The 56768-nt window shown below is 70.4% G+C and carries 55 protein-coding genes (1 of these 55 running past the window's edge); 41 read left to right on the forward strand and 14 right to left on the reverse strand.

Translation table 11 applies throughout. The annotated features are described in order from the left end of the window. The 6 genes from Apa02nite_RS18530 to Apa02nite_RS18555 all read left to right on the forward strand — a co-directional run. On the forward strand, nucleotides 1-2261 hold a 2261-nt coding region (locus Apa02nite_RS18530), incomplete at its 5' end, for an ATP-binding protein (RefSeq protein ID WP_203826116.1). Nucleotides 2262-2347: 86 nt separating this feature from the next. Next, nucleotides 2348-2896, forward strand: coding sequence for a response regulator (locus Apa02nite_RS18535; RefSeq protein WP_067687709.1), 549 nt, complete (start codon nucleotides 2348-2350; stop codon nucleotides 2894-2896). Between the two features lie 94 nt (nucleotides 2897-2990). After that, entirely contained in the window at nucleotides 2991-4496 is a 1506-nt protein-coding gene (locus Apa02nite_RS18540; protein ID WP_203826117.1) for a pectate lyase, read from the forward strand. Nucleotides 4497-4568: 72 nt separating this feature from the next. After that, complete coding sequence (locus Apa02nite_RS18545) at nucleotides 4569-5072, forward strand: SigE family RNA polymerase sigma factor (protein WP_067687713.1); 504 nt, start codon at nucleotides 4569-4571, stop codon at nucleotides 5070-5072. After that, entirely contained in the window at nucleotides 5069-5881 is an 813-nt protein-coding gene (locus Apa02nite_RS18550; RefSeq protein ID WP_203826118.1) for a hypothetical protein, read from the forward strand. The genes Apa02nite_RS18545 and Apa02nite_RS18550 overlap by 4 nt, the downstream gene beginning before the upstream one ends. Before the next feature lie 63 nt (nucleotides 5882-5944). Continuing rightward, a complete protein-coding gene (locus Apa02nite_RS18555; protein ID WP_203826119.1) occupies nucleotides 5945-6448 on the forward strand; it encodes a GNAT family N-acetyltransferase in 504 nt (167 codons plus the stop codon). Here Apa02nite_RS18555 and Apa02nite_RS18560 read toward each other — a convergent pair. Next, nucleotides 6422-6748, reverse strand: coding sequence for an STAS domain-containing protein (locus tag Apa02nite_RS18560; RefSeq protein WP_203826120.1), 327 nt, complete (start codon nucleotides 6746-6748; stop codon nucleotides 6422-6424). The genes Apa02nite_RS18555 and Apa02nite_RS18560 overlap by 27 nt on opposite strands. 124 nt (nucleotides 6749-6872) lie before the next feature. On the opposite strand from Apa02nite_RS18560, the gene hemL reads away from it, so the two are divergent. The 6 genes from hemL to ccsB are packed head-to-tail and all read left to right on the forward strand — an operon-like array spanning nucleotide 6873 to nucleotide 12882. Then, entirely contained in the window at nucleotides 6873-8210 is a 1338-nt protein-coding gene (gene hemL, locus Apa02nite_RS18565) for a glutamate-1-semialdehyde 2,1-aminomutase (protein ID WP_203826121.1), read from the forward strand. Nucleotides 8211-8246: 36 nt separating this feature from the next. Beyond that, a complete protein-coding gene (locus tag Apa02nite_RS18570; protein WP_203826122.1) occupies nucleotides 8247-8897 on the forward strand; it encodes a histidine phosphatase family protein in 651 nt (216 codons plus the stop codon). Nucleotide 8898: 1 nt separating this feature from the next. Then, nucleotides 8899-9453 carry a TlpA family protein disulfide reductase gene (locus Apa02nite_RS18575; protein WP_067687722.1) on the forward strand — a complete coding sequence of 185 codons (555 nt, stop codon included), beginning with the start codon at nucleotides 8899-8901 and terminating at the stop codon, nucleotides 9451-9453. Then, nucleotides 9453-10268: a cytochrome c biogenesis CcdA family protein gene (locus Apa02nite_RS18580; RefSeq protein ID WP_203826123.1), complete on the forward strand. Its 816-nt coding sequence runs from the start codon at nucleotides 9453-9455 to the stop codon at nucleotides 10266-10268. The genes Apa02nite_RS18575 and Apa02nite_RS18580 overlap by 1 nt, the downstream gene beginning before the upstream one ends. Further along, entirely contained in the window at nucleotides 10265-11899 is a 1635-nt protein-coding gene (gene resB / locus Apa02nite_RS18585; protein WP_203826124.1) for a cytochrome c biogenesis protein ResB, read from the forward strand. Before Apa02nite_RS18580 ends, resB begins: the two co-directional genes overlap by 4 nt. Then, nucleotides 11899-12882: a c-type cytochrome biogenesis protein CcsB gene (gene ccsB, locus Apa02nite_RS18590; RefSeq protein WP_203826125.1), complete on the forward strand. Its 984-nt coding sequence runs from the start codon at nucleotides 11899-11901 to the stop codon at nucleotides 12880-12882. Before resB ends, ccsB begins: the two co-directional genes overlap by 1 nt. 3 nt (nucleotides 12883-12885) lie before the next feature. On the opposite strand, the gene Apa02nite_RS18595 is transcribed toward ccsB, so the two are convergent. Further along, the gene (locus Apa02nite_RS18595; protein ID WP_203826126.1) at nucleotides 12886-13545 is read right to left on the reverse strand and encodes a hypothetical protein; all 660 of its coding nucleotides are present in this window, start codon (nucleotides 13543-13545) and stop codon (nucleotides 12886-12888) included. A 291-nt stretch (nucleotides 13546-13836) separates the two neighbouring features. On the opposite strand from Apa02nite_RS18595, the gene Apa02nite_RS18600 reads away from it, so the two are divergent. Genes Apa02nite_RS18600 through Apa02nite_RS18620 form a run of 5 tightly spaced genes read left to right on the forward strand, consistent with a single transcriptional unit; the run spans nucleotide 13837 to nucleotide 18397 of the window. After that, nucleotides 13837-15297: a menaquinone biosynthesis decarboxylase gene (locus tag Apa02nite_RS18600; protein WP_203826127.1), complete on the forward strand. Its 1461-nt coding sequence runs from the start codon at nucleotides 13837-13839 to the stop codon at nucleotides 15295-15297. After that, nucleotides 15294-16181 carry a menaquinone biosynthesis prenyltransferase MqnP gene (mqnP, locus tag Apa02nite_RS18605; RefSeq protein ID WP_083971110.1) on the forward strand — a complete coding sequence of 296 codons (888 nt, stop codon included), beginning with the start codon at nucleotides 15294-15296 and terminating at the stop codon, nucleotides 16179-16181. Before Apa02nite_RS18600 ends, mqnP begins: the two co-directional genes overlap by 4 nt. A gap of 31 nt (nucleotides 16182-16212) precedes the next feature. Beyond that, on the forward strand, nucleotides 16213-16719 hold the full coding sequence (locus Apa02nite_RS18610; RefSeq protein WP_203826128.1) for a sigma-70 family RNA polymerase sigma factor: 507 nt from the start codon (nucleotides 16213-16215) through the stop codon (nucleotides 16717-16719). Then, nucleotides 16706-17767 carry a hypothetical protein gene (locus Apa02nite_RS18615; RefSeq protein WP_203826129.1) on the forward strand — a complete coding sequence of 354 codons (1062 nt, stop codon included), beginning with the start codon at nucleotides 16706-16708 and terminating at the stop codon, nucleotides 17765-17767. Before Apa02nite_RS18610 ends, Apa02nite_RS18615 begins: the two co-directional genes overlap by 14 nt. Nucleotides 17768-17779: 12 nt before the next feature. Further along, nucleotides 17780-18397, forward strand: coding sequence for a UbiX family flavin prenyltransferase (locus tag Apa02nite_RS18620; RefSeq protein WP_203826130.1), 618 nt, complete (start codon nucleotides 17780-17782; stop codon nucleotides 18395-18397). Here Apa02nite_RS18620 and Apa02nite_RS18625 read toward each other — a convergent pair. Further along, on the reverse strand, nucleotides 18394-18669 hold the full coding sequence (locus tag Apa02nite_RS18625) for a BldC family transcriptional regulator (protein WP_083971111.1): 276 nt from the start codon (nucleotides 18667-18669) through the stop codon (nucleotides 18394-18396). The genes Apa02nite_RS18620 and Apa02nite_RS18625 overlap by 4 nt on opposite strands. 212 nt (nucleotides 18670-18881) lie before the next feature. On the opposite strand from Apa02nite_RS18625, the gene Apa02nite_RS18630 reads away from it, so the two are divergent. From Apa02nite_RS18630 to Apa02nite_RS18640, 3 genes are all read left to right on the forward strand, one after another. Beyond that, on the forward strand, nucleotides 18882-19331 hold the full coding sequence (locus Apa02nite_RS18630; RefSeq protein WP_014687391.1) for an Lrp/AsnC family transcriptional regulator: 450 nt from the start codon (nucleotides 18882-18884) through the stop codon (nucleotides 19329-19331). A 1-nt stretch (nucleotide 19332) separates the two neighbouring features. Then, nucleotides 19333-20427 carry an L-cysteine desulfhydrase Cds1 gene (gene cds1, locus Apa02nite_RS18635; RefSeq protein WP_275412487.1) on the forward strand — a complete coding sequence of 365 codons (1095 nt, stop codon included), beginning with the start codon at nucleotides 19333-19335 and terminating at the stop codon, nucleotides 20425-20427. 288 nt (nucleotides 20428-20715) lie between these two features. Next, on the forward strand, nucleotides 20716-21945 hold the full coding sequence (locus tag Apa02nite_RS18640; RefSeq protein ID WP_203826131.1) for a M1 aminopeptidase family protein: 1230 nt from the start codon (nucleotides 20716-20718) through the stop codon (nucleotides 21943-21945). On the opposite strand, the gene Apa02nite_RS18645 is transcribed toward Apa02nite_RS18640, so the two are convergent. From Apa02nite_RS18645 to Apa02nite_RS18660, 4 genes are all read right to left on the reverse strand, one after another. Continuing rightward, complete coding sequence (locus tag Apa02nite_RS18645) at nucleotides 21920-22561, reverse strand: putative glycolipid-binding domain-containing protein (protein ID WP_203826132.1); 642 nt, start codon at nucleotides 22559-22561, stop codon at nucleotides 21920-21922. The genes Apa02nite_RS18640 and Apa02nite_RS18645 overlap by 26 nt on opposite strands. A gap of 179 nt (nucleotides 22562-22740) precedes the next feature. Then, nucleotides 22741-24672 (reverse strand): DEAD/DEAH box helicase, encoded by a 1932-nt coding sequence (locus tag Apa02nite_RS18650; protein WP_239164393.1) that lies wholly within the window; start codon nucleotides 24670-24672, stop codon nucleotides 22741-22743. A gap of 272 nt (nucleotides 24673-24944) precedes the next feature. After that, a complete protein-coding gene (locus Apa02nite_RS51925) occupies nucleotides 24945-26708 on the reverse strand; it encodes a hypothetical protein (protein ID WP_203826133.1) in 1764 nt (587 codons plus the stop codon). Between the two features lie 206 nt (nucleotides 26709-26914). Next, on the reverse strand, nucleotides 26915-28561 hold the full coding sequence (locus Apa02nite_RS18660) for a C40 family peptidase (protein WP_239164394.1): 1647 nt from the start codon (nucleotides 28559-28561) through the stop codon (nucleotides 26915-26917). Between the two features lie 296 nt (nucleotides 28562-28857). Between Apa02nite_RS18660 and mqnE the strand changes: the two genes are divergently transcribed. The 6 genes from mqnE to Apa02nite_RS18690 are packed head-to-tail and all read left to right on the forward strand — an operon-like array spanning nucleotide 28858 to nucleotide 33778. Then, nucleotides 28858-30027: an aminofutalosine synthase MqnE gene (mqnE, locus tag Apa02nite_RS18665; protein WP_203826135.1), complete on the forward strand. Its 1170-nt coding sequence runs from the start codon at nucleotides 28858-28860 to the stop codon at nucleotides 30025-30027. Between the two features lie 9 nt (nucleotides 30028-30036). Further along, nucleotides 30037-30465, forward strand: coding sequence for a hypothetical protein (locus tag Apa02nite_RS18670; protein ID WP_067687767.1), 429 nt, complete (start codon nucleotides 30037-30039; stop codon nucleotides 30463-30465). A 12-nt stretch (nucleotides 30466-30477) separates the two neighbouring features. Then, nucleotides 30478-30981 (forward strand): DUF4229 domain-containing protein, encoded by a 504-nt coding sequence (locus tag Apa02nite_RS52355; RefSeq protein ID WP_203826136.1) that lies wholly within the window; start codon nucleotides 30478-30480, stop codon nucleotides 30979-30981. 12 nt (nucleotides 30982-30993) lie between these two features. Continuing rightward, a complete protein-coding gene (locus tag Apa02nite_RS18680; protein ID WP_203826137.1) occupies nucleotides 30994-31914 on the forward strand; it encodes an ABC transporter substrate-binding protein in 921 nt (306 codons plus the stop codon). Continuing rightward, nucleotides 31911-32954 (forward strand): FecCD family ABC transporter permease, encoded by a 1044-nt coding sequence (locus Apa02nite_RS18685; RefSeq protein WP_203826138.1) that lies wholly within the window; start codon nucleotides 31911-31913, stop codon nucleotides 32952-32954. The genes Apa02nite_RS18680 and Apa02nite_RS18685 overlap by 4 nt, the downstream gene beginning before the upstream one ends. After that, the gene (locus Apa02nite_RS18690; RefSeq protein WP_203826139.1) at nucleotides 32951-33778 is read left to right on the forward strand and encodes an ABC transporter ATP-binding protein; all 828 of its coding nucleotides are present in this window, start codon (nucleotides 32951-32953) and stop codon (nucleotides 33776-33778) included. The genes Apa02nite_RS18685 and Apa02nite_RS18690 overlap by 4 nt, the downstream gene beginning before the upstream one ends. A gap of 75 nt (nucleotides 33779-33853) precedes the next feature. Here the strand turns inward: Apa02nite_RS18690 and Apa02nite_RS18695 are convergent, their stop codons facing one another. Next, on the reverse strand, nucleotides 33854-34615 hold the full coding sequence (locus Apa02nite_RS18695; protein WP_203826140.1) for a VOC family protein: 762 nt from the start codon (nucleotides 34613-34615) through the stop codon (nucleotides 33854-33856). A 104-nt stretch (nucleotides 34616-34719) separates the two neighbouring features. Between Apa02nite_RS18695 and Apa02nite_RS18700 the strand changes: the two genes are divergently transcribed. Further along, nucleotides 34720-35145, forward strand: a complete 426-nt coding sequence (locus Apa02nite_RS18700; protein ID WP_203826141.1) for a GNAT family N-acetyltransferase — start codon at nucleotides 34720-34722, stop codon at nucleotides 35143-35145. Between the two features lie 89 nt (nucleotides 35146-35234). Continuing rightward, on the forward strand, nucleotides 35235-36797 hold the full coding sequence (locus tag Apa02nite_RS18705) for a hypothetical protein (protein WP_203826142.1): 1563 nt from the start codon (nucleotides 35235-35237) through the stop codon (nucleotides 36795-36797). On the opposite strand, the gene Apa02nite_RS18710 is transcribed toward Apa02nite_RS18705, so the two are convergent. Both Apa02nite_RS18710 and Apa02nite_RS18715 read right to left on the reverse strand, forming a co-directional pair. Next, nucleotides 36778-37644, reverse strand: a complete 867-nt coding sequence (locus Apa02nite_RS18710; RefSeq protein WP_067687780.1) for an LLM class flavin-dependent oxidoreductase — start codon at nucleotides 37642-37644, stop codon at nucleotides 36778-36780. The two genes, Apa02nite_RS18705 and Apa02nite_RS18710, sit on opposite strands and share 20 nt — an antisense overlap. A gap of 59 nt (nucleotides 37645-37703) precedes the next feature. Continuing rightward, the gene (locus Apa02nite_RS18715; protein WP_203826143.1) at nucleotides 37704-39701 is read right to left on the reverse strand and encodes a HelD family protein; all 1998 of its coding nucleotides are present in this window, start codon (nucleotides 39699-39701) and stop codon (nucleotides 37704-37706) included. Between the two features lie 192 nt (nucleotides 39702-39893). On the opposite strand from Apa02nite_RS18715, the gene Apa02nite_RS18720 reads away from it, so the two are divergent. The 4 genes from Apa02nite_RS18720 to Apa02nite_RS18735 all read left to right on the forward strand — a co-directional run bounded on the left by Apa02nite_RS18720 (nucleotide 39894) and on the right by Apa02nite_RS18735 (nucleotide 44385). Next, nucleotides 39894-40475, forward strand: coding sequence for an ArsR/SmtB family transcription factor (locus Apa02nite_RS18720; RefSeq protein WP_203826144.1), 582 nt, complete (start codon nucleotides 39894-39896; stop codon nucleotides 40473-40475). A gap of 49 nt (nucleotides 40476-40524) precedes the next feature. Then, nucleotides 40525-41727, forward strand: a complete 1203-nt coding sequence (locus Apa02nite_RS18725; protein WP_203826145.1) for an MFS transporter — start codon at nucleotides 40525-40527, stop codon at nucleotides 41725-41727. Between the two features lie 203 nt (nucleotides 41728-41930). Next, entirely contained in the window at nucleotides 41931-42782 is an 852-nt protein-coding gene (locus Apa02nite_RS18730; protein WP_203826146.1) for a menaquinone biosynthetic enzyme MqnA/MqnD family protein, read from the forward strand. Between the two features lie 79 nt (nucleotides 42783-42861). Further along, complete coding sequence (locus tag Apa02nite_RS18735) at nucleotides 42862-44385, forward strand: COG1361 family protein (protein ID WP_203826147.1); 1524 nt, start codon at nucleotides 42862-42864, stop codon at nucleotides 44383-44385. Between the two features lie 221 nt (nucleotides 44386-44606). Here Apa02nite_RS18735 and Apa02nite_RS18740 read toward each other — a convergent pair whose 3' ends face one another. The 4 genes from Apa02nite_RS18740 to Apa02nite_RS18755 all read right to left on the reverse strand — a co-directional run bounded on the left by Apa02nite_RS18740 (nucleotide 44607) and on the right by Apa02nite_RS18755 (nucleotide 50295). Next, complete coding sequence (locus Apa02nite_RS18740) at nucleotides 44607-45554, reverse strand: aldo/keto reductase (protein ID WP_067687788.1); 948 nt, start codon at nucleotides 45552-45554, stop codon at nucleotides 44607-44609. 421 nt (nucleotides 45555-45975) lie between these two features. Then, the gene (locus Apa02nite_RS18745) at nucleotides 45976-46806 is read right to left on the reverse strand and encodes an SWIM zinc finger family protein (protein WP_203826148.1); all 831 of its coding nucleotides are present in this window, start codon (nucleotides 46804-46806) and stop codon (nucleotides 45976-45978) included. Nucleotide 46807: 1 nt separating this feature from the next. Further along, nucleotides 46808-49873 carry a DEAD/DEAH box helicase gene (locus Apa02nite_RS18750; protein ID WP_203826149.1) on the reverse strand — a complete coding sequence of 1022 codons (3066 nt, stop codon included), beginning with the start codon at nucleotides 49871-49873 and terminating at the stop codon, nucleotides 46808-46810. Nucleotides 49874-49902: 29 nt separating this feature from the next. Beyond that, nucleotides 49903-50295 carry a VOC family protein gene (locus Apa02nite_RS18755; protein WP_203826150.1) on the reverse strand — a complete coding sequence of 131 codons (393 nt, stop codon included), beginning with the start codon at nucleotides 50293-50295 and terminating at the stop codon, nucleotides 49903-49905. A gap of 70 nt (nucleotides 50296-50365) precedes the next feature. Here Apa02nite_RS18755 and Apa02nite_RS18760 point away from each other — a divergent pair, with 70 nt between their 5' ends. The 9 genes from Apa02nite_RS18760 to Apa02nite_RS18800 all read left to right on the forward strand — a co-directional run. Next, a complete protein-coding gene (locus Apa02nite_RS18760) occupies nucleotides 50366-51127 on the forward strand; it encodes a TetR/AcrR family transcriptional regulator (protein WP_203826151.1) in 762 nt (253 codons plus the stop codon). A gap of 33 nt (nucleotides 51128-51160) precedes the next feature. Continuing rightward, nucleotides 51161-52405 (forward strand): cyclic dehypoxanthinyl futalosine synthase, encoded by a 1245-nt coding sequence (mqnC, locus tag Apa02nite_RS18765; RefSeq protein ID WP_203826152.1) that lies wholly within the window; start codon nucleotides 51161-51163, stop codon nucleotides 52403-52405. A gap of 73 nt (nucleotides 52406-52478) precedes the next feature. Continuing rightward, complete coding sequence (locus Apa02nite_RS18770) at nucleotides 52479-52766, forward strand: hypothetical protein (RefSeq protein ID WP_203826153.1); 288 nt, start codon at nucleotides 52479-52481, stop codon at nucleotides 52764-52766. A 271-nt stretch (nucleotides 52767-53037) separates the two neighbouring features. Beyond that, complete coding sequence (locus tag Apa02nite_RS18775) at nucleotides 53038-53733, forward strand: demethylmenaquinone methyltransferase (RefSeq protein WP_275412488.1); 696 nt, start codon at nucleotides 53038-53040, stop codon at nucleotides 53731-53733. A 99-nt stretch (nucleotides 53734-53832) separates the two neighbouring features. Next, nucleotides 53833-54093 (forward strand): hypothetical protein, encoded by a 261-nt coding sequence (locus Apa02nite_RS18780; RefSeq protein ID WP_067687806.1) that lies wholly within the window; start codon nucleotides 53833-53835, stop codon nucleotides 54091-54093. Between the two features lie 117 nt (nucleotides 54094-54210). Then, complete coding sequence (locus Apa02nite_RS18785) at nucleotides 54211-55503, forward strand: geranylgeranyl reductase family protein (protein WP_203826155.1); 1293 nt, start codon at nucleotides 54211-54213, stop codon at nucleotides 55501-55503. An 83-nt stretch (nucleotides 55504-55586) separates the two neighbouring features. Next, complete coding sequence (locus Apa02nite_RS18790) at nucleotides 55587-55952, forward strand: NADH-quinone oxidoreductase subunit A (protein ID WP_157441287.1); 366 nt, start codon at nucleotides 55587-55589, stop codon at nucleotides 55950-55952. Nucleotides 55953-55957: 5 nt separating this feature from the next. Further along, entirely contained in the window at nucleotides 55958-56629 is a 672-nt protein-coding gene (locus tag Apa02nite_RS18795) for a NuoB/complex I 20 kDa subunit family protein (protein ID WP_067687810.1), read from the forward strand. Then, nucleotides 56626-56768: the start of an NADH-quinone oxidoreductase subunit C gene (locus Apa02nite_RS18800; protein ID WP_203826156.1), read on the forward strand. Its footprint extends 553 nt past the window's final position; only the first 143 of its 696 coding nucleotides appear in the window; it begins with the start codon at nucleotides 56626-56628; its stop codon lies off the right edge, out of view. Before Apa02nite_RS18795 ends, Apa02nite_RS18800 begins: the two co-directional genes overlap by 4 nt.

A 56768-nucleotide genomic window follows, 5' to 3' on the forward strand; every position in this document is an offset into this window, starting at 1 on the left:
CGCGCGAGGTCGGTTCGGAGGGCAAGCTCGGCGGTCAGGCCCAGGTCAAGGGCGTTTCCGGTACGTGGCGCGACCTCACCGACAACGTCAATCAGCTGGCCTCCACGCTGACCATCCAGCTCCGCGCGATCGCCGAGGTGTCCACCGCGGTGACCCGGGGTGACCTGACCCAGAGCGTCGCGGTCGAGGCGCAGGGCGAGGTGGCCGAGCTCAAGGACAACATCAACCGGATGATCGTGACGCTCCGCGACACCACCAAGACCAACGCGGAGCAGGGCTGGCTCGACTCGAACCTGGCCCGGATCGGTGGCCTGCTGCAGGGCCAGCGGGACGTCGGCGAGGTCTGCCGCATGATCATGACCGAGGTGACGCCGCTGGTGGACGCGCAGCTCGGCGCGTTCTTCCTGGTCGACAACGAGGAAGCGGTGATGCGCCTGCGGCTGGCCGCGGCGTACGGCTACGTGGCCCGCGATCACGAGGTGACGTTCGGGCCGGGCGAGGCGCTGGTCGGCCAGGCCGCGGTGTCCCGCCGCACGATCCGGGTCCGGGCCACCCACGACGGCATCCTGACCATGCGGTCCGGGTTGCTCGCGATGCCGCCGAACGACCTGGTGGTGCTGCCGGTGCTGTTCGAGGGCGAGATGCTCGGCGTGATCGAGTTCGCGTCGGTGGCCGCGTTCTCCGGGCTGCACCTGACGTTCCTGGAGCGGCTGGTCGCCACGATCGGGGTGGCGCTGAACACGATCCAGGCGAACCGGCGTACCGAGGAGTTGCTGACCCAGTCGCAGCGCCTGGCCCGGGAGATGCAGGACCAGTCGGCCGAGCTGCAGCGCACCAACGCCGAGCTGGAGGACAAGGCCAAGCTGCTGAGCGACCAGAAGGCGAACATCGAGCTGAAGAACCGGGAGATCGAGCTGGCCCGGCTCGGCCTGGAGGAGAAGGCGCAGCAGCTGTCCCGCGCCAACACGTACAAATCCGAGTTCCTCGCCAACATGAGCCACGAGCTGCGCACCCCGCTGAACTCGCTGCTGCTGCTGGCCCGGCTGCTCGCGGACAACACCGATCAGAACCTCACCGACAAGCAGATCGAGTTCGCCCGCACCATCCACAGTGCCGGTTCCGACCTGCTGTCGCTGATCGACGACATCCTGGACCTGTCGAAGATCGAGGCCGGCCGGATGGACGTCGAGCCGGACGTGGTCGACTTCGACGGCATCCGCAGTTACGTCGAGCAGGCGTTCGCCCCGCAGGCCGAGGACAAGGGCCTGCGCTTCGAGGTGGAGCTGGCGCCCGGCCTGCCGGACTCGATCGTCACCGACCCGCAGCGGCTCCAGCAGATCCTGCGCAACCTGCTCTCCAACGCGGTCAAGTTCACCGACCACGGGTCGGTCACGCTGAGCATCTTCGCGGCGTCCCGTGAGTCCGACTCGGACGTTCCTTCGCTGGTCTCGGCGCAGGAGGTGGTGGCGTTCGCGGTCCGGGACACCGGCATCGGCATCTCGGACGAGAAACTGGCGATCATCTTCGAGCCGTTCCAGCAGGCCGACGGCACCACCACCCGCAAGTACGGCGGCACCGGCCTCGGCCTGTCGATCAGCCGGGAGTTCGCCGCGCTGCTCGGCGGCACCATCGCGGTCCGTTCGGTGGCCGGTGAGGGCTCGATCTTCACGCTCTACATGCCGGAGGCGCTGAGCCCGGACGCGATCCCGATGCCGGCCCTGCCCGCCGGGCTGCCGCCGGCCAAGGCGATCTCGGTCCGGCCGGCCCCGGCGCTGAAGATGCCGTCACTGATGGAGATGCCGTCGCTGGCCATGCCGCCTCGCCAGGAGGAACCGGCTCCGGCGAACCCGGCCGGCCGGCAGCTGGACGGCGCCACCGTGCTGATCGTCGACGACGACGTCCGCAACGTCTTCGCCCTGACCAGCGCCCTGGAGATGCACGGGCTGAACGTCCTGTACTCGGACAACGGGGTGGACGGCGTCCGGATCCTGAACGAGCATCCGGAGGTGGACATCGTGCTGATGGACGCGATGATGCCCGACCAGGACGGCTACGAGACGACCCGGGGAATTCGCCGCAATCAGCGTTTCCGGGACCTACCGGTAGTGTTCCTCACAGCGAAGGCGATGCCCGGTGACCGGGAGTCGGCCCTCGCCGCCGGCGCCAGTGACTACATCACCAAGCCGGTCGATCTGGACGAGTTGATCGAATTGATGGCGCGCTGGGTGAACGCGGAGACCACGGAACCGGAACGTGGCTGACCGAGTCTGATCTTCGGTCGCGGCTCTCGAGCCGCGGCCGGGCACGGGCTGGTGAGGCGACGTCGGAAGGAACGAGGTGAGCACGCGTGGGTGAGCGCGCCAAAGCACTGCTGGTCGACGACCGGCGGGACAACCTGCTGGCACTGGAAGCGATCCTGCAGGGTCTGCCGGTGACCGCGGTCGCGGTGGAGAGTGGCGAGGCCGCGCTCAAACAGCTGCTGACCGACGATTTCGCGGTGATCCTGCTCGACGCGCACATGCCCAACATGGACGGTTTCGAGACGGCCAGCCACATCAAACGGCGGGAGCGGACCCGGCACGTGCCGATCCTGTTCCTGACCGCGGCCGATCGGGACGCCCAGCTCGCCCTCCGGGGCTACGCGGTGGGCGCGGTGGATTACCTCACCAAGCCGTTCGACCCGTGGGTGCTGCGGGCCAAGGTCTCCATCTTCGTCGAGCTGTGGGTCAAGAACCAGCAGCTCAAGGCGGTTTCCGAGGCGACGAAGGAACGCGACTCGCAGTGGCTGCGACTGACCGAGACGGTCGACGAGGCAGCCCGGGTGCTGCGGGCCGGCGGCGCGGACGCGGCCACCGAGGCGCTCGCGCTGCTGGAGAAGGCCCGCTGGGGTAGCTGACCGCTCCATGTGACCTGGGTCACCAGAGGCAACGAAGTTGATCGTCCGCACCACAAGCGGTCGAAGCCTCATCCCCCAGGACGCTAGGAGCACCATGCGGCACGTACACCCCGACGACGCCCTCGCCGCGAGCCGTCGCCGCCGCCGGATGATCACGACCCTGGGCGCGGCCGGTGCCGCGGGTGCGGTCACCGCCCTGGTGGCGGTGCTCGTCCCGAACGCCTCGGCCAGCACGTCGTTCGACGCGAACTTCGAGGACGGCGCGAGCGGCTGGACCAAGTCCGGTGGCACCTGGGCCGTGGTGACCGACGGCTCGAAGGTCTACCAGCAGTCCAAGACGGACAGTGAGATCGCCCGGGTGTTCGCCGGCGAGACCTCGTGGGCCGACTACTCGGTGCAGGCCAAGGTCAAGGGTGTCAAGCTGGGCACCGGCCTGGCCGGTGTCGCGGCCCGGGCCAGCGGCTCGTCGACCATGTACCGGCTGGCCCTGCTGGGCGCCGGCAAGGCCGAACTGCAGGCGGTCAAGGGCAGCGCGGTCTCGGTGCTCGGCTCCGCCACGGTCAGCGGCCTGACCGCCTGGCACACCCTGCGGATCGACGCCTCGGGCAGCACGATCAAGGGGTACGTGGACGGCACGGCGATCGGCAGCGGCACCGGTGTGCTGCCCGGCACCGGCCGGATCGGCCTGATCACCAGCTTCGCGTCGGCCGAGTTCGACGACGTCGTGGTGTCCCCGGTGGCGGCCGCGTCCGCGTCCGCCACGGCGACCAAGACCGCGACCGCCAGCCCGACGGCGACCAAGACCGCGACGGCGAGCCCGACGGCGACGAAGACCGCGACCGCGAGCCCGACCAAGACCGCGTCCGCCACACCCACCGCCACCACGAGCGCCACGCCGACCGCGACCGCGTCGGCGTCCACCACCTGGCCGACCGCCAAGGGCGACAAGCCGGTGACCGCCACCATCGCGGTGACCGGCAGCTTCGACGGCGGCAACGTGCGCTACTCGGGCAGCGGCGCGCTCGGCACCGCCTCGCAGGACGAGGACCAGGGTCCGCTCTTCGAGCTGGCCGACGGCGCCACCCTGTCGAACGTGATCCTGGGTGACCCGGCCGCCGACGGCGTGCACTGCAAGGGCTCCTGCACGCTGACCAACGTCTGGTGGGAGAACGTCGGCGAGGACGCCGCGACGTTCAAGGGCGGCACCTCGGCGGTCTACACCGTCAACGGCGGCGGGGCCAAGGGCGCCGACGACAAGGTCTTCCAGCACAACGGCGGCGGCACGCTGACCATCAAGAACTTCCAGGTCAGCGACTACGGCAAGCTGTACCGCTCGTGCGGCAACTGCAAGACCCAGTACAAGCGCTCGGTGGTGGTGCAGAACGTGATCGCCACCGGCAAGGCCAAGGCGCTGGTCGGCATCAACACGAACTTCGGCGACACCGCGACGCTCTCCGGCATCACCGTGGTCGGGTCCGCGGACCTGAAGGTTTGCGTGAAGTTCAAGGGCAACAGCACCGGCGCCGAGCCGACCGAGGTCGGTACCGGCCCGGACGGCGTCAACTGCAAGTACTCGGCCTCCGACGTCACTTTCAAGTGAGGTAGTGGTGGCCGCCGGGTGCCAGCCCGGCGGCCACCGTCCGATTCCACCGCCGTGACCTGAAGGGTGCCGATGCGCGACGCCGCCTTCCACGCGTACTTCGAACGGCACCATGACTCGTTGTCGCGGCTGGCGTACCTGATGACCGGGGACGCCTCGGCCGCCGACGACCTCGCGGCGGACGCCATGACCGAGGTGTGGCGGCACTGGGACCGGGTGCAGGCGGCGGACGACCCGGCGGCGTACGGCCACGGGATCCTGATGAACCTGGCCCGCAACTGGATCCGCAAGCGCAGCCGGGAACGGCTGTTCTCGCTGGAAGTGCTCAAGCGGGCACCGGAGTCGGACGTTCCGGTCGTCCTGGACGTCCGTCGCGCCCTGGCCCGGCTGCCGCACCGGCGGCGGGCCTGCGTGGTCCTGCGGTACGCGTTCGACATGTCCGAACGTGAGGTGGCCAGCACCCTCGGGATCTCCGAGGGCACGGTGAAGAGCGCGACCTCACGCGGAGCGAAGCAATTGGCCGAGATGCTCGGCGGCAGTCTGGCTCGAATCAACGGTTGGGAGGCGGCGCGGTGACGGTCACCGAGAACGAGCTGCGCGCGCTGCTGCGCGCTGAGGCGGCAGCACATCAGCCCGACCGTGTCGTGATCCTGAACCGGGTCACCCAGACGGCGATGCGGAACGAGGCCGCGGCACGCGGGCGGGGTCCGCGGATCCGGATCGCCGGCGCGGCGGTCGCGGTGGCCGCGGTGTTCGGTGGTGGCGGCTTCGCCCAGTGGGCGCTGGCCGGCGGGCCGGACGAGGGTCGGCCCACGCCGCCGCCCCCGGCGGTCACCGCGTCGGTGGGCCCGGCGGTCACCGAGAACGCCACCCCGTCGCCGTCCGGCCCGGCCTCGCCCAGCACGCCGGCCAGCCGGTCGCCGGGCAGTCGCCGGCCCAGCAAGTCGGTGTCGCCGTCGGCGGCCGCGCCGGCCACCTCGGCCCCGGTCACGGACAGTGCCACGATGGGGCCGCTCTGGTCCGACGGCTCGGTCGACGTGGGTGGCGACACCCAGGCCAGCAGCGTGGTGACGATCCGGACCACCGAGCAGCTGACCGCGCTCGAGGTGACCATCCGGGTGGCGAAGACCGCCGAGCTGGTCGCCCGGGGCGGCAGCCAGCAGGTGCCCGGCGCGAGCGTGAACAGCAGCGTCACCGAGGAGGCCGGTGCGCTGGTGTACCGGTTCACGCTCTCGTCGGGGGACACGCTGGCGGCGGGGACGTACACGTTCTTCGCGCGGTACACGTACGCGTCAGGTGGCCGGGATGCCGGAGCCGACGCCTACACGGCCGCCGCGACCAGCGGATCCGGCACCGCGCTGGCGGTCAGCGGTGCCTTCGGCTGAGGTGTCGTCCACAGCCGACGTGATGCCCGCCGGGCTCTCAGGTGGATGTGACAGCATCGGGGTATGCCCGACCTGACCGTGCGGGAGATGACCGCGGACGAGTTCGACGCGTGGCACGAGGCTGTCATGCGTGCCTTCGCCACAGCCCAGGCCGAGGCGGGCTCGGGCACGTTCGAGGAAAACCTGCAACGCACGCGGGATGGCCAGGCGGCGTTGCTGCCGCGCGGCCAGGAGACCCCGGGGATGATCTTCCTTCGTGGCGTACGCGGTGACGGCGCGGTGGTCGGCACGATCTGGATCAGCCTGGAGCACCCGCGGGGTTTCCGGGACTGCGCGTTCCTCTACGAGATCGCGATCGACGAGGAGTTCCAGGGCGCCGGGTACGGCCGGGCCCTGCTCACCGCCGGCGAGCAGGTCGTCCGCGAGCGTGGCGTGCCGGCGCTCGAGCTGAACGTCTTCGGTGACAACGCCCGCGCGATCGGGCTGTATACGACGGCCGGCTACCGGGTGGTCACGCAGCAGATGCGCAAGGACCTGAGGTCAGGCAGTGCTGATCATGAGGGCTGACCGGAGCCCGGTGATGTCGAGCACCCGCATCAGGAAATCGCCCACGTTGGCCAGTGCCAGCACGGTCTGGTTGTGCTGCGCCTTGCGGCTGAGCACGACCAGGGTGCCCAGGCCCTGCGAGTCGCAGAAGGTGACGCCGGCCATGTCCAGCACGATGCGATGCGGTGATTCGTCGGCGAGCACCTCGTTGACGAGAGCAGCCAACTCGGTGACGGTGAGCACGTCGATCTCCCCGGCGAGCTGCATTGTCACCTCGTCGGGGGCGCGCTGAACCGTGATGGACAGCTCGGGTCGCTCCACGACGGTCAGCCTATCCTCTTACTCGCCGATCGGCCCGTCGGGCGCGGTCGAACCAGGCTGTTCCGGACATCAACCGGTGACGTGAACAACCCTCTCAACATAGGCGACCGTGCCCGCTGACAGAATGGGAACCGCTGTGACCACGACATATCCCACCGCGGATCTTCCGTATCCGGAGGACGCCCCGGTCTCCCAGGCCCTCTTCGACCGTGCCCAGACCGTCATCCCGGGCGGGGTCAATTCACCTGTGCGTGCTTTCCGCGCGGTCGGCGGCACGCCGCGCTTCATGGCGCACGGCAGCGGCCCGTGGATGACCGACGTCGACGGCCGGCGGTACGTCGACCTGGTCTGCTCCTGGGGCCCGCTGATCCACGGCCACGCCCACCCGGAGATCGTCGCCGCGGTGCAGAGCGCGGCCGCCCTCGGTACCAGCTTCGGCACTCCCACGGCGGGTGAGGTCGACCTGGCCGAGGAGATCGTCCGGCGCACGCCGATCGACGAGGTGCGGCTGGTCAACTCGGGTACCGAGGCCACGATGACGGCGATCCGGCTGGCCCGGGGCTTCACCGGCCGGTCGAAGATCGTGAAGTTCGCCGGCTGCTACCACGGCCACGTGGACGCCCTGCTGGCCTCGGCCGGCTCCGGGGTGGCCACCCTCGGCCTGCCCGACTCGCCCGGTGTGACCGGTGCGGCGGCGTCCGAGACGATCGTGCTGCCGTACAACGACGTGGCCGCGGTCGAGGCCGCCTTCGCCGCGGAGGGCGACCAGATCGCGGCGATCATCACTGAGGCCGCCCCGGGCAACATGGGCGTGGTCACCCCGCGCGAGGGCTACAACCAGCAGCTCGCCGAGATCGCCCACCGGCACGGCGCGCTGCTGATCGTGGACGAGGTGATGACCGGCTTCCGGGTGTCCGCGGGCGGCTGGGCCGGGCTGCACCCGGTCGACGCCGACCTGTTCACGTTCGGCAAGGTGATGGGCGGCGGCCTGCCCGCGGCGGCGTTCGGCGGCCGCCGGGACATCATGTCGCGGCTCGCCCCGGCCGGCCCGGTCTACCAGGCCGGCACCCTCTCCGGCAATCCGCTGGCCTGCGCCGCGGGCCTGGCCTCGCTGCGGCTCGCTGACGCGGACGCCTACAAGCGGCTGGACGAGCTGGCCACCACGATCGGCTCGCTGGCCTCGGCCGCGCTGACCGAGGCGTCGGTGCCGCACCGGTTGTCGTACGCGGGAAACATGTTCTCGATCTTCTTCACCGACAACGAGGTCACCGACTACGACTCGGCGAAGACCCAGGACGCCGCGGCGTTCAAGGCGTTCTTCCACGCCATGCTGGCGCGCGGGGTCTATCTCCCGCCGAGCGCCTTCGAGTCGTGGTTCGTGTCGACCGCGATCGACGACGCGGCGCTGGAGCAGATCTCCGCCGCGCTGCCACACGCCGCCAGGGCCGCTGCGGGGAGCTGAAGAGAAGTGACTGACTTGTCCAAAAACGAAAACACTGTGCCGTCCAGGACCACGGTGCACGTCTTCCGCCACGGTGAGGTGTTCAACCCCACCAAGATCCTTTACGGCCGGCTGCCGGATTTCCACCTCTCCGAGCTCGGTCATCAGATGGCCAAGGCGGCCGCCTCGGCGCTGTCCGGCCGGGACGTGACGCACGTGGTGGCCAGCCCGCTGGAGCGCGCGCGGGAGACGGCCGAGCCGATCTCCGCCGAGTTCAAGCTGGAGACGGCGACCGACGTCCGGCTGATCGAGAGTGCGAACTTCTTCGAGGGCAAGCGGGTCTCGGTCGGTGACGGCGCGTTCAGCAACCCCCGGCACTGGTGGGTGCTGCGCGACCCGATCACCCCGTCCTGGGGTGAGGCCTACCTGGCGATCGCGCAGCGGATGTTCGAGGCCGTGCAGGCGGCCCGCGTGGCGGCCGAGGGCCACGAGGCGGTCTGCGTCTCGCACCAGCTGCCGATCTGGACGCTCCGGCGCTACGTCGAGGGCAAGCGCCTGTGGCACGATCCGCGCAAGCGGGAGTGCGGCCTGGCGAGCCTGACCTCGTTCCGGTTCGAGGGGTCCAAGGTGGTCGGCATCGACTACTCCGAACCGGCCGCGCACCTGGTCGCGCTCTCCGCCACCGCCAAGACCGCCAAGGGAGCCTGACGTGCGCCGTCTCCTCGCCGCCACGCTGGCCGCGGTCGCCCTTACCGGCGTCCTGGCCGGCTGCGGCGCGGAGAACTGGGCGAAGAAGTGCACCACCACGAACGGCGTGGTGGAGTGCGACGAGGCGGACCGGCCGCAGATCGGCGACGTGACCGGCGAGCTGCTGGACGGCACGAAGTACGACATCGCCACCGACCGCGGCAAGGTCATCGTGATCAACTTCTGGGGCTCCTGGTGCGCACCGTGCCGGGCCGAGGCGCCCGACCTGGAGAAGGTCTACCAGGGCGCCAAGGACAAGAACGTGACGTTCCTGGGCATCGACTCGCGGGACGACCGGGACTCGGCGAAGGCGTTCGAGCGGGGCCGGATGACGTACCCGAGCATCTACGACTTCGACGGTGACGTCGCGCTCCAGTTCGAGATCACCCAGACCACCACGCCGGCCACGCTGATCCTGGACCGCCAGGGCCGGATCGCGGTCGCGCTGCGGCGCTCGACCACCGCCGGTGAGCTGCAACCGCTGGTGGAACGGGTGGCCGCGGAGGTGACCGGCTGATGGACGACGCCTTCAAGGAGATGGCCGCCAGCGGCCCGCTGCTGCTGGCAGTCGGCGCGGCACTGATCGCCGGGCTGGTCAGCATCCTGTCGCCGTGCGTGCTGCCGCTGGTGCCGGGCTATCTCTCCTACGTCACCGGGTTGGCCGGCGCCGACCTGGAAGCGGCGATCGGCACCACCCGTCCGGAGCCGGTCGAGGCCGGCGGGGTCGCCACCACGACCCGGGTGGTGGCGGTGAAGAGCCGGGTGCTGGCCGGGAGCCTGCTCTTCGTACTCGGTTTCACCGTGGTCTTCACGCTGCTCATCACGCTGGTGTCGAACGTGGTGTTCAGCCTGAAGACCAACCAGGACACGCTCAACCTGATCCTCGGCGTGCTGATCATCGGGCTCGGCCTGGCGTACCTCGGGGTGATCCCGGGGTTGCAGCGGGAGGCCCGGTTCAGCAAGCTGCCGGCGGCCGGCCTGCTCGGGGCGCCGGTGTTCGGCGCGATCTTCGCGCTCTCCTGGACGCCGTGTGTCGGCCCCACCCTCGGCGCGGTGATCGGCCTGGCCACCACGACCGGGCAGACCGACCGCGCGGTGATCCTGGCGATCGCCTTCAGCCTGGGGCTGGGCATCCCGTTCATCCTGTTCGGGTTGTTCTTCCGCAAGCTGCTCGGCGTCTTCAAGGCGATCCGCCGCAACAGCCGCTGGGTGACCCGGATCGGCGGCGGCCTGCTGATCCTGGTCGGTGTAGCCCTGGTCAGCGGCCAGTGGGACTACTTCCTGATCTGGCTGCAGACGACGTTCGACTTCGGCGCGGGGACACTGCTGTGACAGTCGTCGAGGACCGTCCGGCCACCGCCGAGGCGCCGCAGCCGCGCCGGGTGAACCCGCTCTGGGCATTGCTGCGCAACTCGTGGCGGCAGCTGACCAGCATGCGTACCGCGCTGGTGCTGCTGTTCCTGCTGGCCGTCGCGGCGATCCCGGGCTCGTACTTCCCGCAGACCTCGGTGAACCGGGAGCGGGTGTCGCAGTACTACACCGCGCATCCGGACCTGGCGCCGTGGGTGGCCCGGCTGGGCGGCTTCGACGTCTTCGCGTCGGCCTGGTTCGCGGCGATCTACCTGCTGCTCTTCACGTCGCTGGTCGGCTGCGTGCTGCCCCGGCTGCGTGACCACGCGCGAGCGATGGCGTCGATGCCGCCGACCGCGCCGAAACGGCTGGAACGACTGCCGCAGCACGCTGCGGCGTCCACCCGGCCGGAGGACCCGGCCGCCGCGGCGGCGAGCCTGGCCCGGACGCTGCGCCGCAAGCTGTTCCGGACCCGGGTGGTGCCGCTGCCGGACGGCGGGTTCTCGGTCGCGGCCGAGAAGGGCTACCTCAAGGAGACCGGCAACCTGCTGTTCCACTTCGCGCTGCTGGCCGTGCTGATCGGGGTCGGCTTCGGACACTGGTACGGCTGGCACGGCAACCGGCTGCTGGTCACCGGCGCCGACCAGGGCTTCTGCAACACCATCACGCAGTACGACGACTCCGCGCTGGGCCCGCGCGTGGACGCCGGCGACCTGCCGAAGTTCTGCATGCGGATGACCGATTTCGAGGCCACCTACCAGAGCACCGGCCAGCCCAAGTCGTTCCTGGCCTCGGTCGAGGTCAAGGAGGGCAACGGGACGTACCAGCCGGCCGACTTCACGGTCAACGACCCGCTCCGGCTGCACCACGCCAACGTGCACCTGATCGGCCAGGGTTACGCGCCGATCCTGCGCTACACCGACAAGTACGGCGTCAGCCAGACCAAGATCGTCCCGTTCCTGCCCACCGACGCCATGCAGACCAGCACGGGTGTCGCCCAGTTCCCGGACGTCAACATCGATCCGAAGACGAACCAGCGCGACCCCAAGCTGCAGGTCGGCTTCGAGGGCGTCTTCCTGCCGACCGGCAGCACCGACGGCAGCGCCACGTCGACGTTCCCGGCCGCGAACAACCCGATGCTCTACCTGGCGGCGTACCGCGGGAACCTGGGCCTGGACGTGGGCAAGGCAGGCTCGGTCTACGCCCTGGACCGCGGCCAGATCACCAACGGCGAGCTGAAGAAGGTCAGCGGCGAGCGGCCGTACGCGTTGAAGCCCGGACAGACCTGGACCCTCGACGACGGCAGCAAGCTGGAGTTCGTCGGCACCCGCCAGTTCGCCACGCTCTCCATCCGGTACGACCCGACGCAGACGACGGTGCTGGCCGGCGCGGTGCTCGGGCTGCTCGGCCTGATGCTCTCGCTCTTCGTGCACCGGCGCCGGGTCTGGTTCCGGGTGTCCCCTGCCGAGGGTCCGGACACCGGCGGTAGCGTGATCGAAGCCGGTGGTCTGCCCCGCACCGACTATCCGGGGTTCGCGGCCGAATTCGCCGCGCTGACCCGCACCGACACCGATGGCGGGCCACCCGGACACGCCGAGGAAGGAACGCCCTGATGGCGAATCTGTCCGACCAGCTCATGGCCCTGGCCGTGCTGACCTACCTGGCCGCCATGGTCTGTTACGCGGGTGAGTACGCGTTCGGCCGCCGCAGCCGGATCGGCAAGGCGGCGAACCGCCCGGCCCGGCAGCTCGTCGGCGCCGGCGCGCCGGTGGACGCCGAGGTCCCGGCCGACCCTGTGGTGACCGAGCCGGCCGCCCCGGAGAAGCCGGGCCGCGGCGAGTGGGCCGGCCGCATCGCGGTGGCACTCAACGTCGTCGCGCTGGCCCTGCACCTGGGCACCCTGGTCACCCGCGGCATCGCCGCCGACCGGATGCCCTGGGGCAACATGTACGAGTACATCGCCTCGGCCGCCTTCGTCGGCTCGGCGGTGTTCATGGGTGTGCTGCTGCGCCGCCCGGCCCTGCGGCACCTCGGCCTGTTCTCCTCGCTGGCGCTGGTGATGCTGCTCGGCGCGGCCGCGCTGGTCGCCTACACGCCGGTCGGCCCGCTGGTGCCGGCGCTGCACTCGTACTGGTTCATCGTGCACGTCTCGACGATCATCATCTCGTCCGGCATCTTCCTGATCGGCGCGGTCCCGGCCGCCATGTTCCTGATCAAGAACGGCTACGACCAGGGCAAGCGCAGCTTCCCCTACACGCTGGGCAAGCGGGTGCCGACGCCGGCCGCGGCGCTCGAGCGGCTGACGTTCCGGCTGCACGCGTTCGCGTTCCCGCTGTTCACGTTCGGTGCCCTGATCGCCGGGCCGCTGTGGGCCGAGGCGTCCTGGGGCCGGTACTGGGGCTGGGACCCCAAGGAGGTCTGGGCGTTCATCTCCTGGGTCGTCTACGCGGCCTACCTGCACGCCCGGGCCACCCCGAGCGTCAAGCGGACCGCCGCGACCTGGATCGCGCTGCTCGGCTTCGTGACGATGCTGATGAACCTGTTCGGCGTCAACCTGTTCTTCGAAGGGCTGCACAGCTACGCCAACGCCGGCTGAGGATCACGACGTGCAGTCGCCCGCGCTCCACGTGTCGTAGCGGGTGGTCCAGTCGAGGCAGAAGCCGCCGCTGCGCTGCTGCTGCCCCGGGGCCACCCCGGTCAGCGTCGGCACGTCCTCGCGCCAGAACCGGGCCGGGCCGCCGCCGGGCGGGCGCAGCTGGACGTTGTCCACCTTCACCGGCGGCACGTCGATCCGGCCCGGGCTCTTCGCGTCCGCGTGCACCTCGACGTACTGCTCGACGAACGCGGAGCCGCCGATCGGCAGCTTCTGCGCGGTGAGCAGGTTCCACCGGTTGTTCCACCACAGCCAGGCCTGCCAGACCCCGTCGGCGTCGGTGTGCAGGTCCAGCCAGACCGTGTCACCGGCCTTGATCGGGTACTGGTCGTAGAACTGCCAGGACTTGGTGTTCGTGTTGTAGGTGTAGATGTGCGGGCGCGCGGCCAGTTCCCAGCCGTTCTGCGCCCAGCCGGCCTCGAGCCACGCGATGTTCCCCTTGCCCATGTCCCGTTTCACCATGAACCGGCTGGCGACGAAGTCGTACGTGCCGTTCCGGATCGCGCCGTCCACCACGCCGAGCCGGCCGGAGACGCCGCTCCACTCGCCGGCTGTCCCGGCGCCGAGGTGGTGGTAGCCGCTCGGGGTGAGGCCGGGGGGCTTCACTTGTCGTACCGAAGACTCGAGGACCGCGGCCCGGCACGCACCTGGAGCGGACCGCGATGCCCGGACCGAGGGTGGCCGGCTGGAAGCCGGACCTGGAACACCGCAGACCGGAAGCCGATCAGGCCGTGCCGAGACCGCCGGGGCGGCTATCGCGCCGACGGCCAGCAACCCGATCAGGGCGCACCACCGTGCCATGCTCCGCCGCTTCACCATCTGGTCAACGTGAGGCGCGGATCAAACGTGACGGACCTGGGCTCGAGGAGGGGCCGGGCCGGTGCCAGACTGTGGGTCATGGCGTCCCGTGGGTTTCCCTATGCCGATCTGCAGAGCTTTCTCGCCGCCCTGGAATCCGCCGGTGAGCTGCGCCGGGTCACCGTGCCGGTGGATCCGACGCTGGAGATCAGCGAGGTGGTGACCCGCACGGTCCGCGCCGGTGGCCCGGCGCTGCTCTTCGAGAATCCGACGCGCGGCGAGATGCCCGTGGCGATCAACCTGTTCGGCACCGAGAAGCGGATGGCGATGGCGCTCGGCGTCGAGTCGCTCGACGAGATCGGCAACCGGATCGGCGCGCTGGCCAAGCCGGAGCTGCCGGTCGGCTGGTCCGGGATCCGCGAGGGCATCGCCAAGGTGCTGCAGCTCAAGTCGGTGCCGCCGAAGAAGGTGAAGGTCGCGCCGGTCCAGGAGATCGTGCTCAAGGGCGACCAGGTGGACCTGGGCCGGCTGCCCGGCCTGCAGGTCTGGCCCGGCGACGGCGGCATCTTCCACAACTTCGGGCTGACGCACACCAAGCACCCGGAGACCGGCAAGCGCAACCTCGGGCTCTACCGGCTGCAGCAGCACTCGAAGAACACGCTCGGCATGCACTGGCAGATCCACAAGGACTCCACCGCGCACCACGCGGTCGCCGAGCGGCTCGGGCAGCGCCTGCCGGTGGCGATCGCGATCGGCGCCGACCCGGTGGTCTGCTACGCGGCCAGCGCCCCGCTGCCCGGCGACATCGACGAATACCTGTTCGCCGGCTTCCTGCGCGGCGAGCGGGTCGAGATGGTCGACTGCCTGACCGTGCCGCTGCAGGTCCCGGCGAACGCCCAGGTGATCCTGGAGGGCTACCTGGAGCCCGGCGAGCGGCACCCGGAGGGACCGTTCGGCGACCACACCGGCTACTACACGCCGGTCGAGCCGTTCCCGGTGCTGCACATCGAGTGCATGACCATGCGCAAGGACCCGGTGTACCACTCGATCATCACGTCCCAGCCGCCGCAGGAGGACCACGGCCTGGGCAAGGCCACCGAGCGGATCTTCCTGCCGCTGGCCAAGATCCTGATCCCGGACATCGTCGACTACGACATGCCGGCCGCCGGGGTCTTTCACAACTGCCTGATCGTGTCGATCCGCAAGCGCTACCCGAAGCACGCGCAGAAGGTGATGAACGCCATCTGGGGCGCGCACCTGATGTCGCTCACCAAGCTGATCGTGGTGGTGGACGAGGACTGCAACGTGCACGACTACAACGAGGTGGCCTTCCGCGCCTTCGGCAACGTCGACTACGCGCGGGACCTGCTGCTCACCGAGGGCCCGGTGGATCACCTGGACCACTCGTCGTACCAGCAGTTCTGGGGTGGCAAGGCGGGCGTGGACGCGACCCGCAAGCTGCCCGCGGAGGGCTATACGCGAGGCTGGCCAGAAGAGATGATCATGGCGCCGGAAGTCGTCTCCCTGGTCGACAAGCGGTGGAAGGAATACGGGCTGTGACAGCTGTCGAGGAGAAGCCCGGGAAGGTCAAGTCCTTCCTGCGGCTCGTCATGATCGAGCACTCGGTCTTCGCGCTGCCGTTCGCGTACCTCTCCGCGCTGGTCGCCATCGACCGGGACGGCACCGGGCGGCACTGGCTGGACCTGGTGCTGGTCACCGTCGCGATGGTGTCCGGGCGGACGTTCGCGATGGCCGCCAACCGGATCCTGGACCGCAAGATCGACGCGCTGAACCCGCGTACCCAGAACCGGGAACTGGTCACCGGCGCGGTGAGCGTGCGGACCGCCTGGACCGGCGCCGCGGTCTCGCTCGTGATCCTGGTGCTCGCGGCCGGCCTGCTCAACCCGCTGTGCCTGGTCCTGTCGCCGCTCGCGGTGGTCCCGCTGGTCATTTATCCGTACGCGAAGCGGTTCACGAACTTCCCGCACTACGTGCTCGCGCTGGCACAGGCGGTCGCACCGGTCGGCGCCTGGCTGGCGATCACCGGTACGTTCAGCGGCTCCGGACCGGCCTGGGTGCTCGGCATCGCGGTCGGCCTGTGGATCGGTGGCTTCGACATCATCTACGCCTGCCAGGACGTCGAGGTGGACCGGCGGATCGGGGTGCACTCCACGCCGGCCCGGTTCGGTGTGCCGGTCGCCCTGCACATCTCCACCGTCACCCACGTGCTGACGTTCGGGTTCTTCGTCTGGTTCGGCCAGCTGGTCGGCCTCGGCTGGCTCTGGTGGATCGGGCTGGCGCTCACCGCGGGCGGCCTGATCTACCAGCACGTGGTGGTGACCCCGACCGACCTCTCCAAAGTCAACCGGGCGTTCTTCACCGCGAACGGCTTCATCGGGATCGCGCTGTTCGTCTTCGCGGTGCTCGACCTGAATCTGCTGTAACCCGTTCCGGCCCCGGCTCCGTCTAGTGATCGTGAGCGATAGAGAGGCCGAGTTCCGGGAGTTCGTGGCCGCGCAGATGGACTCGCTGCGCGGCCTCGCCTATCTCACGTGCGGCAACTGGCAGTCAGCCGAGGACGCGGTCCTCACCGTGCTGGCCCGGCTGTACGTGAAGTGGTCCCGGATCGACAACGTCGCGGGGTACGCCCGTGCCGCAGTGGTGCGGGCGGCGATCGACGAGACCCGCCGCCCGTGGTGGCGCCGCGAACGTTCAGGTGCTCACGACGTTCCGGAGCCGGTCGTGCCCGACCTGACGGGGGTGGTGCACGACCGGCTCGAACTCCGTGCCGCACTGCTCAAGGTGCCACCGCGGTACCGGGCGGTGCTGGTGCTGCGGTTCCTGGAGGGCCTGAGCGTGCAGCAGACGGCGGCCGCGCTGCAGTGCCCGGAAGGAACTGTGAAGGTCTACACGGCACGCGGCCTCGAAACGCTCCGGCGAGTCCTCGGCGTCGAACTGGAGGCGCGTCATGCAGCTGTCTGACCTGCTCGAAGCGGCCCGGGCGGACGCGCCGCCCGCGCGGTACGACGTCGATCACGTGGTCCGGGCCGGCCGCCGGCTGCGACGGCGCCGCCGGACCGCCTGGGTGGCCGGCGTGGCGCTCGCGGTGGCCGCGGTCATCGGCGTCCCGCAGTGGTTGCACGGACCGGACCGCCGCTCGGCGCCGGTGGTGCAGCCGGGCCCGGTCGTACCGTCGCTGGTGCCGTTCGACTACACCTTCACCGGCTATCGGGCCGGCCGCTTCACGGTCACCGACCCGCTGTCGCTGTCGCTGGGCTGGATGTTCGCGAAGATCACCGATGACGGGAGCAAGAAGCCGGGTTGTGCCGTCATGTGCCATCTCTCCATCGGGCTGCCCGGGGCTCCGCTGCCCGCCGGGATCACCGGGGAGCGGATTACCGCCGAGCCGATCAACGGCCGCCCGGCCTACTTCCTCGCTGACAAGGGCGGGATCCGCTATCTGATCTGGGACTACGCCGACGGCGCCTACGCACACGTGCAGGCGCCGGTACCGCTGGCCATGACCAAGGCGGAGATGCGGCAGATCGCCGAGGGGTTCCGGCCTGGCGCCGCGCGGGCCGCACATCTGGGGTTCCGGATGACCTACGTCCCCGCCGACTATCGGCTGACCAACGTCACCACGCCGGCCGGCAGCCCGTCAGCGCGGTTCGAGGTGGCCGAGGTGGCCGAGGCCCGGATGACCGCACCGACCCGGGTGCCGCCGGAGAGCCTCCGTACGAGTCACGCGACCCTGCTCATCAGCGTCATTCCGTTCCACAAGACGGACGGTTCCGGCCCCACGACGCCGGAGTGCACCACGCCGAAGATCGACGGGCCGAGTTGCCGGATGTTCGTGGGGGACGGCCGGACCATGGTGAACGTGATGACCACGGACGCCACGACGCTGCCGGTGGCCGAGCTGCGCAGGACCCTCGAGGGCATCACCGTGCTGGACCAGGATCAGCCCGGCACCTGGCCCCGGGTGAATGACGCCATACCCGCCGCAGCCCAGTTGACCGTGAACCGGTAGCACACTGGGAGCATGCGCGAACCTTGGATCATCGGTGTCTCCGGCGCCTCCGGCACGCCCTACGCCCGCGCGGTGCTCACCGCACTGCTGGACGCCGGCGAGTCGGTCGACCTGGTCGTCTCCCGGGCGGCCCGGCTCACCCTGCTGGACGAGACCGGTGCGACGATCCGGGATGCGCACTGGAAGGACGACGTCGGCGCCTGGCTGGGCCGTGACCTCGGTGACCTGGCCTACTGGCCGGCCGGTGATCTGGCAGCCGGACCGAGCAGCGGCTCATATCCGGCGAAGGGGATGGCGGTGGTGCCGGCCAGCACAGCGGCGTGTGCCGGCATCGCCATCGGACTCTCCAAGGACCTGCTTCAGCGGGCCGCGGAGGTCAATCTGAAGGAGCGCCGACGGACCGTGGTGGTGCCGCGGGAGACTCCGGTGACACGTAGTCACCTGGAACATCTGATCGCACTGCACGACGCTGGTGCGGTGGTGCTGCCTGCCAGCCCCGGTTTCTACGGGTCTGGAGCAGACGCCACCGCACAGCAACTCGTCGATTTCGTAGCTGGCAAAGTGTTGGACTCGCTGGGCGTAACACACACCCTGATGCGGCGATGGAACGGACGGCTCGGTGAGCGCTAGCGCAAACCGTTGGGCGGACCGAAACCCGTACCCGGGCTTGTCGGACCACTGTTACGCGGCTTGTTCGCCGCGTCGTCCTCGCGCATCTCCTCGATCACGCCGTCGCCCTCAAGGAGGGCCTTGACTTCGGATTCGCGGAATCGGCGGTGTCCACCAGGAGTACGGATGCTACCGATTCGCCCGGCTGCAGCCCAGCGCGTGACCGTTTTCGGATCGACGCGAAACAATGCGGCTACTTCGCCCGGCGTCAGCAGACGGTCTCCAGTGTCCACAACCCCCTCCTCGGTTCTGTTTTCTGGAGCGGCCGTGGTCACGGTGAGTGTCGGCTTGCTCGATCGGGACGTAAAGCCATTAGAGCACCGCCCCAGAACCAAGTCCGTGAAATGCGGAAAAAGCCCCGATTGCGACAACGATCATTATCCTGCCCCCCATTCGTCGCTACCGGGCGTGAGTGCCGACCGGCCACCCGTTTAGGGTTTCACACATGGACTCCATCGACCTCCGGCTGATCGACCTGCTCCGGGAGAACGCGCGCTCGTCGTACGCCGAGCTGGCGCGCAAGGTCGGGCTCTCCGCCCCCGCGGTGCACGAGCGAGTCGGTAAGCTCGAGGCCGCCGGCACCATCAGGGGTTACCGCGCCGACGTCGACCACGAAGCGGTCGGCCTCGGGGTCACCGCGCTGATCGGCATCGTCGAGGACTCCGGCGCGGACACCGACGACGTGCTCGCCGCGGTGCGCGCGATGCCCGAGGTGGAAAGTTGTTACTTCATGGCCGGAGTGGAGTCGTACCAACTGATCGTCCGGGTCGGCACGATCGCGGAACTGGAGCAGCTGATTGTCCGGATCAACCGAACCCCCGGCGTCGCCTCCACCCGCACTGCCATCGCCCTCTCCACCAAGTGGGAGAACCGCCCGCAGCCCGGGGTCGGCTGAGTTGACGATCTCCGTGGAGCGCTGCGACGACAGCGCCCGGGACTGGGCCCGCAACGCGATCGCTCTGGTCGAGGCGGACGCCAACCGGTCCGCCGACACCCACCTGCTGCCGTTCCCGCTGCCGGCCGCCTGGGGCATCGACCTGTACCTCAAGGACGAGTCCTCGCACCCGACCGGTTCGCTCAAGCACCGCCTGGCCCGGTCGCTCTTCCTGTACGCCCTGTGCAACGGCTGGATCGGCCCGCAGACCACCGTCGTGGAAGCGTCCTCCGGCTCGACCGCGGTGAGCGAGGCGTACTTCGCCCGGATGCTCGGCCTGCCGTTCATCGCGGTGATGCCGGCCAGCACCTCGCCGGAGAAGATCTCGCTGATCGAGTTCCAGGGTGGACGGTGCCACCTGGTGACCGACGGGACCACCGTGGTGGCCGAGGCCCAGCGTCTCGCCGCGGACCTCGGTGGTCACTTCATGGATCAGTTCACCCACGCCGAGCGGGCCACCGACTGGCGCGGCAACAACAACATCGCCGAGTCGATCCACCTCCAGCTCGCCATGGAACGCCACCCGGTGCCGACCTGGATCGTTGTCGGCGCCGGCACCGGCGGCACCAGCGCCACCATCGGCCGATACGCCCGCTACCGCCGTTTCCCCACCAAGGTCTGCGTTGTCGACCCGGAAGGCTCGGCGTTCTGGCAGGCTTACGTCGCCGCCGACTGGACCGTGGTGACCGGGAAGGGTTCCCGGATCGAGGGCATCGGCCGTCCCCGGGTGGAGCCGTCCTTCCTGCCCGCGGTCGTCGACCGGATGGTGCAGGTGCCGGACGCCGCGTCGCTCGCCGCGATGCGGGCCGGCTCGGCGATCCTGGGCCGGCGCCTCGGCGGGTCCACCGGGACCAACCTGTGGGGCGCGTTCGGGCTGATCGCCGAGATGCTGGCGGCCGGGCGCACCGGATCGGTGGTCACGCTGATCTGTGACGGCGGCGAACGGTACGCGGACACCTACTACTCCGACCGGTGGGTGAGCGATCAGGGACTGGTCCTGGCACCGCACACCACGACGATCGAGGCGTTCCTGCGGGACGGCGTCTGGCCGGACTAGGCCTGCATCGACGGTCCGTGATTAGATCCGGCCGTGGAAGATCCCTCACGTTCGGCCGTGCCGGAGCCCCAGGCCGTTTGGCAGCCTCCGGTCGTGCCCCGGCCCCGGGAATCCCCGGACCCTTCCTACGGCCCGCCGCCGGCCCACTGGGGCCCGCCGCCGCCCGCTCCGTGGGGCGCCCCGCCCGCCCCGCCGGCGCCCGCTCCCTGGGGTCCTCCACCCTTTCCGCCTATTCCGCCGGCCCCCCAGCGCAACTGGAAGCCGGCCGTCTTCGCCACCCTGGCCGCTGTGATCCTGGCCGCCGGCGCCGGCGCCGCGGTGCTCTGGCCGGCCCGCGACGAGCCCGCGAAGGCCGACGCCGCCACGGCGCCGGCCCGCCCGGCCACCCCGTTCGAGCTGGTCGCCGAGCGGCTGCAGAAGCAGGCCGAGGCGCTCACCAAGGGCGACGAGAAGGCCTGGCTGGCCTTCGTCGACCCGGCGAAGAAGACGCTTGTCACCCGGTACCGGACGATGTTCCGGAACCTGCGGACGCTGGAGATCAGCCACGCCGAGTTCCACGCCGACAAGCTGGAGGGGACCACCGCGACCAAGGTGGTGACCCAGGCCGCGCTCGGCTACTGCTTCTCCGGTGTGGCCTGCCCGGACTGGCGCAAGAACTACGACGAGGGCCCGGCCAAGGTCACCTACCGGCTGACGTTCCAGCAGGTCCGTGGCCAGTGGGTGATCACCGAGCTGAACGACCAGGCCGGCGTCGAGAACAACTACCTGCAGCCGGCGCCGTGGGACAACCGGGCGCTGACCTTCGTGAAGGGCAAGCGGGTCATCGTGGCCGGCCCGAGCAGCCAGGCCAAGCAGCTCAAGCAGGTGCTCGCGCTGGCCGAGAAGGCCGCCAAGGTGGCCGACCGCTACGCCGGGTACGTGAACAACCCGCAGCGCCGGTACCGGGTCTACGTCGCCGACGAGAAGGGCTGGAAGAACTGGTACGGCGGCATCAAGGAGAAGTGGGTGATCGGCTACGAGATGCCGCTCAACTCGACCGGCGGCGACATCGTGCTGCGCGCCAAGTCCAGCGCCGACCGGGGCCAGCTCGCGGTGACCATCCAGCACGAGCTCGCGCACGTGGTCACCCTGGCCGGCGGGACCTGGGAGACCACCGACGACCAGTGGCTGGTCGAGGGGGTGGCCGAGTACATCGGCGCGCTGCCTCGCAAGCCGCAGGACACCGGCAACCACGACGTGCTCACCGAGGCGTTCCAGCGGCGCGGGATGCCGAAGAGCATCGCGGTGCCGTCCCTGGCCGACAACGCGGACGATCTGACGGTGAACACGCTCTACGCGATGGGGCACTACGCGACCGCGTGCATGGCCGCCAAGTTCGGTGATCGCAAGCTGCTCCAGTTCACCAACCTGGTGCTGCGCGAGGCGAAGAAGCCCGACGAGGCGTCTCGTACGGCGTACGGAAAGCCGTTCGCCACCGTCGACAAGGCCTGCCTCAGCTGGATCCGCGACCGAGTGTGATCATTCGGGCGAGTCCCGGGTAATCGGTGACGAAGCCGTCGTCGTCGACCGTCAGGTCGGCGGCGAACGTCTCGCTGGCGAAGCGGACCCGGTTCTCGCCGAGCGGGGTGTAGATCTGGTCCGCCTGCACCACCTCGAGGCTCGGCACCAGCACCCACGCCACGCTCACCCGGTGCGAGACGCCGACCTCCCCGGTCAGCAGCGCGCGCCGGCGGATCGGCAGCGTGTTCGTCAGCGGCGACCCGCTCAGATCGACGTCGAACACTCCGTAGAGCAGGTCCGGGTCCTCGATCCCGGGCAGCCCGGCCCGCGCGTGCCCCGCGTTCACCAGGGCCGCGTCGAGATCGCCCTGCTCGGACGTTGTCACCCGCCACCGCCCGGCGGCCAGCTCCAGCCGCACCCCGCGCGCCCAGCCGGCACCTTCGGACCGCACGTCCAGCCGCACCGTCGCCCAGCTCGGATCCGTCTGGATCTCGTAGTGACAGGCGAACTCCACAGGCTCGGCGGCCAGCACGGTTCCCCGGGCATAAAGCCCGTTCTGCGCATCCAGCCGCACATGCTCACAACCTGGGACATCCCGGCGTTCCCAGAACAACCCTGCTGACAACACGCCCATACCGGCAAGCTACCCGGGTTTCCGGCCGAGAGAGCCAACGCGGCGCAGGATTCCGCGCCAGGAGGTCGTCGCGTCCGATTTTCATAAGGTACGACGGCCCCGCCGCGCCCTGTGGACAAGCCTGTGGAAAAGCCCCGCCTCGCAGGTGCGAGACGGGGCTTTCGTTAAAGCTGGGTCAATCAGTGACTGCGGGCCGGACGCGCCGAGTTGAAGCGGGCCGGGCCACCCTCACGACGCTCGGTACGGGGCCGCTCGCCGGTCCGCGGTGCCGGACGGTCGGCGAAGTGCCGCTCGCCACCACCGGTGCTGGCGGTGCGCTCGCCCCGCGGGCGGTCACCGAAAGCCGGACGGTCACCGAAGGCCGGACGGTCGGTACGGGCCGGACGGTCACCGAAACGGCTCGCGCCGCCACGGTCGCCGCCGAAGCTCCCACCGGAACGCTCGCCGCTGAAGCCACCACGGTCGCCGGCCGGACGGTCGCCCGCCGGACGGTCGCCACGGTAGCCGCCACTGCTGCTGGCCGGACGGTCGCCGTAGCCACCACGGTCGCCCGCCGGGCGGTCGCCACGGTAGCCACCACTGCTCGGCCGGTCGCCGTAACCGCCACGGTCACCGGCGGGCCGGTCACCGCGGTAGCCACCGCTGGTGGGCCGGTCGCCGTACCGGGGCCGGTCACTGCCGCCGCCACCGAAGCGACGACCGCCACCGGACCGCTCACGACGCTGCTCCGGCTCCTCCACCACGGGGATGCCGGACGGCTGACGGGCACCGGTGACCTCGGCGAGCTTCTCGTCGCCGACCCGGACGCGGACCTCGGACGGGGAGACGCCCGCCTTGGTCATCATCGCCTGGGTGGTACGGCGCTGCTTCGGGAGCACCAGCGTCACGACCGCGCCGGACTCGCCGGCCCGAGCGGTACGACCCGCGCGGTGCAGGTAGTCCTTCGGGTCCTTCGGCGGGTCCACGTGCACGACCAGGGAGACCCCGTCGACGTGGATGCCACGCGCCGCCACGTCCGTGGCGACCAGCACGTTCGAGCGGCCTTCCTTGAACTCGGCAAGCGTGCGGGTACGAACCCGCTGGGTCTTGCCGCCGTGCAGGGCGCCGGCCCGGACACCGACCGCGTGCAGCTGCTCGACCAGCCGGTCGACGCCCATCTGGGTGCGGGCGAAGACGATGGTCTTGCCCTCCCGGTTGGCGATCGACGCGGTGATCGGGAACTTCTCGGCCGGCGGGATCAGCAGCAGGTGGTGATCCATCGTGGAGACGCTGGCCTCGGCCGGCGCGGTGGAGTGGGTCACCGGGTCGTGCATGAAGCGCCGCACCAGCGAGTCGACGTCACCGTCGAGCGTCGCCGAGAACAGCAGCCGCTGAGCGTGCTCCGGGGTCTTCGCGAGCAGCTCGGTGACCTCGGGCAGGAAGCCCATGTCGGCCATCTGGTCGGCCTCGTCCAGCACGGTGATCTCGACGTCGTCGAGCTTGCACGCGCCCCGCTCGATCAGGTCGGCGAGCCGGCCCGGAGTCGCCACGATGACCTCGACGCCGCGGCGCAGAGCATCCATCTGACGGTCGTACGGAACGCCGCCGACGGCGGTCTTCAGGAAGACGCCGACGGCCCGGCCGACCGGCATCAGCGAGTCGGCGACCTGCATCGCCAGCTCGCGGGTCGGCACCATGATCAGGGCCTTGGGGTAGTGCGGGCGGGCCTTGCCGCTGGCGGCGACACGGGTCAGCACCGGCAGACCGAAGGCGAGCGTCTTGCCGGAGCCGGTCTGGCCGCGGCCCAGGACGTCGCGGCCGGCCAGAGCATCCGGCACGGTGGCGGCCTGGATCTCGAACGGGGTGGTGATGCCCTCACGGGTGAGGACGCGCACGATCTCGGCAGGAACACCCAGGTCGGCGAAGCTGATGACCGTCTCGGCGGGAGCCTCGGCCTCATCGGCGGGAGTCTCGACCGCGGCGGTCGCGGTGGCGGTCTCGGTGACGGCGGCCTCAGTGGCGGCGGTCTCCGTGACGGCGGCCTCGGTCGTGTCGACCGTGGCGGTGTCGGTGTCGTTGGTGCCGTTCTCGAATACGGACGGGAACGTGCTGGAATCAGCGAAAGTGGTCAAGAGAACCTCTCTACGGGGGCGCATGCTCGCGAATGGCCCGCCGCGGTGGTTGTGAACCGCCCGCTGAATTGCCCGCAAGAACGCCCGTGGCGTGCTCCGGATGGGCACGCCGCGTCAACATCTGCCATGAGTGTACGTGTGAACGCTTGCCACACCGACCGCATTCCGGTCTGGTAGTGGGCAGGCTCACCTCAGCGCACAACCTCGCCAGCTTAGAGCAGGCGCCCCCGGACGGCAAATACCCCGGGGGGAGGACACGAACGCTTGCTTTTTTACTTGCCCGTGAGCATGTCAGTGAAGCTGCTCCCCACGGTGAACACGAAAACCAGACTCACGGTGACGAGCACGCCGAGGACGATCAGCATGGCCAGGATCACCTTCAAGTTTCCGCGTCGCTGCTCCACCGGCGCGTCGTACCACCCCTGAGCCAGGATGTGCCCGGTGAGCGAGCCGGAGTTCTCCGCGGGGTTGCTCACCGGCATGGTCATGTCGATCGCCGGGTAGCCGCCGGTGCTGTAGAGCGTGCCGGGCGCCATCGGCCCGCCGTGTTCCGGCTGACCGGCCGGTGTCGGCTGCCGGGCCTGGCCGTACTGGCCGGCCTGACCCTGGCCGCGCTGCCCGGGCACGGCGCCCGGCATCGAGACCACGTTGACCGGCATCGTCGCGTCGATGTTCGCCGACGCCAGGTTCACCGGCATGGTCATGTCACTGTTCGCGCCGGCCAGGTGTACCGGCATGGTGCGGTCGCTGCCCCCGGCGAGGTTGACCGGCATGGTCATGTCGCTGTTGTTCGCGGCACCACCGGGCGCGGCGCTGGTGTTCGAGGCGGAGAACGGCATGGTCATATCGGCGAGGTTGACCGGCTGGGTCAAGTCGCCGTTGCCCGGCGCGGGTGGAAAGCCAGAGGTGCCGTAGGACATGGGCGGAAGGACTCCCGTCGGGCCGCCGCCGTCGGGCGGCATCGTGTACGAGGGCAGGCCGTTCCCGATCGCCGGCGGCGGCGGGAAAACCGGACTCGGGCCGGGTGGCGCGGGCACCGGGGACGGCCCGGGGCCGGGCGGCACCGGGCTGGGACCCGGCATCGGCGGCACCGGTGAGGGACCGGGGCCAGGGGGAACGGGGCTCGGCGGGTACGGGTCCGGGACGGGGCCAGGAGGAAACGGCGCCGGCGACGGGGTGGGGAAGGGACCGGGCTGTGGGCCGGGGAACGGTCCGGGTGGCGGTGTGATCGGTTCCGGACGGGCCGGCTCGACGGGTTTCGGCTCGCTGGGCCGGGGCGGCGCGGGGACCGGCCGGGGGTGGCTCGGCTCGGCGGGCTTGGGCTCGGTCGGCTTGGGCTCGGTCGGCTTGGGCTCGGCGGGCTCGGGGTCCGCGGGCTTCGGGTCAGCCGGTTCCGGCGTCGGCTCGCTGGGCTCCGGGTCAGCCGGCGTCGGCTCGCTGAGCTTGGAGCCGGCCAGGACCGAGGTCGGCTCGGAGCCGGCCAGGACCGAGGTCGGCTCGGAGCCTTCCAGGACCGAGGTCGGCTCACCGGGCTGCGCGTCGGCCAGGACCGTTGTCGGGTCGCTGGGCGCCGGGGCGGCCGGGGCGGGCGTCGGGTCGCTGGGCTTCGGGTCGGCGGCGGCGCCGTAGACGGTCGACGACTGCCGCTGCGCGCCGTTCGAAGCCGCACCCGGCACGCTGGCCCGTGCCGCGCCCGCGCTCGGCACCGCCGAGATCGGCCGCGCGGAGCCACCATTGCCCCGCGACGAGCCGAAGTCCGCCGCGGGAGTGCCGGAGACCGGGCCAGGAGCCCCGGAGACCGGCGCGGCCGAGACCGGCGCGGCCGAGACCGGCGCGGCCGAGACCGGGGCAGGAGCGGCGGAGACCGGCGCGGCGGAGACCGGGGCAGGAGCGGCGGAGACCGGCGCGGCGGCCGCCCACAGCGCGCCCGGAGGCGGTGGCGGCGGCGGTGCGAAACCCTCGGCCTCGTCGGCGGGCGGCCGGCCGGGCGGCGGCGAGGAGTTCGCGCCGTCCCTGGTCGCCTGCTGCTCGTCCATGGGTCCTCCCGACCGCCGCTGCCGACGGCTTTTGGACGTCGGTCGCTGACCTTAACCGTGCCACATCAGTCGGTGTGAACGCATCCGGCATTGACCCGAAAAACCCTACGACGGCGCTGCCTGAAGGGTCGATGACCGGTTCGGATGGTTTTCCGGACGCCTTGTCACTGGATTTCCGGACTGGAGGTGGGTGCCGGCAACGTGCCCTAGTCGGAGGAGGTTGAAACCGAGGCCGCGGTGCTCGTCTCGGCATCGTCCGACTTGGTCGCGTCAGCCGTCTTCGAGGTGGTCTGCGCGGCGCTCGCCGAGGTGGTGGTGGCCTCCGGCGCCGAGGTCGTCGTCTCGACCGGGTCGGGCGTCTTCGACGGCGTGGCCGACGGGGTGCTCGACGGCGTGGTGGCCGACGGCTGGGTCGACGGCGTGGTGGTCGACGGGTTGGCGCTGGGGCTCGAGCTGGAACCGCTCGGCTTGGGCGTCGGCGACGTGGTGACCGGCGGCTTGCTCGTCGAGGAGGTTGACGGGCTCGGCGTCTTGGTGGTGGCCGACGGCTTCGGCGTAGCGGTCTTGGTCGGGGTGCCGGTGGCCGGCTCCTCCGCGTCGGGCGAGCCGAGCGGCACCTCGCTGGCCCCGCCCTCGACCGAGCCGAAGACCCGGGTGGCCTGGAACAGGCGGCTCCACCGGACCGGGACGAGACGCACGTTCAGCCCGGTGCGCGGGGCCTCGACCATCATGCCGTCGCCGGCGTACATGGCCACGTGGTGGATGCCGGTCCAGCTGTTGGAGTAGCTGAAGAACAGCAGGTCACCGGGGAGCAGGGAATACCGGTCGACGACCTTGTTGCGGGTCTGCCAGTACTGGTCGCGGGAGACGCGGACCAGCGGGAAGTTCACCGTGTGGTAAGCCGCGTACATCAGGCCGGAGCAGTCGAACTGGTCCGGGCCCTCCTCGGACCACACATACGGGTCGCCGCGCTGGGCCAGCGCGTACTGCAGCGCCTGGACCGCCCGCGGGTCGGCACCCTGACCGTTCGTCGAGCCGGACAGGTAATCCGTGCCGAGCGCCTGGTCGGCCGCGCTCGCCGCGCTCTCGGCGGCGGTCAGCTCGGCGCGGTGCGCGTTCTCCAGCTTCTGCTGGGCGGCCTGCTTCCGGATGAGCTGGGCGTTCATCTTCGTGTACTGCGCGGCCAGGTCGTTCCACTTGGCGGTGGTGGTGATCTGCTCGTCGAGCGCGATCTGCGTGCCGATCTGCGCGGCCTCGAGCCGGCTGGCCGATGAGTCGTCGGTCGGGGTCTCGCCGCGCTGCAGGCGGGCCAACTGGTCCAGGCCGAGCAGGCCGGAGTCGAGCGCTCCCGGCGGGGCGGCGGCGGCCTGCTGCATCGCCAGGCCGGCGGCGGCGACCGCGTCGGTCTGCGCGTCACCGAGGTTGGTCTGCGCGTCGGTGACCTTCTGCAGCGCCGTGGTGACCTGGGTCTGCGCGAGGTCGCGCTCGGCCTTCAGCTTGAGCAGCTGGTCGCCGAGCTGGTCGACCGCGATGCGACCCTTCTCGATCTGCTGCAGGACCGGGCTCGTGGCGGAGCCGGGGATCGCGGAGGTGGTGGTCGTGCTGATCGGGGTGCCGGGCAGCACCAGGGTGCCGAGCGCGGTGGGGCGCGAGCCGGCGTCGGGCACACCCGCGGCGATCACCTGGCCGCCGGCCGGCAGGCCCGGAGCGGTCGGCTGGCCACCCACCGGAGTGGTCACCTGACCACCGGCTGGCACGGTCGGCGCGGCCATCGCCGGGATCGGCTGGAACAGTGCGGCGAGTGTGGCGGCGGCGGCCGCCGAGTACATGACGGGGCGGAGTCGCGCCTGCACGGATCGTGATGTTACTGATCCGTACCGCAGTGCCTTCGACATGAGCTCCCCATCCGCGACGGCCGGCGACCATCGCTAGTCGTTCCTAAAGGTTCATACCGCAGGCGGAGCACCGCTGTCGATCGAAAGAAGATGAAAGGACCCTGAGAATTTCTCGACTTACCCGGGTGCGGAGATTTTCTACCTGGTGAGAGCGATCTGCCGCACGGTGTGGCGTGACACCTCGCCGCCTGTCGCCGTACTGGTTGTCAGAGCCGGGACGTAGTCTCGACGGCGACGACGGGAAAGGGGCGCACATGGATGCCGGACTGAAGCGTGACCTCGAGGCGAAGGTCTACGCGGGCGAGCGGCTCAGCCGTGAGGACGGCATCGCGCTCTACGAGAGTGACGACCTGACCTGGCTCGGCCGGTTGGCTCATCACAAGCGCACCGAGATGAACGGTGACCGGGTGATGTTCAACGTCAACCGCCACCTGAACCTGACGAACGTCTGCTCGGCCAGTTGTGCGTACTGCTCCTTCCAGCGCAAGCCGGGCGAGAAGGACGCGTACACGATGCGCATCGACGAGGCGGTCGCCAAGGCCAAGGAGATGGAGGACGAGCAGCTCACCGAGCTGCACATCGTCAACGGCCTGCACCCGTCCCTGCCCTGGCGCTATTACCCCAAGGTGCTGCGCGAGCTGAAAGCCGCGCTGCCGAACGTCAAGCTCAAGTGCTTCACCGCCACCGAGGTGCAGTGGTTCGAGAAGATCAGCGGCCTTCCGGCCAGCGAGATCCTCGACGAGCTGATGGACGCCGGGCTGGAGTCGCTGACCGGCGGCGGCGCCGAGATCTTCGACTGGGAGGTCCGGCAGCACATCGTCGACCACAACTGCCACTGGGAAGACTGGTCGCGCATCCACCGGCTGGCCCACGAAAAGGGCATGAAGACGCCGGCCACGATGCTCTACGGCCACATCGAGGAGCCCCGGCACCGGGTCGACCACGTGATGCGCCTGCGCGAGCTGCAGGACGAGACCGGTGGCTTCGCGGTCTTCATCCCGCTGCGCTACCAGCACGACTTCGTCGACTCCCAGGACGGCAAGGTCCGCAACCGGATCCAGGAACGCACCACGATGGCGGCACCGGCCGAGTCGTTGAAGACGTTCGCGGTCTCCCGGCTGATGTTCGACAACGTGCCGCACCTGAAGAACTTCTGGGTCATGCACGGCCTGTCGGTGGCGCAGCTGTCGCTCAACTTCGGCGCCGACGACCTGGACGGCTCGGTGGTCGAATACAAGATCACCCACGACGCCGACTCGTACGGCACGCCCAGCACCATGCACCGCGACGACCTGCTCAACCTCATCTGGGACGCCGGTTTCCAGCCGGTCGAGCGCAACACGCGTTACGAGGTCGTCCGGGAGTACGAGAAGCCGATCAGCCTGGCCGAGCGGCGCAGCGAGCCGCAGAAGGTCTGGGCCTAGGGTGTTCTGATGACCCAGCAGCCGAGCACAGGCCGTGGACTGCGGCGCGAACCCGTACCAGTGGCGAGCGTCGGCGACATGCTCGGCGCGGCGTTCGCCGGCCTGGTCGTCGGGATCGCGGTGGTGCTGGTCCTGGAGGGCATCCTGGCCCTGACCGGCGCCGCCGACTTCGGCGAGACGAACGGCTGGCTGATCGTGATCCTGCCGGTCTGGCTGTTCATCGAGCAGTTCCGGGCCGAGGGCTACGGTGCCGACCGGGTGGTCGTGGCGCTGCTCGGCATCGGGTTCGGCGCGGCCCTCGGGATGACCGTCGCCGGTCTGCTCGCCGACTACACCCCGAACCTGGTGAGCGGCGGGTCCGGCGCGGTGACCGGTACGGTCGTGTACTGCTTCGTCTGGTTCTACGGCCTGCGCTGGCTTCGTCAGCGGTCCGGCTGAGGGAGATAAATCATGAGTCCCGCCATCAAATACACGTTGGGCCGGCTCGGCCTGTTCGTGGTGGTGTTCGCCGCGCTCTTTCCGCTGCCGCTGAACATCCTGGTCAAAGCGATGATCGCGTTCGTCGCCTCGGCCGGTTTCTCGTTCATCCTGCTGCGCAAGTGGCGCAACGAGATGGCCGAGCACCTCGGCTCGGTGGTCGAGCGCCGCACCGCGGAGAAGCAGCGCCTGCGCTCCGCCCTGGCCGGCGACGACGACGCCGTCGCAGCCGGTGACCGCGTCGCCGCCGCCGACGCCTCGACCCCTGCGCCGACAGAAGAGAAGACGGCGCCGACAGAAGTGAAGACGACGCAGGCAGAGAAGACGGCGCCGGCAGAAGTGAAGACGGTGCCGGCAGGGGAGAAGACGGCGTTGGCAGAGGAGAAGACGGCCACGGCCGCCGGGAGCACGGACACTGACGTGGCCGCTGCCACCGGTGAGCTGAAGTCCGAGACCAAGAGCGACGCCGGCAAGTAGTCCGGGGACCTCATGAAACGCGCGCTTCTCGCCGCCGCCACCGCGGCGGCCCTGCTGCTCACCGGGTGCGGTGGCGACAAGGATTCCGGGACGCCCAGCACCCGGCCGTCGGCGGGGGAGAGCTTCACGGCCGGGGCGCTGACCCTCGAGCAGCGCCCCGAGAAGATCGTCTCGCTGAGCCCGGTGGCCACCGAGATGCTCTTCGCGATCGGCGCCGGTCCGCAGGTCACCGCAGTCGACGACCAGTCGAACTACCCGGCCGACGCGCCCCGGACCGACCTCTCCGGCTTCAAGCCGAACGCCGAGGCGATCGCGGCCAAGGATCCCGACCTGGTGGTGCTCTCCGACGACGCCGACCAGATCGTCGCCCAGCTCGGCAAGCTGAAGATCCCGGTGTTCCGGACCCCGGCGGCCACCTCCCTGACCGATACGTATCTCGAGATCAAGGACCTGGGCTCGCTGACCGGGCACAGCGGCGAGGCCGTCCAGGTCACCTCGGCGATGCAGACCGGCATCGAGCAGATCGTGGCGTCGGTGCCGGCCCGGGCAAAACCGGTCAGCTACTTCTACGAGCTCGGCCCTGAGCTGTACTCGGCCACCTCGAAGACGTTCATCGGCAGCGTCTTCCAGCTGTTCGGGATGACTAACGTGGCCGACGCCGCCGACGCGGACGGCAGCAAGGGCGGGTACCCGCAACTCTCCGCGGAGAGCCTCGTCGCGTCGAACCCGGACACCGTCTTCCTGGCCGACACCAAGTGCTGCCAGCAGTCCGCCGCGACGGTCACGGCGCGTAAGGGCTGGGCGTCGATCACGGCGGTGCGCACGGGCCAGATCTATCCGCTCGACGATGACATCGCGTCGCGCTGGGGCCCCCGTACCGTCGATCTGGTCCAAGCCGTGGCCGACGCGGTCCGCAAGGTTCCGGCTTCATGAGGCCGGCCGGGCTGCGCCCGGCCTGGTTCGCGGGTGGCGTGCTGGCCGTGCTGGTCGCGGTCACCGCCGGCCTCGCCTTCGGCTCGGTCCCGCTGCCGCCCGGCGGTGTCGCGGTCGAGCTGCTCAACCTGATTCCCGGGGTCCGCCTGCACAGCGGTCTCACCGAGCGTGAGGTCGCGATCCTGCTCGAACTGCGCCTGCCCCGGGTGGTGCTCGGCCTGGTGGTCGGCGCGATGCTGTCCCTGGCCGGCGCCGCCTACCAGGGTGCGTTCCGCAATCCGCTCGCCGATCCGCACCTGCTCGGCGTCGCCGCCGGCGCCGGGCTCGGCGTGACCGCGGTGATCGTGCTGCGGCCGGCCACGGACGCGGCGGCCGGGCTGCCGATCGGGGTGCCACTTGCCGCTTTTGTCGGCGCCCTGGTCGCGGTCGCACTGACCTGGGTGCTGGGTGCGGCCGGTGGGCGGGATCGGTCACCGTCGGCGCTGATCCTGGCCGGGGTCGCGGTCTCCGCGTTCCTCGCCGCGATGCAGACCTACCTGCTGCAACGGCACGTCGAGTCGCTGCGCGAGGTGTACTCCTGGCTGCTCGGCCGGCTGGGCACCGCGGGCTGGCACGACGTGCTGGTGGTGCTGCCGTACACGGTGGTGACCGCGGTGATCGTGCTGGCTCAGCGCCGCGAGCTGGACGTGCTCACGGTCGGCGACGAGGAGGCGTCAAGTCTCGGCCTGCATCCGCAGCGCAGCCGCTACCTGCTGATCGTGGCCGCGTCGCTGGGCACCGCGGCGGCCGTCTCGGTCTCCGGCCTGATCGGGTTCGTCGGCATCATCGTTCCGCACACGTTGCGGATGCTGACCGGGCCGAGCTACCGCTCGCTGCTGCCGCTGTCGGTGCTCTTCGGCGCGGCGTTCCTGGCCCTGACCGACCTGCTGGCCCGGGTGGCGGGCGGCGCGGCGGAGATCCCGATCGGTGTGGTCACGGCGTTTCTCGGCGCGCCGTTCTTCATCCTGGTGCTGCGCACCAGCCGGTCGCTGACGACATGACGTCCGCTCCCGGTCCGCTCTGCTCCGAGCCGACTTCTTCCGGTACGGCGGCGGGCCCGGCCATCGAGGTCACCGATCTGACCGTACGACTGGACAGCGCCCTGATCGTCGACGCCGTCCACCTGACCGTCGCCGAGGGCGAGTGGGTGACCGTGATCGGCCCGAACGGCGCCGGCAAGTCCACCGCCCTGCGCGCCGTCGCGGGGCTCCTGCCGTTCCGCGGGTCGGTCCACCTGCACGGCCGCCCGGTCGACCGGCTGCACCGCCGGGATCGGGCCAAGGCGGTCGCGGTGGTCGTCCAGAACCCGGTCGTCCCACCCGCGATGACCGTTTTCGACTATGTGCTGCTGGGGCGTACCCCGTACGTTCCGGCGCTCGGCCGGGAGTCGGCCGCGGACCTCGCCGCCGTCGAGGCGGAGGTGACCGCCCTCGACCTGGTCCCGTTCGCCGGCCGCCGGCTGGACACCCTCTCCGGTGGCGAGCGGCAGCGGGTGTTCCTGGCCCGGGCGCTCGCCCAGGGCGCCCGGATCCTGCTGCTCGACGAGCCGACGAGCGCCCTGGACATCGGTCACCAGCAGGAGGTGCTCGAGCTGATCGACCGGCTGCGCGCCGAGCGGGGCCTGACCGTGCTCGCCACCATGCACGACCTCTCCACGGCCGGCGAGTACGCGGACCGGATGGTGCTGCTGGCCGGCGGCCGGGTGGTCGCGGCCGGCACCCCCGTCGAGGTGCTCACCGAGGCGAACCTGGCCGAGCACTACCGCGTCCGGGTCCGGGTGATCCCCGGCGACCACGGCCCCCTGATCGTCGCCGTCCGCTCCTGACCCACGGTCTCCGGCTGGTCCTCAGAACTACCTCACGGCGCGGTGAGGCAGCCCTGAGGACCAGCCGGGAAACCGCTACCGGCGGCCGGCGAGGATGGCGAAGGTGCCGCCCTGCGGGTCGGTGAGCACCGCGTAGCGTCCGATCGAGATCGTGGTCGGCGGTTGCACGATCCGCCCGCCCAGCGCGAACGCGTGCTCGGCCGCCACGTCACAGTCCCCGACCGCGAGGTAGACCAGCCAGTACGGCGGCACGTCGTCCGCCCAGCCCTCGCCGACCATCGGCTGGATCCCGGCGACCGGCTGGCGCAGGTTGTCACAGAGCAGGTACGGCAGCCCGCCCACCTGCGCCTCCCGGAACGTCCACCCGAACACCGCGCCGTAGAAGTTCCGCGCCCCGTCCAGATCCCGGGTGTTCAGCTCGTTCCAGGTGAGCGCGCCGGGCACGTCGAACACCTCGGCGCCGCGCATCATGCCGGCCTCCCAGACGCTGAACGGCGCGCCCGACGGGTCCAGGAAAGCGGCCATCCGCCCCTGATCCATCACGTCGAACGGCGCCACCAGCACCTTGCCGCCGGCCGCCTCCACCCGGGCGGCGACCAGGTCGGCGTCGTCGGTCGCCAGATACGTGCTCCACGCGGTCGGTTGTCCCTCGCCGAACAGCGGACCGGCGCCGGCCACTGGCAGCCCATTGAGGAGAAAGGTGGTATATCCCCCGAAGTCATCGCCGGACACCTCAGCGGTCCAGCCGAACAGACTCGAGTAGAACCGGACAGCGGCGTCGAGGTCCGACGTCGCCAGATCCACCCAGTTGGGAACTCCAGGCGAGGGAACGGTCATAGCCGCATGGTCGCATCCGGACACCATCGCCAGAACGAAACTGTCAGTCTTCTAGCCGAACCGGCGTCGCTCTGCGCACATCGCGACGACCTAAGGTAACCGTCGTGGGAGAGCTGATCTTGCGAGTGGCCGAGAAGTCCGAGCTGGCCGCGGTGCTGGCGTTCTGGCAGGGTGCGGCGGAGAACGACGGCCGGCCGGTGGACACCGCCGCGGCGGTGCAGGCGCTGGTCACGCGGGATCCGGAGGCGTTGATCCTGGCCGTCGACGGTGCCGAGATCGTGGGCACGATCATTGCCGGGTGGGACGGCTGGCGGTGTCATCTGTACCGGCTCGCGGTCGCGCCGCGGCACCGCCGGGCCGGGGTCGGCGGCCGGCTGATCACCGCGGCCGAGGAGCGTTTCCGCAGCCTGGGCGGCACCCGCGCGGACGCCATGGTGCTCGACGCGAACGCGGGCGCGCACGGCATCTGGGCCCGGCACGGCTATCACCCGCAGGCCGAGTGGTCCCGCTGGGTGAAGCCGCTGGTCTGACCGTCGGCCACCGCGGGTCCACAAGGTGAGATGGAGACGCAACAGAAAAAGCTTCCGGACGGGCCTTCGAACGGCGAAGATGCTCGATCGTGGATGACCTCCTGGTGGCGCTGGCCGGTAACACTGCCCTGCCGCCCGCCCTGGTCGACCGCCTGATCGGGCTGGCCGACGAGGAGCTTGCGCGCGACCTCGCCTACCGCTCCGACCTGACGCCCGCCCAGGTGCGCGTTCTCGCCACCCGATTCGAGGGCGCCGCCATCGTGCTGGCCCGCGAAGGCCGCCTCTCCGCCGAGGACTTCAGCGACAACGGGCCAGGTACCGCAGGCGGGACCGCCGCCACCTGGACGTACGTCGAACTGGCCCTGCTCAACGAAGGCCGCGGCCGGCCGGAGTGGGCGAGGCGGCTCACCGCCGAGCCGAGTTCGGAGATCCGGCAGGAACTGGCCGCCTGCCCGGGCCTGCCGGCGGACGTCGTCGCCGCGCTGGCCGCCGACCCGGACCCGGAAGTGGTCGCCGAGCTGGCCCTGCACACCACGGATCCGGAGCTGCTGGGCCGGCTGGCCGCGCACCGGCACGCCGAGGTCCGGGTGATGGTCGCGGTGAACCGGGCCACCCCGCCGGCCAGCCTGGCCGCGCTGGTCGCCAACGAGCCGCCGCCGGAGGCGTGCCTGGTCTGCGAGCGGGAACCGATCCCGTTTGTGCACGACCCGCACTGCCTGCGGACCGACTGCACGCTGCCGCCCGGCGCGGCCTGCGACGGCAGCCACGAATCCACTATCCACAGGATCCGGCGGCAGGCTGTGGATAACTTGGCGACGCCGGTATCCGCGCTGGTCAGGTTCGCGGAGGATCCGTCGACGTTCCTGCGGTGGGCGTTCGCGGCGCGGCCGGATCTGCCGGTCGAGGCCGCTGAGCGGCTCGCCGACGACCCGATTTCCGGGGTACGCGGTGACCTCGCCGAGAACCCCGCCCTGCCGGTCGCCCTGCTCCGCCGGATGGCCGGTGATCAGACGCACGAGGTGCGGCGCAGGCTCGCCCACAACCCGGTGGTGCCACTGGACGTGCTCGCCGAGCTGGCCGGGACCACCAGGATCGGGCCGACCCTGCTGCCCCGGGTCGCCACCGCGACCGACGAGGAGCTCCGGCAACTGGCGGCGAGTGCCAACCCGGAGGTGCGGATGCTGCTCGCGGTCCGCCGTGACCTGCCCGCGGCCGTACGGGACGGGCTGGCCGGTGACCCGGACGCGAAAGTGGTCGCCGCGGTGGCCGGGCATCCGGGACTGAGCGCGGCGCGGCTGGCCGCGATGGTGGCGGCTCATGGCGTACGCGTGATAGGTCGTGTCGCCGCGAACCAGGACGCGACAGCGGACCTGCTCCTCGATCTGGCCCGGCGCGAGCCGCGGGTGCCGAAGGCCCTGCGCGAGATCGCCCGGCACCCGCACGCCGGCGCGGCGGCCCTGGAGCACTGCCTCGCCGACGCGCAGGCCCGGCCGATCGCCGCCGGTCATCCGGCGCTGCCACCGGACCGCGTCGCGGCGCTGCTCACCGACGCGGACCCGCAGGTGGCCGAGTCGGCGGCCGGCAATCCAGCGCTACCGGTCGCCGAGATGGCCCGCCTGATCGACGCCGCGGTCAGCGACCCAGTGCGGTGAGCGCGGCCCGGAGCTGCGGGATCGGGTCCGGCCCGAGCGGGCGCAGCACGATCGTCGCGGCGCCGGCCTCGGCCAGCGCCTGCACCTTGCCGGCCACCTGACCGACCGGCCCGATCAGCGAGAAGATCTCCTCGGGCGGCACGCCCAGCCAGCTCGCCTGGCCCTCGACCATCGGGCCGGTCACCCGCGCGGCGTCCGCCGGATCGTCGTTGACGTGCAGGTATGTGAAGACGATCAGCTCGTGCTCGTCGGTCGCGCCACCCTTGCGGATGTGCCCGAGCGCGTCGGTCAGCTGGGCCGGGCTGTTGCCCTCGGCGAGTATTGTCCCGTCCGCGACCCGGCCGGACAGCTCCAGCGAGCGCGGCTTCACCACGCCGGTGACGATCGGCGGGACCACCGCCGGCGGGTGCACCAGGCGTACGCCGTCGATGCACACCTCGCGGCCCTGCAGGGTGACCGTCTCGCCGCGCAGCAGCCCCTGCACCACGATGATCGTCTCTTCGAGCAGGGCCAGCTTGGACTTCGCCTCCAGGCCGAGCTGGCGCATCCACTCGGCGACGCCGTGTCCGAGACCGGCCACCAGGCGACCGGGGTAGACCCGGGCCAGCATGGCCAGTTCCATGGCGAGCAGGGCCGGGCTGCGCAGCGGGGCCGGGGTGATGCCGATGCCGACCCGGATCCGGGACGTGGCGGCCAGGGCCAGCGCGGCCGTACTGATCGACCCGGCCCAGCCCAGGTCCTCGACGACCCAGAGGTCGTCGGCGCCGGCCTCCTCCGCGGCGACGGCGAAGGCTTGCAGGTCTTCGGGGGACAGGTCGCGGTCGAACAACACTCCGATGCGGGACATCAGCCGATGTTAAGCCGTCGGAGTGGACCACGTGGGAGCGTGATCCACTCCGACGGCTTTTACAGCGGTTGCGGGAGCGGTTTGGCGTGCAGGACGGAGAGCCGGGTGACCGCTCGGGTCAGCACCACGTAGAGGCGGTTCAGGCCGCGTGGCTCGGCGGCCACGATGTCGGCGGGCTCGTGGACGATGACATGGTCGTACTCCAGGCCTTTGACCAGCGTCGCAGGGACGACCATGACGCGCGCCGCGGTCTCGAGCTCGTCGGGCCGCGCGTGCTCGATCCCGGCAACCGTGAGCTGCGCGCGGAGCTGATCCACCGCGGCGTCCGCCGCGATGACCGCGACGGATCCTTCGTGCCCGAGGGCCGCGGTGACCTCGGTGAGAGTGCGGGCGTCCAGGTCGGCAGGGTCGGCGACGGGGAGGAGCCTGAGGTCACCGTCGCGGCGCAGCGAGACCGCTTCGGGCACGTTCACGCCGAGCGCCGGCAGGAGGCGGTTGGCCAGGGCGACAACCACTTCCGGTACGCGGAATCCGACGGTCAGCGGCACCACCGCGGCGCCCGGTTTACCGAGGTGGGCCAGGATGTCGTGCCAGTCGGTGGCGGCCCACGGCGCGGTGCCCTGTGCCAGGTCGCCGAGCAGGGTGATCGAGCCGTGCTCACTGCGCCGGGCGATCACGCGCGCCTGCATGGGCGACACGTCCTGCGCCTCGTCGATGACCACGTGACCGAAACTGGTCTCTCGTTCCAGCAGGCCGGCGGCCTCGTCGAGCAGCACCAGGTCGGCCAGCGTCCACTTGGCCGACTTGGCGGTCTTGGGCGGCTTGAGCCAGCGGATCGCCTCCTGCTCGTCCGGGGTGAGCAGGTCACCGGCCGTGGACGGGTCGGTCAGCAGTTCGGCGACCAGCGACTCCGGGGTGACGGCCGGCCAGCACGTCTCCAGGAACCCGGCGACCGGGGCGACCTTGCTCATCCGGCGGAGCCAGCCCTCGTTCGGCGAGTTGCCGGTGCGGTACTCCGACTGGCGCTGCAGCAGGCCGACCACGCGGGCCCGGACCCGTTCCCGGCCGACCGCGTAGGGCAAGCCCTCACCGCGGGCCTCGTCGACGATCCGGTGCAGCGGCTCCAGGTCGATCCGCCAGCGGTACGAGCCGTCCGACACCATGATCGGCTCGGTCGGCTCGCCGAGACGGTTCCACAGTGCACCGCGAAGGACCGCTGCCATCCGTACGTCATGTTTGACGACAGCGGCCTGGACCGTGTCGACCGCCTTGACCGGAGCGCGGCCGACAAGTTCGTCCAGCGTGGACTGTTGCACCTCGACCTCGCCGAGGGTCGGCAGCACCGCCGAGATGTAGGAGAGGAACGCGGTGTTCGGCCCGACGATCAGCACACCGGACCGGCGCAGCCGCTCCCGGTGCAGGTAGAGCAGGAACGCCGCGCGGTGCAGCCCGACCGCGGTCTTGCCGGTCCCGGGTGCGCCCTGCACGCAGATCGAGTCGCCCAGGTCGGCCCGGACCAGCTCGTCCTGCTCCGGCTGGATGGTGGCGACGATGTCGCGCATCGGGCCGACGCGCGGGCGCTCGATCTCGGCGGTCAGGATCCGGCTGCTGGTGCCGAGCTCCTCGCCGCGGTCCAGGTGCTCGTCCTCGAAGCTGGTCAGCTCGCCCTTGACGAACCCGAACCGGCGGCGGGTGGCGACGCCCTGCGGGTCGCGGACGCTGGCCCGGTAGAACGAGCGGGACAGCGGCGCCCGCCAGTCCAGCACCATCGGTTCGCCGGCGTCGTCGGTGACGTGCCGGCGGCCCACGTGGTAGGCGACCTCCTCGATGTCGAGGCGGCCGAAGAAGAGCGGGGTGTCCGGGTCGTCGGCGAGCTCCTTGACCCGGCGGGCCATGTGCCGGCCCAGCTGCTCGGCGGTGTAGGCATCGCCGGCCACCTGGTTGCCGGTGGAGAAGAGCGCTTCGGCGCGGCCACGCATCCGGTGCAGCGCGGCCCGGGACTCGGTCAGATGGGTGCGTTCGGCGGTGAGTTCGAGGTCCAGTTCAGACGCGGGCACGGGACATCCTCGGCAGGCTGATCAAGGCTTGCGCTCGCGTATCCGGAGGACGGGTCGGCCGCCGCCGGCGCGGGCGACGTCCGCTGCGGTGCATGCTCACCACGGCCGTCATAGCGGCCCTCCACGCTACGCCGCCCACAGGCGTTGTCCACTGATTTTCACCGGCCTCCCCCTCTCGCGGAGAATGTGGGCATGGCTGAGCAGGAGACCAACCGGGCGGACGTGCGGGTGACGGATGCGCGGACGTTGCGGGCGTTGGCGCATCCGGCGCGGATCGAGATCGTCGAGCACCTGAGTGTCACCGGGTCGACGGTGACCGCGACCGAGTGCGCCGGCCTGGTCGGTTTGTCGCCCAGCGCGACCAGCTACCACCTGCGAGAGCTGGCCAAATACGGCCTGGTCGAGCAGGCGCCGAGCCAGGGTGACGGGCGGGAGCGGCGCTGGCGCAGCACCGGGAACGGCCTGTGGATCGCCAGTGACACCAACCAGCCCGACGCGGTGGCCGCCGAGCGGGCGCTGATCGACGTCTACCTGACCCGGGACCAGCAGCGGGTGCACCAGTGGCTGGACCGGCAGCACCAGGAGCCGGAGGAGTGGCGGGAGGCCAGCGCGATGATGGGCCAGCAGCTGCTGGTCACCGCGGAGGAGATGACCCGGCTGAGCGCGCAGGTGCGGGAGCTGCTGGAGCCGTACCGGGTGCGGGAACGGCAGGAGGATCCGCCGGCCGGCGCCCGCAAGGTGGTCGTCCAGTACACGGCATTCCCCATGGACTGATTTCGATAGGCGGGTTGCGTCCGCAGATGTGAAGGATTACTTTCGAAGTATGTCCTTCACATCTGCCGGTTCGCGCTGGACGGACGTCTACCTGGTGGCCACCGGACGGGGTGTCTCCGTCTGCGGCGACTTCCTCGCGGCGACCACGCTCGCCCTGGTCCTGCAGCAGACCGGGCACGGCGGGCTGGCCGTCTCCGGGCTGCTGCTCGCCGCCGCCCTGCCCATGGCCCTGCTCACCCCGCTCACCGGACGGCTGGCCGACCGGGCCGACAGTCGCACGCTGCTGGTCGCCGTCGGCCTCGGGCAGGCCGCGGTCTGCGCCACCCTCGCCTTCGCCACCCACCCGGCCGCGATCATCGCGCTGGTCGCGCTGCTCGCCGCCGGTCTCGCGGTCACCCAGCCGACCCTGCAGGCGCTGCTGCCGCAGATGGTCCGTCGTGACGACCTGGCCAAGGCCAGTGGCCTGGTGCAGACCGCCAGCCAGGCCGGCGCACTGGTCGCCCCGGCGCTGGCCGGGTTCCTGGTCGGGCAGACCGGTTCGCGGGTTCCGCTGCTGATCGACGCGGCAAGCTATCTCGGACTTGTCGTCATGGCGCTGCTGATCCGGACCCGGCGGTGCGGCGCCGCCGCCGCCGACCAGGCGACCGAGCCGGTCGCGTTCCGGCTGCGCTCCGATCGGTCGCTGACCGTGATGGCCGTGGCGATCGCCGCCGTCGTCGCCGGGGTCGGCGCGATCAACGTGCTCGACGTGTTCTTCATCCGGGACACGCTCGGCGCCTCGGCCACCGTCTACGGCCTGGTCGCGGCGTCCTGGATGGTCGGGATGGTGCTGGTCACCCCGTTCTTCGGGCGAATCCCGCAGCGCTGGATCTCGGTCCGGCTGGTGCTCGCCGTGCTGGCCGGCGCGAGCTTGGTGGTACTGGCCGGCTCGACGGTGGGCGCGGCCGGCTGGCTGGTCCCGCTCTGGATCCTGGGCGGCGTCTGCAACGGCGCCCTGAACGTCTGTATGACCGTGATCGTCGCCGGCCGGGTGCCGGCCGAGGCGCACGGCCGCGCCTTCGCCGTGATCACCGCGGTCGTCCAGGGCGCCGGGCTGTTCGGCTTCCTGGTGGCCGGCCCGCTGCTCGAGCACTTCGACCCACGCGTCCTGGTCGCCGGTGCGGGCGCCGCCGGGCTGCTCGCCGCCCTCGCCTGCTGGCCGCTGGTCCGCCAAACCCCCCATTTCGTACGATCAATGGCTTCCCGGCCGTAGGCATCAGCCGCGTCCCGTGGTGGTCTCGCGCCACACTGCGGCCCGCTCCGGACCGTGGCGCGCCCGCGCTCCCCGGCTGGCTCTCCGGGGTGCCTCGGGGTGCCGGACACACCCCTGAGCGCCAGCCCGCGTTGCTGCGACCTTGGCCACCCTGATGCTGCTCTCGCCACGGATGTCGCTGAATCAGGGGATACCGTCGCTGCATGAACGACAGCGTCAGTCGGCCCCGGGTCGGGCACATCCAGTTCCTCAACTGCCTCCCGATCTACTGGGGCCTGATGCGGTCGGGCGCTCTGCTCGACGTCGACCTGCACAAGGACACGCCGGACCGGCTCAGCGCCGCGCTCGTCGCCGGTGACCTGGACATCGGCCCGATCACCCTGGTCGAGTACCTGCGGCACGCCGACGAACTGCTCCTGCTGCCCGACCTGGCGGTCGGCAGCGACGGGCCGGTGCTGTCGGTCAACCTGGTCTCCACCCGGCCTCCGGCCGAGCTCGACAAGCGCCCGGTGGCGCTCGGTTCCACCTCGCGCACCGGCGTCCTGCTCGCTCAGCTGCTGCTCGCCGACCGGTACGGCGTGGAGCCCACCTACTTCCGCTGCCCGCCCGACCTGTCGCAGATGCTGCAGGAAGCCGACGCCGGTGTGCTGATCGGTGACCCGGCACTGCGCGCGATGTACGAGGCACCCGCCCTCGGCCTGCAGGTCATCGACCTGGCCGAGGCGTGGCGGGAGTGGACCGGCCTGCCGATGGTCTTCGCCGTCTGGGCGGTCCGCAAGGATTTCGCCGCGGCGCACCCCGGCCAGGTCAAGGACGTGCACGAGGCGTTCCAGCGGTCCAAGGAGCTGTGCCTGGGCGAGCTGGACGAGGTGGCCGAGGCGGCGGCCCGCTGGGAGCCGTTCGACGCGGCCACGCTGGCCAACTACTTCCGGGTCCTGGACTTTTCGCTGGGCGAGCGGCAGCAGCAGGGAATCACGGAATTCGCCCGGCGTGCGGCGAATCGTGGCGAAGTTCCGCCGTTGCCGCAGAATGGCCTGCTCTTCGCCGAGGTTTGATCTTTCAGGGGCCGGGCCTTACGCTCCGCGGACTTTCTCCAGCCGCCCCCGCGCGGCTTCAAGTCCGAAAACGGTGAACATGCGTTTGCGCGCTCTGCTCCGCCGCCTCGTCCTGCCGCCGGTCGCCGTCGGCCTGGCCGTGTCCGGCCTGGCCCTGCCCGCGCAGGCCGCCGACTCGATCCTTCCCGGGTTCGCGTTGGTGCTGCTCGACATCACCGACACCGTCACGGTGATCGACGGCCAGTCGAAGACGGTCAAGTTCGAGGTCTACAACCTCGGTGGCGCGGCTGCCGAGAACGTGACGATCGGCTTCGCCGACGGGCCCGACGCGGTCCCGGCCGACATCGGGTTCGTCCCGCCGGCCGGCTGCACGGCGACCGCCTGCAAGATCGCCAAGCTGGCGGGCGGTGAGCGGCGCGTCTACACCCTCACCGTGAAGCCGGACGTCGCGTCCACCACGAACCTGAACTCGTACTTCGACCTGACCGCCACGGTCGGCACCGAAGAGCACGACAAGATGCAGGTCCAGGTGGTGCGTACCACCAAGAGCGCGGTCGACCTCGAGGTCGGTGATCTGAAGGACCTGAAGCTGGGCCGCGGTCAGTCCGCCGACCTGGCGCTGAGCGTCCGCAACACCGGGAACGTGCAGTCCGGCCCGCTCGGCCTGATCGTGTCGACCCTGGGCGCGGGTGTCTCGCCGGACCTGAACTACCGCAACTGTGAGAAGGACGCGGACGTCGAGGGCCTGATCTGCGTCCTCGACGAGAAGCTCGCCCCGGGCCAGGCGGCGACCCTGTCGGCGTCCACCCCCGCGAAGATCAAGGTTGCCGCGGACGCGGCCGGCCCGGCGGACTACCTCGCCGTCGCCGGCGTCGTCGGTCTCACTCAGAACTATGTGGACGCTTTCAAGAAGCGCACCGCCTCGAAGCCCGGCGCCGAGCTGAAGTTCCAGCCGATGGCCACCGTCGCCGACCTCACCGACGACGACATCGCCGACGACCTGAACCCGGCCGACAACCTGGCCCTGTTCTACGTCAAGGTGCCGAAGTCGGCGGCGGACAGCAAGGCGATCGGCGGTACCTTCCGCGGCACCCCCGGTGACCTGGTCACGGTCAAGGTCGGCACTCAGAACCTGGGCCCGACCGCGACGATCCCGATCAACACCAAGTGGATCGGCTACGTGCACGTCAACGTGCCGACCAACGTCAAGCTGACCAAGGCCGACGAGTGGTGCGTGCCGGGCACGTCGCCGACCAAGCTCGACCTGAAAGCCGATCTGGACAGCCGGGACTGGGTCTGCCTGGTGCTCGACCAGGTCGCCAAGGGCGGCAAGCGGGTCTTCGCCTTCGAGGCGATGATCCAGGAAGGCTCGCACGAGGCCGGGTTCGTCCAGGTCGACGGCGGCGTGCAGGACACGAAGCACGGCAACGACAAGGCCGCGCTGACCGTGAGCGCCGGTAGCACCGGCGGCGAGGGCGGCGGCCTGCCGATCACCGGCCCGTCGGCCGGCCTGATCGCGGGCGGCGGCGCGGCGCTGCTGGCGTTCGGCGTGCTCGCGTTCCGGATGGCCCGCCGCCGGCGCATCATCACCGTCGTCGAGTAGCTCTTCAGCAACGTCCAGTGAGGGCCGGGTGCGATGCACCCGGCCCTCACCGCGCCGCCAATGACGTGTGAAAGTGGGGTGCGCAGCGCACCGCCAGGGTGGTGTGTGAAGTTTCGGTGCGGAGCGCGCCGAAAGTCCCCACGCAGCGCGCTGCCGCGTGTGGTGTGTGAAGTTTGGGTGCGGAGCGCGCCGAAAGTCCCCACGCAGCGCGCTGCCGCGGGCTAGCTGTTCAGGATGGCGTCCAGGGCGGCGATGTCGGCGACGTCCAGGTGCCAGCTCGCGGCCGCGGCGTTCGCGTGCACCTGGTCGGGCGTGGTCGCGCCGGCGATCACGCTGGTGACCGCGGGGCGGGCGGCCAGCCCGGCGATTGCCACCTCGAGCAGGCTGTGCCCACGCTCGGCGCCGAACGCGGTGAGCGCCTCGATGGTGTCCCAGTCGGCATGGGCCAGCCACGGCGTGTACCGGTCCTGGGCCAGCCGGGTGCCGGCGGCCGGCGTCTCGCCGCGCCGGTACTTGCCGGAGAGCAGGCCCGAGTCGAGCGGGAAGAACGGCAGCAGGCCCAGCCCGAAGCGTTCGCAGGCCGGGACCACTTCGATCTCCACGTCCCGGTGCAGCAGGCTGTACTGGTTCTGCGCGCTGATGAACGGCGTCAAGCTCCCGGCCCGGGCGGTCCAGTCGGCGTCGGCGATCTGCCAGCCGGAGAAGTTCGAGTTGCCCAGGTAGCGCACCTTGCCGGAGCGGACCAGGTCGTCCAGCGCGGTGAGGGTCTCCTCGATCGGGGTGGCCGGGTCCGGCTCGTGGAGCTGGTACAGGTCGATGTGATCGGTCTCCAGCCGGCGCAGCGACGCCTCGACCGCGCGGACCAGGTAGCGCCGGGAGCCGCGGGCGCCGAAGTCGCGTCCGTTAAGTCCCTCCATGTTCATGCCGAACTTGGTGGCCAGTACGACCTCGTCGCGGCGGCCCTTGAGCGCGGCGCCGAGCAGCTCCTCGGAGCTGCCGTGCGGGGTGCCGTAGATGTCAGCCGTGTCGAACAGGGTGATCCCGGCGTCGATCGCGGCGTCGACGACCTCACGGGTGCCGTCCGCGTCGAGCTTGCGGCCGAAGTTGTTGCAGCCGATGCCGACCACGGACACGACCAGGCCCGATTCGCCGAGTCGGCGGTAGCTCATCTCACTCATGAAACCGACCTTAGTTCGCGAGCCGGTTCGCGCTGCGGAAGACCTATATATCGGTCATTGTCTATTGACACCGGTTGTGACGCCTCGCATGCTTATGGGCACTCTCCGAGAGGCGAGATCAGCCCAAGTCGGATAGCTCCCAGCCGCCGCGTCCATCGTGGACTCGCCCACGATCGGTCCACGATGGACGCGGCCCGGACTCTCGCGCCGCACGGCCCCGGGCCGCGGCTCTACGCCGCCCGGACTGCAACTCCGCGCGGTCCGCGATGCCCGAGCCGCGCGGTCCGCGATGCCCGAGCCGCGCGGTCCGCGATGCCCGAGCCGCGCGGTCCGCGGGCGAGGTCGCGCCGAACGGCGGGCCGGCCTGCGTCACCGCGGCCCCGGCCTGCGTCTGCGCCGGCCCCGGCCTGCGTCACTCCTCCGGCTGGGCGGCCAGGTCGCGGTAGAGCGGGCGCAGCAGGTCGATCAGCGGAATGTGACGGACCTTGACCGGCGGCGGGTCCAGGGCCCGCAGCAGAAGCTCGGGCGGTGTACCGCCGCGCGGTGGTCGTTCCCGCAACCGGCCGAGGCTCACCGCGGGGGAGTAGTAGTCGGCCATCCGGTCGGCGAGCGGCTCCTCCGCCACTGCCAGCGGATCCACCGCCTCGCCCGGATCGGTTGTGCCGCGCAGGGCGTCGAGCAGCGTCTCCCGGGCCCGCCCGCGCCAGGCCAGCACCAGGAACGGATCGTCGTCGAACGCCTCGGCCAGCACATACAGCGCCGCAGAGCCGTGTTTGCACGGTATGCCCCAGTCCGGGCAGGAGCAGTCGATGTTCAGCTCCGACGGGAAGAGCGGGAGCCCCAGGTCGGTGAACAGCTCGACGATCTCGCGCGGCATCTCGCCGGCCAGCAGCGCGGCGCGATAGAGCGCCTGCGCGCCGAGCGCCTCGGTGATCTGCGTCCACTGTGCCTCGTCGAATGCGGCGATCCGGATCGTCACCTGATAAGGCGTCGGCCGCGACCCCTGCACCCGCGCGACCATCTGCCCGGCACTCAGGGCGAAGTCGATGACCTGCCCTTTTCGTGCGTAGGCGCGTCCGCGCGCGAGCCGGCCCGGGTCGCAGACCTCCTCCAGCACGTCGACGAAGCGCCGCGACCACCACTGTTCGCCGATCTTGCCGCGTTTCGACCGGACGGCGAGCCCACCGTCCACTTCGATCGGACGAGCCGCGTCGTAGAACTGGCCGGACTTGTCGAACGGCATCTCAGCGCACCGCCGCCGGGTCGAGCGCGAACAGTTCGCGCAGCTGGTCCGTGCTCAGATCGGTGATCCACTCCTCACCGGTGCCGACGACTGCCGAGGCCAGCGCCTTCTTCCGCTCGATCATCGCGTCGATCTTCTCCTCGAGCGTGCCGGTGCAGATGAACTTGCGGACCTGCACGTCACGCGACTGTCCGATGCGGAACGCCCGGTCGGTGGCCTGGTCCTCGACGGCTGGGTTCCACCACCGGTCAAAGTGGACGACATGGTTGGCCGCGGTCAGGTTGAGCCCGGTGCCGGCCGCTTTCAGCGAGAGCAGGAAGAGCATCGGCTCGTCCTCGGTCTGGAAGCGTTCGACGAGCTCGTCGCGACGGGGTTTGCTGAGCCCGCCGTGCAGCCACAGCACCGGACGGTCCAGGTGCGCCGCCAGGTAGGGCTGCAGCAGGGAGCCCCACTCCGCGTACTGAGTGAAGATCAGGGCCTTGTCGCCGTCTTCGACGATCTCCTCGGCCAGCTCCTCGAGCCGGGCCAGCTTCCCGGACCGGTCGGGCAGCCGGGAACCGTCCTTGAGCAGGTGCGCCGGGTGGTTGCAGACCTGTTTGAGCTTCATCATCGCGGCCAGCACATTGCCCCGCCGCTGGATGCCCTCACTGCCCTCGATCTCGGACATCATGTCCTCGACCACGGCCTGATAGAGGGTGGCCTGCTCGGGAGTGAGCGTGCACCACACCTTCATCTCGTTCTTCTCCGGAAGGTCCGAGATGATGCTCTTGTCGGTCTTGAGGCGGCGCAGCACGAACGGCCCGGTCGCCCGTTTCAACGCGGCGGTCGCGTCCGCGTCCTGGTTGATCTCGATCGGCTCCTGGAACCGGCGGCGGAACCTCTTCGCCGGCCCGAGCAGTCCCGGGTTGCAGAAGTCCATGATGGACCAGAGCTCGGCGAGGTGATTTTCCACCGGGGTGCCGGTCAGGGCCAGCCTGGTGCGCGCCGGGATGGCCCGGACCGCCTGTGACTGGCGGGTGCCGCTGTTCTTGATCGCCTGAGCCTCGTCGCAAGCCACCCGGCTCCAGCCGATCTCCCGCAGCGTCTCCAGGTCGCGCGCGGCCGTGCCGTACGTGGTGAGCACCAGATCAGCCGCGCCGACCGCGGCGAGGAAGTCGTCACCACGCTGCCGGGTGCCGCCGTGGTGCACGTAGACCCGCAGCTCCGGGGCGAACCGATCGGCTTCCTTCTGCCAGTTGGTGATCAGAGACATCGGGCAGATCAGCAGCGTCGGCGCGGTCTCCTCGGGTGCCCGCCCGACGCGCTCGGTGAGCAGCAGCGAGAGGGTCTGCGCGGTCTTGCCCAGGCCCATGTCGTCGGCCAGGATCCCGCCGAGCCCGAGCCGGGTGAGGAAGTGCAGCCAGGACAGGCCCCGCTCCTGGTACGGCCGGAGCGTCCCCTGGAACCCCTCCGGGGTCGGCATCGGCTCGAGGCGCTCGGAGGCCTGGCCGGAGAGCAGATCGCCGAGCACACCATCGGCGTCCACCTCGATCAGCGGCAGGTCCTCCTCGCCGCCCTCGACCACCTGCTGCAGCACCTCGGCGGCGGTCAGCTCGCCCTCCCGTCGCCGGCCGACCGCCTTGAGCGCGGCCTTGAGCTGGCGATCGTCCAGCTCGACCCACTGCCCGCGGACCCGCACCAGCGGCACCTTGAGCCGGGCCAGCTCGGCCAGCTCCTCGGCGCTGACCGTGCCGTCGCCGATCACCAGGTCGAGCCGGAAGTCGACGATCTCACTCAGGCCGAACCCGGAGTCGGCGGCCGCCCGCGAGGCGCCAGCCTTGGACCTGGTCCGGGTGGTCAGTTTCAGGCCGACACCCTTGCGCCCGGCCCAGGACGGCAGCTGCACCCCGAACCCGGCCGCCTGCAGCAGCGGGGCGGCCTGGCGCAGGAAGTCGTAGGCCTCGGCGGTGTTCAGCTCCATCGCGGCCGGCTGCTGCTGCCGCAGTGCGTCGTTGAGCTGCGGGAACAGTCGCACCGCGCGGCCCAGCCCGGCCAGCAGCGCCTCGTCGGGCCGCCTCGGCAGGCCCGGGAACCGCTCGCCGGCCCAGACCGCCTCGGCCGGCAGGTAGAGGCCGGAGTCCTCGGCCGACTGCAGGGCGAACTCCAGCTGCCAGTCGTCCTCGCCCGGCTCGGGCTCGGTCAGGCGGAAACTGACCCGGATCGGCCCGTTCGCCGCCTGGGCCGCGCGCATCCAGTCGTCGAGCGCCTTGCGCAGGTCACGCAGCTCGCCGGCGGACGCGTGCGGCAGGGTGGGGTCGGGTGCGGTCAGCGCGGTGATCCAGCGGTCCGGCAGCGGCGCTTTCGGCCCGGCCCGGTGGCCGCCGAGGATCCGCTCCGGCAGGATCACCCGGGCCGACGCGTCGAGCAGCGTCTCCAGCGCGTCCCGCAGGGTCCGCCCGGCCGGGTGCCCCTCGGCGACCGCGGAACCCGCGCGCGCCGGAGCCGTGACCGGAGTGACCGCCCGGACCACCGGTGGCATCCCCGCCGCGAAGTCGCGGTAGGTGGCCAGGTCGGTGCCGGTCAGCACGGAGCGCCACCGCGCGGCAGGCACCTTCTCCTCGATGGTCAGCTGCGGCAGCATCCGGCCGTGCTGGGCCAGGTCGCAGGCCCAGCCGGCGAGCAGGCAGAGATAACGCAGCGAGGCGCCGGCGACCCAGGCGCCGGCCGGATCGGGGTCGGCGAGGGCGGCGAGCACGGCCACGGCGGACTCACCGGGCACCACGAGGGTGGGCACGGCCCAGCCGGCCAGCCGGACGCCGCGTGAGGTGGCCGGCTCGACGCCGGTCTCCGGGGAGGGGACCGGCCCCTGCGAGGTGCCGGGCAGTTGGACCGTGCCGGTTCCGATGCTGGTCACATCATCGGGGAGCGCGAGGGCGCCGGCCAGCGCCTCGGCGCCGGTCGCGAACGGATGTGGGCGGACCTTGGCCCGGGACGCCGAGGTCTCCCGGGCGGTCGGGTCCTCGGCCCAGAGCAGTAACCGGCCTGGGCGCCCGGACCCGGGCGCCCAGGCGCCGTGAACGACGAGCACGTATCAACCCCCTGAGCAGTTCGTCGAGATTATCGGCCCGGCTCGGTCTCGGCCCACTCCACCAACTCGTAAACGACACCATTGGGGTCGGTGACCAGCAGCAGGCGCTCGCCCCAGGGCTCCTCGCGGATCGGCAGGGTGAGCTCGACGCCCTCGGCGCGCAACCGGTCCTGCTCGGCGTCGAGGTCGTCGACCACGAAGGCGACGATCGCGCCGGCGGCGGCCACCTCGCGCAGGTGCGGTGGCAGCACCTCCAGGCCGCGGCGCATGAACATCAGGTCGAGGCCGGCGTCGTCGCGGCCGAGAGAGGCGAACCCGTCCGCCGCCATCCGTTCGACATAGCCGAGGTGGTCCGCGAGAAACTTGCTCGAGGCGGGGACGTCGTCGACGGTGAGCGCTAGTGCGGATGACCGGATTCGCATGGTGCCTCCCCAGGGCGATTAGTTGTACGCCGTACAGAATACGCCGTACAAGAAAGGAGTGCCACCCGAGATGGCCGAAGCGCGCCGCACCATCGATCTGCTCTGGTTTCCGGAGGCGGTCGAGCGCAAGCGAGGCCGCCGTCCGGGCCTGAGCGTGGTCCGGGTCATCGAGACCGGCATCAGCCTGGCCGACGCCGAGGGGCTGGACGCGGTCTCGATGCGCCGGGTCGCGACCGAGCTGGGCGTGGTGCCGATGACGCTCTACACCTACGTGCCGGACAAGGCGACCCTGCTGGAGTTGATGCTGGACCGGGTCTACCTGGCGATGCCTCGGGCCGAGCTGCCGGACCGGCCGTGGCGGGAGCGGCTGACCGCGATCGCCGCGGAGAACCGCACGCTTGTCGAGGAGCATCCGTGGGTGGCCGGTCTGCCGGCCAACCGGCCGCCGCTCGGACCCGGCCTGATGGCGAAGTACGAGCACGAGCTGCGCGCCTTCGCCGGCTGCGGGCTGGACGATGTGGAGATCGACTCGGCGCTGACCTTCCTGATCGGCTTCGTGCAGTCCTCGGCGCGGACCGCCGCCGACGGCCGGGCCGCGGCCGAGCGCAGCCAGGAGACCGACTGGGAGTGGTGGCAGGAGCGCGGCCCGGTCTTCGAAGCGGTCTTCGACCAGCACGCCTACCCGACCGCCACCCGGGTCGGCGCCGCGGCGGGCGCCGCGCTCGGCGCCGCCCACAACCCCGATCATGCGTACGACTTCGGCCTCGCCCGGGTGCTCGACGGGCTGGGCGTGCTCATCGACGGCGCGGGTGGCGGTGACCGAGGCCGCTGACGGCTGTCCGCCGTTGGACGTACGCTTCCTGTCGTGACGGTGAACCCGGAGATCGACAGCATCCTGCAGCGCGGCGCGGACGGTGGGCGGATCACCCCCGAGGAGGCGCTGCTGCTCTACACGGAGGCCCCGTTCCACGCGCTGGGCGAGGCGGCCGACGCGGTCCGGCGCCGGCGGTATCCGGACGGCATCGTCACCTACCTGATCGACCGCAACATCAACTACACGAACGTGTGCGTCACGGCGTGCAAGTTCTGCGCGTTCTACCGGGCCCCCAAGCACAAAGAGGGCTGGTCGCACCCGACCGAGGAGATCCTGCGCCGCTGCGCCGAGGCGGTTGAGCTCGGCGCCACCCAGGTGATGCTGCAGGGCGGCCACCACCCGGACTACGGCGTGGAGTATTACGAGGAGCTCTTCTCCTCGGTCAAGCAGGCGTTCCCGCAGCTCGCGATCCACTCGATCGGCCCGAGTGAGATCCTGCACATGGCCAAGGTCTCGAACCTGTCGATCGAGGAGGCCATCCTCCGGATCAAGGCGGCCGGGTTGACCTCGATCGCCGGCGCCGGCGCCGAGATGCTGCCCGACCGGCCGCGCAAGGCGATCGCCCCGCTCAAGGAGAGCGGTGCGCGCTGGCTCGAGGTGATGGCGGTGGCTCACCGGAACGGCCTGTCGTCGACCGCGACCATGATGATGGGCACCGGCGAGACCAACGTCGAGCGCATCGAGCACATCCGGATGATCCGAGAGGTGCAGGACCTCGCGGTGGCGAACGGGTACCGCGACATCGCGGTGGAGGAGTCGCACGAGGTCGGTGGCTTCCGCGCCTTCATCCCGTGGACGTACCAGGCGGAGAACAACCACCTGAAGGGCCGCACCCAGGCGACCACGATGGAGTACCTGCGGTTCATCGCGGTCTCCCGGCTGTTCTTCGACAACATCGCGCACCTGCAGGCGTCATGGCTGACCACCGGCAAGGACATCGGCCAGCTCTCGCTGCACATGGGCGTCGACGACCTGGGTTCGATCATGCTGGAAGAGAACGTGATCTCCTCGGCCGGTGCCAAGCACCGCTCCAACCTGCAGGAACTCATCTCGATGATCCGCACCGCGGACCGGATCCCGGCCTGGCGCGACACGTGGTACAAGCACCTCGCGGTGCACCGGACCGCCGCCGACGACCCGACCGACGACCGCGTGGTCTCGCACTTCTCGTCGATCGCGATCCCCGGTGGCGGCGTGGCCGGGCGCACCCAGCTCCCCCTTGTGGACGCCCAGTAACGGCCGGATTGGACGACCGGAACAGCCGATCTATCGACAGACATGGTCGGCTGTTCGTTGCATTCTGTGACGCATGCTGAACAGCAGCGTGTCACTGCTGACCTTCGTCGTCACCGCGATCGTGGTGTTCTTCTTCACCGCGGCCTGGGTCAAGTTGAAGAGCGCCCGTGGTGGCTACCGCGTGGCCAAGACCGCGGTGGGTGTGACCCGCAAGGCCATGTGGTCCGCGGCCGGCGCGTTGGTCTGGTCCGCGGTGGTGGCCGCGATCCTGGTGGTGGTGCTGGTCGCCTGGCAGGCGCGAGATCTCGCCGATGCCTCCGAGAACACGCCCTCACCGAGCCCTTCGGCGCGTCCGAGCTGACCGTTCGGCCAGGGTGGGGGTCGTCGGACCGGGGAGGGCTGTATTGCTCCTTCGTAACGAGCCCGCCTGTTGGCTGTACCGCGCCGTTCCCGCTGGTTACGTTGCCTGCGTACGGAACCGGAAAAACTTATGCGTCGCCAGGCGGTCAGCGTCGGTGACGAGCAGTCGGACCCGACCGATGGCGGTCGTATATATAACGCACAAGGCACGGGCGGGATGGGAAACCATCCCGCCCGTGCTGTTTGGCGACGTAGTGGCAGAGTTGGTTGACGTGACGCGCGCAGATCTGGACAAAGAGCCCCACGAGGTCGCCGAGATGTTCGACGGCGTGGCCCAGCGCTACGACCTGACCAACACGGTGCTCTCCTTCGCACAGGACCGCAGCTGGCGCCGGGCCACCCGGGCCGCGCTGGGCCTGCGGCCGGGTGAGCGGGTGCTGGACGTGGGTGCGGGCACCGGCGTCTCCACCGACGAACTGGGCCGGTCCGGCGCGTTCGCGGTCGGCGCCGACATCTCGGTCGGGATGCTGCAGGCCGGCCGCCGGGTGCGGGCCGAGGTGCCGCTGCTGGCCGGTGACGCGCTGCACCTGCCGTTCCCGGACGCCACCTTCGACGCGGTGACGATCTCCTTCGCGCTGCGCAACGTGGTGGACACCGGCGCTGCGCTGCGTGAGTTCGCCCGGGTGACCCGGCCGGGCGGCCGCCTGGTGGTGTGCGAGTTCAGCACGCCGACGAACCCGGCCTTCCGGACCGTCTACATGCAGTACCTGATGCGCTCGCTGCCGGTGGTGGCGCGCGGGGTGTCGAGCAACCCGGATGCGTACGTCTACCTGGCCGAGTCGATCCGGGCCTGGCCGGACCAGGCCGGGCTGGCCGGGCGGATCGCCGAGTCCGGGCCGTGGGACCGGGTCGGCTGGCGCAACCTGACCGGCGGAGTGGTGTCACTGCACCGGGCGACCCGCCGCTGACCGGCCGTACCGGAAACGGATCCTGATCAACTCGCGCGTGTCGGTGACAAAACGGTCATTTTACGTACGCGGAGCGAATCGACTGTTTAGCTCGAAGTTATGACAAAAATCGGGCAGCTCGAGGACACCGACATCGACATCGCGATTGATGAGGGCGAGGCTGGTGAGCGGCGTGCCAGTGAGCTGGCCAATCGCATCCGGATGGTCGCCGCCCAAGATCCCCTGTTGGCGCAAGACCTGGTAGAGGAACTGATCGTCGCTTTGGACCGGGCGATGGACGGGACTATCCGAGATCATCTCGAGGGCCCGGCCCGTGGGATCGCAGATCGCGTTTTGGGGGAATCTGCCCCGATTCGTTAGCCACGCCGAAACAATTAGGCTGACCTGAGCGCAAAGATCTTCGATAGTCGGCCTAGACTCCGATCGAGGCGCGCTTGTGAACTAATTCACGAGCGCCGCGGGATCGGAGGCTGCACCGTGACTGACCACTCGCCATCGACCGTCGCCGACGAGGCTGACGTGATCGTGGTCGGCGCGGGGCCCGGTGGCAGCGCGGCCGCGTACCACCTCGCCCGGCACGGAGTTCGCGTCCTGCTGCTCGAGAAGACCGAGTTCCCGCGCGAGAAGGTCTGTGGCGACGGCCTGACCCCGCGCGCGGTCCGGCAGTTGGTCCGGATGGGCATCGACACCTCTGAGAAGGCCGGCTGGCTGCACAACCGCGGCCTCCGGGTGATCGGCGGCGGGGTCCGGCTCGAGCTGGACTGGCCCGAGCTGGCCAGCTTCCCCAACTACGGCCTGGTCCGCACCCGGATGGACTTCGACGACATGCTGGCCGACCGTGCGGTCGAGGCCGGCGCGCTGCTGCGGACGAACGTGAACGTGATCGGCCCGGTCCTGAACGAGGACGGGTACGTGATCGGCGTCGAGGCCAAGATCGGCCCGGACAAGGAACCCGTCGAGTACCGCGCTCCGCTGGTGATCGCCGCCGACGGCGTCTCCGGCAAGTTCCCGCTCGCGCTGGGGCTGGCCAAGCGTGACGACCGCCCGCTCGGGGTGGCCGTCCGGCGCTACTACCGCTCCGCGGTCAAGGCGGATGACAACTACCTGGAGTCCTGGCTGGAGCTGCGCAGCGCGCAGGACCCGAGCCGGCTCCTCCCGGGTTACGGATGGATCTTCGGGCTGGGTGACGGCCGGGTGAACGTGGGCCTCGGCATCCTCAACTCGTCCGATGCGTTCGGCAAGACGAACTACCGGAACCTGCTCACCGACTGGCTCGGCTCCACCCCGGAGGACTGGGGTATGCGGGGCGAGGAGAACGCGGAGGGCCCGACGCTGGGCGCGGCGCTCCCGATGGGCTTCAACCGGGTGCCGCACTACACCCGCGGCGTGATGCTGGTCGGCGACTCGGGTGGCATGGTCAACCCGATGAACGGCGAGGGCATCGCGTACGCGATGGAGTCCGGTGAGCTGGCCGCCGAGGTGGCGGTGCAGGCACTGGCCCGCCCGGCGGGACCGGAACGGGAGCGGGCGCTGCGCGCCTACCCGTCCGAGCTGAGCCTGCGGTTCGGCGGTTACTACCGCCTCGGTGGTGTGTTCGTGAAGCTGATCGGCAACCCTCAGATCATGCGGCTGGCCACCAAGCACGGCATGCCGCACCCGACGTTGATGAAGTTCGTCCTCAAGCTCCTGGCCAACCTCACCGACCCGCGCGGTGGCGACGCCATGGACCGCATCATCAACGGCTTGACGAAGGTGGCGCCCTCCGTCTGACCGACGGATTCGGGCACTCCGACCAAAGGGATACAAAAGCGAAAAACTAGTGTGAAGCGGCTAACAGTCGTACGGGAGTGAAGATGACGATCAACCCATACGTCCCGATCGTCGGGTTGCTGATCCTCGGCGCGCTCTTCGCGTTGTTCTCGGTGTCGGTGGCACCGATCGTGGGTCCGAAGCGCTACAACCGGGCAAAAATGGACGCCTACGAATGCGGCATCGAGCCGGCCCCTCAACCGGTCGGCGGTGGACGCTTCCCGGTGAAGTTCTACCTGACCGCGATGCTCTTCATCATCTTCGACATCGAGACCATCTTCCTCTACCCGTGGGCCGTCTCGTTCGAGGCGCTGGGCCTGTTCGGCTTCGTGGAAATGGTCCTCTTCATCGTCACCGTGTTCATCGCCTACACCTACGTGTGGCGGCGCGGCGGCCTCAACTGGGACTGATAACCATGGGAATCGAAGAGAAACTTCCCAGCGGCATCCTCCTCACCTCGGTCGAGAAGCTGTCGAACTGGGCTCGCAAGTCATCGTTCTGGGGTGCGACCTTCGGTCTCGCCTGCTGCGCCATCGAGATGATGGCCGCCGGTGGCCCGCACTACGACCTGGGTCGCTGGGGCATGGAGGTGTTCCGCGCTTCGCCTCGCCAAGCGGACCTGATGATCGTCGCGGGCCGGGTCAGTCAGAAGATGGCTCCGGTGGTCCGGCAGATCTACGACCAGATGCCCGAGCCGCGCTCGGTGATCTCGATGGGCGTCTGCGCCTCGTCCGGCGGCATGTTCAACAACTACGCCATCGTGCAGGGTGTGGATCACATCGTCCCGGTCGACATCTACCTGCCGGGCTGTCCGCCCAGGCCGGAAATGCTGATCGACGCGATCCTCAAGATGCGCGAGAAGGTGATGGCAACACCTCTCGGCCCGAACGGCCGCAAGATGCACGAGCAACGCCGTCTCGACGGCAAGCTCCCGCTCGTCGCGCCGGGTGCCATGCCGTCGTCGTACCGGGTGGACAAGGTCCGCCGGGCGGAATGGACGCAGGCCGTCAAGGAAGGGCGCGAAGAGCAATTGCGGATCGAGAACTGGATGAAACTCCAGCCGCATTTGCGGGAGGGGGGCAAATGAGTATTCAGCCTGGAACTGAGGGTAGCGGTTCTGCTCCCGAAACAGTGCCGCCTCCGTCCAGTCCGGACAAAGGAATGTTCGGCGTCATGGGCACCGGCGACGTCTCCGGTTTCGGCCGTCTGGTCCGCCCTCGACCTGC

The sequence above is a fragment of the Actinoplanes palleronii genome (assembly GCF_016862315.1).
GTDB classification, from domain to species: domain Bacteria; phylum Actinomycetota; class Actinomycetes; order Mycobacteriales; family Micromonosporaceae; genus Actinoplanes; species Actinoplanes palleronii.

Coding starts and splice junctions, on each gene's coding strand:
- Apa02nite_RS18540 (WP_203826117.1), top strand. CDS start 2,991: ATGCGGCACGTACACCCCGACGACGCCCTCGCCGCGAGCCGTCGCCGC.
- Apa02nite_RS18545 (WP_067687713.1), top strand. CDS start 4,569: ATGCGCGACGCCGCCTTCCACGCGTACTTCGAACGGCACCATGACTCG.
- Apa02nite_RS18555 (WP_203826119.1), top strand. CDS start 5,945: ATGCCCGACCTGACCGTGCGGGAGATGACCGCGGACGAGTTCGACGCG.
- hemL (WP_203826121.1), top strand. CDS start 6,873: ATGGGAACCGCTGTGACCACGACATATCCCACCGCGGATCTTCCGTAT.
- Apa02nite_RS18580 (WP_203826123.1), top strand. CDS start 9,453: ATGGACGACGCCTTCAAGGAGATGGCCGCCAGCGGCCCGCTGCTGCTG.
- ccsB (WP_203826125.1), top strand. CDS start 11,899: ATGGCGAATCTGTCCGACCAGCTCATGGCCCTGGCCGTGCTGACCTAC.
- Apa02nite_RS18600 (WP_203826127.1), top strand. CDS start 13,837: ATGGCGTCCCGTGGGTTTCCCTATGCCGATCTGCAGAGCTTTCTCGCC.
- Apa02nite_RS18615 (WP_203826129.1), top strand. CDS start 16,706: ATGCAGCTGTCTGACCTGCTCGAAGCGGCCCGGGCGGACGCGCCGCCC.
- Apa02nite_RS18620 (WP_203826130.1), top strand. CDS start 17,780: ATGCGCGAACCTTGGATCATCGGTGTCTCCGGCGCCTCCGGCACGCCC.
- Apa02nite_RS18630 (WP_014687391.1), top strand. CDS start 18,882: ATGGACTCCATCGACCTCCGGCTGATCGACCTGCTCCGGGAGAACGCG.
- Apa02nite_RS18645 (WP_203826132.1), bottom strand. CDS start 22,561: ATGGGCGTGTTGTCAGCAGGGTTGTTCTGGGAACGCCGGGATGTCCCA.
- Apa02nite_RS51925 (WP_203826133.1), bottom strand. CDS start 26,708: ATGGACGAGCAGCAGGCGACCAGGGACGGCGCGAACTCCTCGCCGCCG.
- mqnE (WP_203826135.1), top strand. CDS start 28,858: ATGGATGCCGGACTGAAGCGTGACCTCGAGGCGAAGGTCTACGCGGGC.
- Apa02nite_RS18670 (WP_067687767.1), top strand. CDS start 30,037: ATGACCCAGCAGCCGAGCACAGGCCGTGGACTGCGGCGCGAACCCGTA.
- Apa02nite_RS52355 (WP_203826136.1), top strand. CDS start 30,478: ATGAGTCCCGCCATCAAATACACGTTGGGCCGGCTCGGCCTGTTCGTG.
- Apa02nite_RS18680 (WP_203826137.1), top strand. CDS start 30,994: ATGAAACGCGCGCTTCTCGCCGCCGCCACCGCGGCGGCCCTGCTGCTC.
- Apa02nite_RS18685 (WP_203826138.1), top strand. CDS start 31,911: ATGAGGCCGGCCGGGCTGCGCCCGGCCTGGTTCGCGGGTGGCGTGCTG.
- Apa02nite_RS18690 (WP_203826139.1), top strand. CDS start 32,951: ATGACGTCCGCTCCCGGTCCGCTCTGCTCCGAGCCGACTTCTTCCGGT.
- Apa02nite_RS18695 (WP_203826140.1), bottom strand. CDS start 34,615: ATGACCGTTCCCTCGCCTGGAGTTCCCAACTGGGTGGATCTGGCGACG.
- Apa02nite_RS18710 (WP_067687780.1), bottom strand. CDS start 37,644: ATGTCCCGCATCGGAGTGTTGTTCGACCGCGACCTGTCCCCCGAAGAC.
- Apa02nite_RS18720 (WP_203826144.1), top strand. CDS start 39,894: ATGGCTGAGCAGGAGACCAACCGGGCGGACGTGCGGGTGACGGATGCG.
- Apa02nite_RS18725 (WP_203826145.1), top strand. CDS start 40,525: ATGTCCTTCACATCTGCCGGTTCGCGCTGGACGGACGTCTACCTGGTG.
- Apa02nite_RS18730 (WP_203826146.1), top strand. CDS start 41,931: ATGAACGACAGCGTCAGTCGGCCCCGGGTCGGGCACATCCAGTTCCTC.
- Apa02nite_RS18735 (WP_203826147.1), top strand. CDS start 42,862: ATGCGTTTGCGCGCTCTGCTCCGCCGCCTCGTCCTGCCGCCGGTCGCC.
- Apa02nite_RS18740 (WP_067687788.1), bottom strand. CDS start 45,554: ATGAGCTACCGCCGACTCGGCGAATCGGGCCTGGTCGTGTCCGTGGTC.
- Apa02nite_RS18745 (WP_203826148.1), bottom strand. CDS start 46,806: ATGCCGTTCGACAAGTCCGGCCAGTTCTACGACGCGGCTCGTCCGATC.
- Apa02nite_RS18755 (WP_203826150.1), bottom strand. CDS start 50,295: ATGCGAATCCGGTCATCCGCACTAGCGCTCACCGTCGACGACGTCCCC.
- Apa02nite_RS18760 (WP_203826151.1), top strand. CDS start 50,366: ATGGCCGAAGCGCGCCGCACCATCGATCTGCTCTGGTTTCCGGAGGCG.
- Apa02nite_RS18770 (WP_203826153.1), top strand. CDS start 52,479: ATGCTGAACAGCAGCGTGTCACTGCTGACCTTCGTCGTCACCGCGATC.
- Apa02nite_RS18780 (WP_067687806.1), top strand. CDS start 53,833: ATGACAAAAATCGGGCAGCTCGAGGACACCGACATCGACATCGCGATT.
- Apa02nite_RS18790 (WP_157441287.1), top strand. CDS start 55,587: ATGACGATCAACCCATACGTCCCGATCGTCGGGTTGCTGATCCTCGGC.
- Apa02nite_RS18795 (WP_067687810.1), top strand. CDS start 55,958: ATGGGAATCGAAGAGAAACTTCCCAGCGGCATCCTCCTCACCTCGGTC.